This is a genomic window from Mucilaginibacter sp., from assembly GCF_039207105.1.
Classification (GTDB): Bacteria; Bacteroidota; Bacteroidia; order Sphingobacteriales; family Sphingobacteriaceae; genus Mucilaginibacter.
Map to the genome: position 1 here is coordinate 1 of NZ_JBCECK010000017.1, position 57,671 is coordinate 57,671.

The following is a 57,671-nucleotide window of genomic DNA, read 5'->3' on the forward strand; positions in this document are numbered from 1 at the left end:
CTATTTTGATAGGCGATAAAAGCGAGTTCCTGGAATTTAGGGAACTGATAGCCAATAAAACCGAACTCAGCGAAAAACGCATGCAGCTTTTGCGCAGCGGCAAAAAAACGGAACCTGTATTAGGCAAGTTGGTTTGCAGCTGCAATAATGTGGGTAGCGAGAACATCCAGAATAAAATAGCATCGGGTTGTAATAACCTGAAAGATCTGTGCAGCGCCACAGGGGCAGGCACCGGCTGCGGATCGTGCCGGCCCGAGGTTAAGCGGCTACTGGAAGAAATGCTTAAAACAGCTGCCGCATAAAATATACCGATGATGGAAAAAGAAACCTATTGCATCAAAGTAAACCTGCCGGGTGGCGTGGTATCGGCAGGCGACCTTTACGAGCTTTTGCTGATAGCCGAAAACGCAGGGGCCGAGGCCATCCGCATTGGCAACAGGCAACAATTGTTTTTTTGCATTGAAGCTGCCAACCTTGAAGATATGGAAATGGATATGCTGCGGGGAGGGATAGACTATGAAATAAATGAGGATGAGTTTCCAAACATCATTAGTTCTTACGTTACCGATGCCATATTCAATACAGAAAGTTGGATAAAGGAGGGTGTTTACAAAGACATATTTGACTTGTTTAACTTCAACCCGCGTTTAAAAATTAACCTGGTAGACAGGAACCAAGCCTTTGTACCTTTTTTTAGCGGCAATTTTAACTTCATCACATCTGATGTTAGCAACTATTGGTACATGTATGTTCGTTTCCCCAAAACAACTGATCTTTATTGCTGGCCTTCGCTCATTTACTCTGATGATATTCCCGCGCTGAGTCAGGTAGCCGAGCATATCCTGATGGATCATAAAACTTTATTTTATGACCAGCAAGATATCAATCACCAAAAATTTCATGAATTGGTTACCGCGAAATATGATCTGGTTAACCAACCCATTACCGAACCTTTAAAACTGCCCGATTTTCAGCTCCCATATTATGAAGGACTGAACCGGTATGTGAATAACAAATACTGGCTGGGTATTTACCGGAGAAATGAATTGTTCCCGATGAATTTTATGAAAGATATTTGTTCACTGTGCCTCAAAAACCGCATCGGACAATTATATACCACGCCATGGAAATCATTACTCATCAAAGGAATTAATGACGCCGACCGCAAAGAATGGGGCGACATCCTCAATAAACACCGGATAAATGTAAGGCATGCATCAAACGAGTTAAACTGGCAGCTGGAAAACCTGAACACCGAAAGCCTGGAATTAAAACAACAGCTGGTACGTGAGTTTGAGGCATATGACCTGCGCACCTACCGGCTTTCCTTCGCCATAAAAATGCAGCCTAAAACAGGCTTACCCGGTTCTATCATCATCAAAAAACATAGTGCCGATGTGTTTGATGTTTTACACAGTCGCGATTTTAATCCTAATTCTAAAGAATATATTACGTTTCAGGAGCAGGTAGCTAAACACGACCTGGGCCAGTGCCTGATTCAGCTTTGCAATCATTTTTACGATACATTATTTGATCAAAATTTACTGCAACCTTCGGCGTCAAGTGAAATTCTGGATCCAAAAACAGATACAGAGATCCATCACATTTATCAATGCCAAAACTGTTTCAGCATTTATGATAAAACCTATGGCGATGGGGCAGGTATTGCCCCAGGAATTGACTTTGAAACCCTAAATGATTACTCATGCCCTACCTGCGAATCATCAAAAGATAGTTTTGTACGATTAGAAAAGGGTATGTTAAATACCAATAGTTATAAATAAAATTATACAAACCGATGAAAACGGAGGATCGCGCGATTCCCTCCCCTGGGAGGGTGTAGGGAGGGGTTCCGCAGCAATATAATAGCGCGAAACCCCTCCCTGCCACAACACCAGATCCGCCCTCCATAGGAGGGTATATCTACTCCTGTTCTACTCTTTTGAGGATATGAGATTTATTACTTAACATCCTCATTTACCCAAACCTGATAAGGGTCTCCTGGCTGACGATTTCCAATAGCATAAAAAGGGATAGCTTTAAATTCAACCTTTTTACCTGACGCGTCGGTTGCCTGCCCGGTGATCACGTTGATACCGTTTAGCAAATCAGGTTTATAACTCATAGCCAACGAGGTGTTTGGTTTTAAAACATAATCATTCAGGCCTGGGTTATCCAGCGATTCAAAACTGTAAATAACAGGGCCGGAAGCCAATGCCAGTTTTCCTTTAATCGTTTGTACAGAATCATTAGCTGTTATCAGTCTGGGTTGCATTGGCAGATCGAGCTCTATCACATCACCTTTTTTCCATGATCTGGTTATGGAAGCATAACCTTTTACCGGCTCAACAGGCACAGGTTGTCCGTTAACTTTTAACGAAACTTTACCCTTGATGGTGGAATGATAAAGATCAAAGGGGTTCTCTTTTCCCTCGGCCCAGCCCGGTATACGCACGTTGATGGCAAATGTGGCATTGGTTGCAGGCGTTACCTCTATTTTGCTGGTTCCTTTCCAGGGGTAACCCGTGGTTTGTTTTAATAGAACAGCCGAGCTTTTTATTTTAAACGATGCCTCGCTGCCGATAAACAGGTTAACATAAAGCTGATTGTTATCGTAGGCATAAATATATTGCGGCAGCGCACCTACCATTTTTAAGATCATAGGTGGGCAGCAGGGACAATCATGCCAGGCCCAGCGTTTATTACCGTTGCCCACAAGCGGATTCTCGTAAAAAAAGTGATCGCCAGATAATGAAATGCCCGACAGCAAATTATTGTAGATCACCCTTTCAAACTCGTCCATATATTTTCCGTCGGCTTGCAGTTCATTCATCTGCTCGCTGAAAAAGCCCGAGCTAATGGAGGCACAGGTTTCCAGATAGGCAGATTCAGGTAAAAAATAATTAGCACCAAAACGTTCGCCATCGGCAATAGCACCTTCGCCCCCGGTAATAAACATGCGTTTGCCGATCATGTTATTCCAGTAGTTGTTAGCGGTATTGGCATAACGTGCATCTCCGGTTTGCATCGCAGTAGCAGTTACTCCTGTTGCCAGTAGTGTGGCTCTCACCGCGTGCCCCTCTATTGTTTTTTGCTGAAAAACGGGCATATGATCCTGATTGTAGGAGCTATCACTTTTCCGGGCATGCGATCCATCCTTTTCGCCATAATTGCCACGCTCTTCCACCCAAAATTTCACCATCGCCAAATAGTTGTCCTCATTTACCGGGACGGTCATTTTACTTTTTAGCTCAGGCTGTTGTTTAAATAATTGGTAAACTTTCAGCAAGGCTTCTTCGGGACCACCGTGGCCGGGTATCACATTACTTTTAGGTGCGGGCCCAATTTGGGTGCAGATGTAGTTGCTTATTTTAACAGCTACATTCAACAGTTTTGTTTTTCCGGTGGCTTTGTAATAATGCACGCCCGCCTCCATCAGCATACCCGAATTATAAATATCATGCTGCCATTTATCATCGCCGCCGTTGGTGCCCCAACGTTGGGTTGGTCGCATCAATGTAGTATAGGTATTGATATAACCATCCGGATCTGCATTTTGAGCGGCAGCAATCCGATCTATATAAGCATCAATTTTGGCTTCCAGTTTTTTATCAGGGTGCTGGGCCATTAAATCGGCCGCCCCTCTTATGGTTTCATAAACCAACCCATCATACCAGGGTGGGCCATCATGCTGCTGGGTATTCTTTTTTCCCTCGGCCACCCAGTCAAAGTTTTGAAAAGCATTCCTGGTTCGGCCAAGTTTTTCCTTTTCTTTTATAATATCGGGGCGATCAGGCACATACTTGCCTTCCAGCTTATCAAATACATCGTAAACGGTTGTGGAGTTCCATATCTTGAACCTGGGGTTCCAGAATTGATCATCGATCCGTACATTCTGAAAACTTACAGATTGTATGGCATGCGTCGGCGTGTTGCCCGTTTGCGCCATACCCAGGCAACTTAAAAAGGTTAATTTACCGCATAGCAATAGATGGCGATAACATTTGAGGTTAATCATTGGTAGGTGATTAAAGGTTAAAATTGGTTATTTTAAAAGCGATAATATTTTCAAGTACAATCACTTTTGCACAATATAGCCTTTTCTTACATTCATTACCTGCTAAATTTATTCCTATAGATAGTTTTGCCGATTTAATGTTTTCATAATATTAGTTTCAGACTTTTACCGCTATTTCCATCTTGATACATTTATGAAACAATTACGAAATACCATTTTAGCAGCCCTGCTTATTTTCGCCGGCATCTCATCGCAAGCTCAAATTAACGAGCGCATTAAACAGTTACATGACGTTAAGGATAAAAAGGTGCTGGTGACAGCTCATCGCGGCGATTGGCGCAATGCTCCCGAAAATTCTTTACAGGCCTATAAACTGGCTATTGAAATGGGTGTTGATTGTATTGAGATAGACCTGAATAAAACCAGCGATGGCGTTGTAGTGGTTATGCACGACGGCACTATTGACCGCACCACCAACGGAAAAGGCAAACCATCTGACTATACGCTTGCCCAGTTAAAGCAATTTCATTTACGTAACGGCCTGGGTACGGTTACCAAACATACCATACCTACTTTAGAAGAAGTGATGCTGCTGGCCAAAGGAAAAGTATTGGTAAACCTGGATAAAAGTTTGCCATATTATAACGAGGCTTATGAGGTGTTGAAAAAAACAGGCACCTTGAACCAGGCTATTTTTAAAACCGACGTACCCTACCAGGATCTGAAAGCCCGGTACGCCCCTATATTGGATAGTATTACCTTTATGGCAGTGGTAAGTCTGGATAAACCAAACGCCAAACAGATCATAGATGATTACCAAACCGGCATGAAGCCTGTAGCCTTTGAACTGATATTTCAAAAAGATACATCCGGCATTTTAACCAACAATACTTTTATCAAAAACAGAGGTGCTAAGATCTGGATCAATTCCTTATGGCCATCCCTGAACGGCGGGCATAGCGATGATGTGGCTGTAGATGAATTAAATACCAAAGATAGCTGGGATTGGATAATAGCGCACGGCGCAACCATGATTCAAACCGACCGCCCCAAGGAATTATTGTCTTATCTGCACAAGCGGGGATTGAGGTAGTGATCAAACAATCATGCCTAAAACAAAAAGAGGACGGCTACCTTTCGGCAACCGTCCTCTTTTTGTTTTAGGCATGCTCATAGGTGTTCATTTTTCACACCATGAACGTTCGCGAATACCGACGAACACCTAATTACCAATTATTTACAAATAATCTATCTTATTATTGGGGGCTCAAAAGTTTAAAAGCAACTTTCTTTAAGCGTTACCCTGCAATAACTTAAGCAACACAGCCCCTCAATTAAACGGCTTACTCGTTTCACTCAAAAATCCAGTTAAAACAGGCATTAGGCGTTTTACTTCATCCTCATTTTTATCGGCCAGGTTTACGCGCTCGGCTGGGTCCCAGGCCAGGTTAAATAACTCGATTTTGATGTCGCCTGTAGGTGTTTGGGTTCTTCTTAATTTCCAGTCACCGTCGCGCACTACCTCGCCAATGGTATTTACATAAAATATCATTTGGTGCTTACCTTTATAATTAGGATCGGTTAACAACGGGGCTATGGATTGTCCGTCCAGCTTTCTTCCCTTTGGTAATTGGGCGCCTGTCCATTCGGCCAGTGTAGGCATTACATCCAGGCATGAAAAGGCCGATGTGATGGTTTTATTGCGCAGCGTATGGTTTTTCCAGTAGATGATAAAAGGCACTCTGTCGCCGCCCTCATAAGTTTCAAATTTAGCCCCTCTGAAAATCCCGGGCGAGCCAGCATGATACTGGCGGGTAACCCCATCGGCATAAACCCGGTCGGGAATGTTGAGCCAGGGGCCGTTATCGCTCGAAAATATAAAAATGGTATTATCTGCCAGGCCCTTTGCCTTCAACGCCGACCATATTTTGGCAAAGCTATTATCAAGTCCCTCAATAATATCGCCATACTCACCGCCATCTGAATGCACCTTGCGGTACTTACGTGCAGCAAACGCGATAGGTAAATGCGGCATGTTATGCGCCAGGTACAAAAAGAATGGCTGCTTTGCCGATTGTTGTCTAATAAACTTGACCGACTCATCGGTATACAGATCAATCAAGGTGCTATCGGCCGGTTTATAAATAACCGGGGTGCGGTTCCGGTATATTTTGATAACCGTATCGGTATTCACATAGGGCGTTCTGTAATCGTGACTATACAACATGCCGAAAAAGGAATCGAACCCTTTGATATTGGGCAGGGTGGTATCCCTGTCGCCCAGATGCCATTTGCCAACCATGCCGGTTTTGTAGCCGGCCGCTTTAAGCATTTGCGCTATCGTGACCTCTTGTGTAGGAATACCATGATTAGCTCCCGGGCCAAGCGGCACCGGCAAGTTCATGCGGTTGGCGTACCTGCCGGTAAGCAATGCGGCCCGCGATGGTGTACAAATTGGCGAAGTAACTACATAGCTTGTGGCATGGATACCTTCATGCGCCATACTATCTAAAAACGGTGTTTTTATAAGTGGGTTGCCATAACAGCCAATATCGCCATAGCCCAGATCATCTGTAAGGATAAAAATAACATTGGGTCTTTTCTGGCTAAAGCCATTAAACGCTAACAGAAGTAATAAAATGAATAAGGATATTTTTTTCATAAAGCCGAGCCGATGGTTTTATATTGCTGAGCTTGAAATGTACGGAAGAATCCCGGCAAAACATATCCTAAAAAGATATTTACATATATCTTTTTATAAATGAACAATTTGTCTAAAAACGGGTTCTTTATACTTGAGCAACCTCACACCAATGTCTTTAACCAATGAACAACTTTTAGCCGTCCTTGACCAGTCTAAAACTGCTACGGCAATTTATACGACGGAAGATATTGTCATTGAATCGGCAAATAAAGCTATGCTGGCGTTCTGGGATCGTGACAACAGCATTATCGGATTATCGCTCGATGTAGCACTTCCCGAGATCAAGAACCAGCCCTTTATGGATATGCTCAGAAAAGTATTCACCACGGGTATAGATGATATAGGCGAGGCGATCCGGGCCGACCTGGTAGTTGATGGCCGCCTGCAAACTTTTTATTTTGACTATGAATACAGGGCTATCAGGAACCCGGCAGGTGAAGTTTACTGCATTATACATACGGCAGTAGATGTAACCGAAAGAGAGTTGGCTAAAATTGAACTTACCCGGGTAAGGGCGATGGAGAACGCGCAAAAAAAAGCGCTAATGGAAAGCGAAGATCGTTTCAGGGCACTGGTAACATCTACCTCGGATATGATCTATAGCATGAGCGCCGATTTGTATATAATGTACCAATTGGATGGCCGCGGATTTTTGTCGGATACTACGGAGCCTATTGATGACTGGATCTCCAAATACATCCATCCTGATGATCAGGAAAAGGTTAAGACCGCAGCGCAAAAGGCCTTTCGGAATAAAGAAATGTTTGAACTGGAGCACCGGGTTTTACAGGCAGATGGGAAAATAGGCTGGACGCAATCGCGCGCCGTACCCATTTTGAATGACCAGGGCGAAATCATGGAATGGTTTGGTGCTGCCAGTGATGTAACCAACCGCAAAATGGAGGAAGAAAGGAAAAGTGATTTTATCGGCATGGTTAGCCACGAATTAAAGACACCGCTCACATCACTCAGTGCTTATTTGCAAATGCTGCAGGGTAAATCAAAAATGGATAAGGATACCTTTACATTAGGTGCGCTCGACCAGTCTGTTAAGCAAGTCAGGCGGATGACCACCATGATCAATGGTTTTTTAAATGTTTCCAGGCTCGAATCCAGCAAGATCAATATCGACAGAAGCCGCTTTGACATGGCTGGCCTGGTTGAAGAATCTGAAGCCGAGGCTATCCCTATGTTCTCATCCCATCAATTGGTTTTTGCACCCGTTGAGGAAACCTATGTTAATGCCGACCGGGATAAGATTAGCCAGGTTATTAATAACCTGATCAGCAATGCGGTTAAATACTCTAAACAAGGCAGTATGATCAATATAGCCTGCATTACCGTTAATGGTTCTGCACAGGTGAGTGTAAGGGACAAGGGCATTGGCATTAAGCAGGAAGAAATTAGCAGGCTTTTTGAACGGTATTACCGGGTTGAGGGTAGCCAACACATCGCGGGTTTCGGGATCGGTCTTTATTTATGTTGCGAGATTATTAAACGGCACGAAGGAAAAATTTGGGCAGAAAGCGAATTAGGATGTGGATCAACCTTTTATTTTTCATTACCGGTAGTAGCCTAATTTCACCTCAAATAAAATTTTCGCGGGTTGCAGTAGTTATTAACTCCGCAACATTTTTGGCCTTCAGTTTTTGCAATAAATTTTTCCGGTGGTTCTCTACCGTGAACTTACTTAAAAAAAGTTGCGCTGCAATATTAGGCGTCGTGAGTCCGGAAGCTATCAACTTTAGGATTTCCTTTTCCCTTACAGTGAGTTTAACATTCTCGCTGATTCTACCGATTTGTGGCCGTGCCAGTATTTCTTTTACCGCATTACTAAAAGCAATTTGTCCGTTCAATGCCTCATTAATGCAGTTCACTAATTCATCAACCGATGCATTTTTTAAAAGATAACCACTTGCCCCCTTCTCCAGCATTTTCATGATGGCGCTTCTGCTATCGTGATTACTTAAGGCCAACACAACCGTAGCAGGAGATATTACCTTTATCTGCTCGCATAAATCCATTCCATTACTATCAGGGAGGATAATATCAAGCAATACGATATGAACAGGCGTTTTTTTCAAAAAAGCAATAAATTCTGCACCCGTAGTAAAGCCACCCGCTATTTCAAAGTTTTCATTTTTTGATAACAGGTTTATTAACCCCTCAATAACAACAGGATGGTCGTCAACAACGGCAATGGTATATTTAGGCTGTAACATATAATTCTATATTAATAGCGGTTCCGGGATTATTTTCTTTTGATAGTATTTCCATCTTCCCATTCAGGAAAGCTACACGGCTTTTAATGTTGTTTAAGCCGATACCCTGTTTGGGGGTTGACTGAACAGCACCCATACCTTTTCCATCGTCTTCTATAGTAATGAAAAAAACTTCCTCGTGTTGCGAGCATTGCAAAAATACATTTTTGGCATTTGCATGTTTAACCACATTGGTAAGCAGTTCCTGTACAATACGGTATATGGTGATCTGATCCTGCGTTGGAATGGTGGTTTGAATATCCAGACACTGAAGCGCGATGTGCAGATGTTCAGACATCAGCGATTCACAAAGGTCGTTTAAGGATGCTTCCAACCCTAATTTAATCAACATTTCGGGCATCATATTATGCGCTATTCGCCGCAGCTCGCTAACCGAATTATCCAACTGGCTCATAATTTTAAGGAGCTCTCTATCATCCTTCCCTTCTTTAGCAAAATCCGAGAGGTTTATTTTTACGGCCGATAGCATCCCCCCTAAACCGTCATGCAGGTCGCGGGCCACCCTGATGCGTTCATCTTCCTGGCCCTGCAGCATGGCCTCGGTAATTTTTGCCTGCTCCTGCTGAGCCGATAGCTTCTTTTTATTTTGATAAAAGAAAATGACCAATATGATCACAGTTAGCAAAAACAAACTTGCCGATGCCAGCAAGCCATTAATTAAACGGCTGTTTTTGGCATCGAGCTTTACTTGTTCATTTATCCTGTTGAGGTCTGCTATCTTTTTCTGATTTTCAGCGTTCCTGAATTTAATTTCCATCGAATTGATCGTTTTTTCCAAATTGCTCCTGGAAATACTATCATTTAAATCACTGTACCTCTTAAGCCATTTATAAGCCTCAGGAAGGTTTTTGAGCCCTTCTTCAGTTACAGATAATCCATAAAATAATTGCACCCTATTAGTGGCTATATTCATGAATTCTCTTCTTTTGGTGAGGTCAAGAGCTACATTCCGGGCTTGTTGTAACGCTTTTTTATTATACAGGGCGTAAAATTTTTGAAGCAGCAGCCTTTGCTCCGGGTATACCCGTTTCAACCGCTCCGCTAAGGCTATGCCTTTATTAATAACAGCCAGTGAGGCATCAAATTGCTCGGCTATAGTTAGCCTCATACCTTCGGCAGCATAATAATCAAGCCAGGGCTCAGCATCAGGGTAAGGGATCAATAATGTCTTCATGCTATCCAGCATGGCCTTAGCCTGAACTGAATTACCTGCCAACGAATAGTTCTCTGACGATGTATGATAGGCAGAAGCCAGGTATTCAACAGAGGCATGCGTTTTTTTCAATACATCAATAGCCCTGGTCAAATAAACATTGGCTTTTTTATATTCTTTCAAATTTTTAAAGCCGATAGCTACATCAATATAATTTTTACCAATATAGGTGCTATCGCCAGCCTGATGTGCCAAAGGAATTACTTTGTTCAATAAAATATTGATGTATGACTCTGTATCATCTTTCTGATGCTGCAACAGCCGGGCATAATCATGCAGGCACCTGGCACGGGCTATGAACGCGATGCGGGTCTTGAATACTTTAAAATCCTGCTCTGCCTGGAGATAGCGCTTTATAGCAGAATCTGGCTGTTGTTGTTCTATTAACCTTGCTGCATAATATAACAAAACGGTCTGCATAAACTTATTACCGGCATTATAGCGTTTGCCCAATTGAAAGTATTGCCGCGCCTTGGCACTATCAGTAACAAAGTATTTATCAATTAAAAGGAAGCATGCCTTTGCCTTAACGCTATCGGCATTTTTTTGTATCAATAGCTGATATAAACTATCGCTGCTGTTTCCATTCCGGCTTTGCGAAGCGCAGCAAATAGCAGGCAGTAATAAAACAGCAATAAAAATAATAATTCGTTTTAGGGTTATTTTACAAAGGCCGGTTATCATATAATGCGGATATGGTTAGATGTACAAATATGACTGTTTACAGCCATAAAGAAAATGACTGTTTCCAGTCATTGTAGCCATTACCTAACCGGCATAAATTTGTGTTTACTGTCTCATTACTGCATAAATCTAAATCGAATATACTATGAAAAAGATCATGTTAATCTGCGCGGCTTTGACGCTATTCGGCTTCACAACAACAAAAGCGCAGGCCGTTCTTGATAAAATAGACAGGGCTTCAGACAAAGTTGATAAAGCTGGAAACACTGTTGACAAAGCAGGCAATACAGCTGATAAGACCAAAAGCACAGGCGATAAGATACTGGGGTTCTTTGGGAAAAAGAAAAAAGACAGCAGCCAAACAACAGAAACAAAAACCATCATCAAAATATCGGGCGTTACATTCTCTGCCCTGAGCGGCATTAATGAGGATGTTAAGAAGGATAAGAATGTAACGGGCACTAAAATGAAATTTAACTCGGCCGGTTCAAGTATCTTAGTAGAGCATACCGGTACTACTGATGATTTGCTGAAAGTACTCCAAAAAGCATCACCCAATGTATTTGGAGAAAAAAACATTGAAAGCCTGGAAGACGGAGAAATAGCGGTGAAGGTAAAATAGCCAGGAGGGTATTAGCCCCAACAAAAGCTGCTTAATTTAAAAAAAGCGTTGTCGCCTGTAAAGAAAACTTCACGAATCCTTTTTGAATGCCTCTGATCATAAAGTTAGAGGCATTTTTGCATCTCAATAATACATCATCAAATTAGCAACAAAATATTTTCTACCGTAATAATATATATTATGGTAATTCATCATACACTTTTTAGTTATATCTCTTAACAGAATTACTTATCTTTCCGTAATAATACGCAGATGGATTTAAGTGCATTTTTAAAATTACTTTTCAACGAAGGAAAAATTATTGTTCCGCGTGAATTAAATGATTTTGATAAGGCAGACATCGCGGAAGCAAAAGAATTGTTGCAGCAGGAATACGATCGCGACATAACAGAACTGCCCGGGCAAGCACCCGCATTTGATGAAAACGCTGCATGTTGGGCTGCTAATTATCTTTTTAGGGCCTCTCAATTTACGTTGCTCCGCAATCTTGAATCCGGGTTGATGGATAAATGGCTGCCTGTTTATCATGATACCGGCTCGGCATCGGCAATTTACTCCGTTGATCTGTTGTTCCGTCACTTAGGCGATCTTGTTAAATTAATCAAAAACCTTGCGCCCGACGATCCGCTTGTTAATCATATACACCAGGTAGCTGCCCAATGGCCTTTTTCATCAGTTGGCACAAAAGTTAATCCTTCTGTACCCCTGACAGCCATTTGCTCACATCCGGCATTACGCTATATTTATGCAGACCGCATCATTAAAACCCGCGACGAAACAAGGGCTAAAGAAACTGACGATTTACTGGCCGAAGTAATGGGCATGCATAAAGACATATTTTGGCCCACGCCATAACTTATTATGAACACAATTGACCAAAACCAAATCACAATTGTAGACAAACTTCATTTGGTGATGAATCACCTGAAATGTACGTTTGTTGACAAAGACGAAATTATTGACCTGATGGGCATTTGCCTGGCCGGCCGGGAAAACTTATTTTTATTAGGCCCTCCGGGAACCGCCAAAAGCGCCACCGTACGGGAACTCTCAAAACTGATAGATGGCGAAACCTTTGAATACCTGCTAACGCGATTTACCGAACCCAACGAGCTTTTCGGCCCGTTTGATATACGGAAGCTGCGCGAAGGCGAATTGGTAACTAACACAGAAGGCATGCTGCCCGAAGCATCGCTCATTTTTCTTGACGAATTACTTAACGCCAACAGCGCCATCCTCAATAGCTTATTAATGGTACTGAACGAAAAAGTATTCAGGCGGGGACGGGAAAACCGTCCACTACCTGCGCTGATGATCATTGGGGCCAGCAATCACCTGCCTGAAGACGAAGCGCTGCAAGCGTTATTTGACCGTTTTCTGCTTCGCTGCCGGTGTGATAATGTTGATCCGCAATATCTTGATGCGCTGCTTGATGCCGGCTGGCTATTAGAACAGCGTGTAGCTACTGAGAAGCCATCCATTAGTACCGACGAGATTAAGCAGCTGCAAAGTATGGCCACAACCATCAACCTAACAGAGATCAGGCCACTTTACCTTGAGCTTATCAGTAAACTGCGGAACGCAGGATTACGGGTTTCAGACCGGCGCGCGGTTAAACTGCAACGATTAATCGCTTCAAGCGCATTGATCTGCAAACGCGACACAGCTATCCCTTCTGATATGTGGGTGCTACGCTATATCTGGGATACCGAAGAACAGCGCGAAGTGATCAATAGTATCGTTAACGCGGTTATCAGCGAAAAAACTTATCCAATGGCGCATCCGCGTTCAACAATAAGCAGCTTGCCAAGTGCCGATGATATTTTTCACGAAGTGCAGAAATTAAGCCAGCAATGGCAGTTACCTGAAACCACCCTGGCCGATAGGGCTCTGATTAAAGATCGTTTAATGCACCTCGGTAATCGCTGCAATTGGATAGTAAATGCCGAGCAACGTAAGTTTGTACAAGAACCTATTGATATGCTATGGCAACAAATCATGCAACCGGCTTAATGGAATATATCGTAGTTTTAACGGATCGTTATAAAGCCCAGCTTTACGACGTACGTGAACTGGCCGGTCTGAAAGTAGGTGTACAAGCAGAAAACATCTGGCTGCGCGGCATACCTATTACCGACCAGCAATCGGCTTTACTGCGCGCCCTGCCCGCGGAAGCGACTTACCTGGCCGATGAAGAAGACCGCCTGTTTCCGGAAACGGGAACTACTCCCGTCGCCAGATTACCGCGTTTGGATTGGGTGCCGATAAAAACCTTTTTACCACTGCGCATGCCGGTATCGGTTCTGCCATCTGCTATTAATGATAAAATACCGCTCAGGCTATCGCAAAGCAGTATTGAGATGCCTGCTTTTGCATTGCTTGTGCCTTTAACTTACTGGAAAACCTATGCCGAAACAGCTCCGGAAACCCGGCTCCGGGTTTTGCAATTTGCGGTTTCAGATACCGGCGAAGCGCTGATCACCGGTAACCCGCTTCCACCGTTAACGGGGCAGGTTTACTGGAATTACAGTGGTTTACTCATTCCGGCGGGCTATCATTTTGAATTGCCGATCATTGCAGATTTAGTGATCGGCTTATTACCGGTTCAAGATAATTTTATCCTGTTTAACACTGACGGCAGCTTTCAGCAAATTGCCAAAAGCGTATTTCAGCCTGCTGCACGCAGCGCTGTCAGACTAACCAATATCACCAATGTCTGAGCTAACCAGAAAATGTATTAGCTACTTTTCGGCACCGCGTCATTATTTCTGGCAATGGACAGAAAATGGCACAGTGGCTGAGTTTGCTAATGGGCGTACAATTTGCTATCGCGAAGACCTTGTGTTTTTACTATCCAATCTGCAGCTAAAGCAAGCACCACCCTTGGGCGCTGTATTGCTGGTGCTGTGTGCCTGCAAAGATGGCTATGAAGGTTTGTTTGAATTGGAAACGCAACTATATAAGCTGGGATATGACAAGGATTACAATGAGGGCGAACATATTGCTGCCAAAGAGCTGATCCGCTCGGCTATAATGTTTTTGAAATTGGTGAATGCCTTACCGGTGAATGACCACACAGGAATAAAACGTATTGAATTATTACAAGCGGTTTTTCATGAAGATACCGAGGTTGCCGGAGATGATGAGCTGAAGATGCTGGTCAATGCCTTTGCCACCGGACAGCAGGACGATAGCATCTTCGGCCGACAGGACCCTTATAACTTCCGTCGGTTGCAGGCAGACCTTGCCCCATTGGGTGCGGCATTGGCCCGATACCGGAATACCGAAATGCTCCATAACTGGTTACGTACCGGCATGCTCGCCCCGCCCGAAAAACCGGAGATTGACATACCGGAGGAACCCGCTGATTTGATGGCCGAGCTAAACGCCGATGTTAAAACCGAGGGCCTCGCGCGCGTAGCCCGGCAGGTATTGGCGGCCTTAAACATACCTATGCACTTTAATAGTGGCGGCAACAATGAGTTTGGAGGAATAGCCGATATCACCAATCGCGGCGATTATGATAAACTGTTATTAAGCGAGCTCGCACAGGATGATGTGTCGCTCATGGCAAGGCTGGCTAATAATGAAGCGTTGTTTTTGCAGCGTGAGCGCTTACCCACTCATACACCCACGCAATGGCATGTACTGATAGATACTACACTAAAAACATGGGGCACGCCGCGCGTTTTTGCGCTGGCGGCAGCGTTGGCCTTTAGCGAGGGGAAGCGAAGCGAACAATTGCAGGGTTGGACGCTGGGCCAGTCGGACCCTGAAATGATAGATCTACGCAGTAAACCGGGGATTTTAAAAGCGCTGGAAAAAATAGACGCCGGGCTTCATTGTGGTATCGCCCTAAAAAAGGTGATGGCTTCGCAAATAGATGAGAGAGACCACTTCCTGCTGATAACCATAGCTGACGATCAGCCGGAGAGGGCCTTTTTAATGGCGCTTGACGGAATACGCGACCGGCTTGACTACCGCATAGAAGTTGACCGTGACGGCCATATCAAAATGTATGAAACCCGCGGACAACATCGTCGCTTACTCACCACAGCACTGATTGACATGAACTACCTCGTGCATAAAGGAGCGCCACATAAACGCCCTGAAGTGGTTAACAACGACAGTTTACCGGCCATGATGCAACTGGAGCAGCAGCCATTATATTTCCCGGCTTCCAAAATCAAAGTTAAGCCACAAAAAGCCTTTAAAACCAGTGAAGAAGGAGCTGTAGTAATTACGATGGACGAACGGCTGCTTTTCTGGAAAGACCAAGAACACGGAGCGATTGAATTGGTAAAGCAGCTTGTAATTGATGGCACCAACTTTTGGGGTACCGGAACAGGAGAATGCGCTGGCTTTATCTATTTAATTATTCAAAATCAGCAAAAAAAAAGAACCGTGATTTACACTGCGGATACGCATGATAATACGTATATGCAACATGATCTTGGAGACCTAATGCCCAACATTCGTGGTTTTTCTAATAATCTTTTTTACGGATGGTTGAACTCCCATCAAATAGCAATTAATCCACATAGAGGCACCCACGAAATTATTGATCGATCTCCGGCATATGCGTACATCAATGCGCCGCGCACCGGGATGCAAAAAGTAAAACAAATGGTTTATGGTGGTTATTCGGTCATCAACTCGGCTAAAATAATCAAGACAGTAGGTGGTAATAAGCTCTTTATCGATCAGTATGAATTGGTGCTTGACGACCGGCAAAACAATGCACTCTACTGGGCAACCAGGCGACCAGATCAACCCGGCATAGAATCAAAAGCAGAAAGCTTTATTGTAAAAACCATGCAAAACGTAAAATTTGCCCGATACAGATGGCGCGACGGAAGCGAGATCGTGCTTGACTCGAGGGGGTTCTTATATTTGAAAAATGGGCACGCTGAAGTCCCGGAGATCACCATTGTATTGGCAGTTTCAAAACCGGTTGCCTGCTGGAGTGCTGACGGTAAGGTTTGTGGCTCACCCTATTTTATCAGAGACGGGAAAAGCCAGGTAATATCAGAAGCGGATTTTTATAATCAATACATTCTTAAATTTATTCAGAGCCTTCAATAATGGAACTGCGTATCATTCATACCGAAAAAGCCGAAGGGATAATAGCAGGTGCTTTTATACCTGGTGCAGATGCTGCCAGCTGGTTAATGGAAATAGCCGACTGGCAGGTACCTGTTACATTATTGCGGTGCTATGTAATGCCCATAAGCATGTCTGACAATAATCCGGGCGGTCTTTTTGTAATATTTAACCATAAAACACCCACAGCACACACCGTACGCTTTGCTTACACCTGCGTTACTGAAAACGTTTTTATACCTGTAGATGCTGAGCTCGCACCCGCATGCAACATGACTGAACTAAAGCGATTGGCTGTTTGGGATGTGCAGGTTTTTCATCCGGTTATCGGGATGGTTGGTTTTGAAAAAGCTGACGAGGTTAAACTATCGTCTTTAATTAAACCAATTTCTGAAAAAAAGGCCAACTGGAATTATGCGCATCCTCCGCTGGCTGGTCGGCCCCCGTTGCAATATATTGGTCTTGAACCAATGCCGCCAATGCCAAATTTGCTGGATTCATTGGCAGGCGATATTGGCAGTTTAGCGCTTGATCAGGGCATTTTGGATGAAGAGGTTTATAGTTCGCACAGGAGTGATTGGCCCGCTAAGGAAGTATTTGCAGCACTGCTTATAATAGGGGGCATTATTTTAGCGGTGGTGATTTTAATGTCAGGAGGTATTTCACATGGCGGTTTATTTACACCAATTGTACTTTTACTGTTCTATGCAATGAAAAACCTGGGGAACAGCCCAAGCACTCCAAGCCCTCCACGCAAGGGCGGCATAAGCTATAATCTGCAACAGCAACGTGAAAGAGAGTTAAACCGGTTGATAAACCTTTTTGATAGTAATGCAGATGAAGCGCTGCAATATGCCATTCCGTTAAACAGCCCTTACCTGAACCGGGGGACTGCCACTCCATCGGCGCGATTGGGCCAGCGAGATACTAATTTTAACCTGGGTAAGCTGGGAGGTGGCCGCCCCGGAGATACCTGGAACGGTGGCAATTTTACCGTAACGCTACAGCAGCGTTATCAGCAGGCAGCAAACACGGCCATTGCATCCGGTGATTTTAAGCGTGCGGCATATATTTATGCCCATTTACTCGGCAGTTTTTCATTAGCGGCAAACGTGCTCAAACAGGGTAAGTGCTACTACGAGGCTGGTGTTCTTTTTCGGGATCACATTAAAAATCAATCTGAAGCGGCGGGCTGTTTCGGGGAGAGCGGTTATTTTAGCGAGGCGGTTGAGATTTACGTAAACCTAAAGCAACATGAAAAAGCTGCAGAATTATACCGGCTAATGGGGCAGGAAACAGAGGCTGTTAAATATTATAGAACGGTGATTGATGAAAAACTTGCCGCTAACGATTATCTGCGTGCTGCCGATATTTCCTTAAAGCATTTGGATGACCGCAAAGAGGCTTTGGCCCAATTGATGAGGGGATGGCATGTTGGCAATGAACAGGCAAAATGTTTAACAACCTATCTGCAACTGTTTACAGAACCGGGTGGTGAAGACAGACAGTTGAATGATGTTGTGAAAAGCGTTTACAATACCGATGTGCCTTTATCTAAAAAGACATCATTTTTAATAATATTAGGCGATTTGCAAAAGCAATACCCGGAAAAGCTAAAGGACGGTGTAATGCCTATTGTTTACGATGTGATCAATACCCAGTTGCAATATGGCGATACAGAAGCGCTGACACTGATGCCGCAATTTATTGCAAAAGATGCACTGCTGAAAACAGACACCCGGCGTTTTATCAATAAAAACATAAAAACGCAACGCGAGCTTAAAAAAGTAAATTATATCAACCTGCACGCAGGTACAACCTGTATTTGCGCGCTAAGCTATCATGATCAACTCATTGGTCTGGGTATAAAAGATCAGGAATTACAGTTATTTCGTGTCAACCAGCAAAATAAAATTGAATATCAATTTTTATACAGGGAACACCCGCAGGCGGGGCCGGTAACATTATTATCCGAGCCGGCTTATACTGATCAGGTTTTCATTGTCGGGGCATCTATCCCGGCAAATATCGATATCGTATTGGATACGGTTCAATCAACCTTCGATAGCGGCTTTCGGCTAAGATCCCTGAACTGGCTAAATACTAATTACATAGCATGTTACATAAACCAACAAAACGGTTTATCTGCGCTTCATAATAGCCCAACCGGTGTTTACCTGGCACATTATGATTTTGATGGACAGTTACTTTCACAATTTAATTGCATGTTGAATGACCAGGTATTTACAACGGCAGGAATAGGACTAAGGCCAACTACCTTATTTTGCCGGGATGGCTATTACTATTTTCACATGGATAACATATTGATGTGTTTTGACCATGAAGGAAACGGCATTTATCTGGAGATGGAAAATTCTATTATAGCCCTGTCTGCGAATGAGCCTAATAATGAATCTGAAATTGCTGTACTTACCACAACCGGCTGTCAGGTGGTTAAGCTAACAAACAAAAAGTTAGAGCCGGTAGGAACGTTATTTGGAAAGGAGCTGGAAGCTACACATGTAAAATTACTGCCCGGAAAAAAACTTGCTATGGCCACAGGCCGATGGGTAACTATTTTTGATACAACGACGGAAACACCTGTTAAGCGAAATATTATTCAGGCAGAAGACGAAGTTATTCAATTACTTACCGCGCCCAAAAGATCGCAGTTAGGGTTAATCAGCCGCCGGCTTGCTATTTATGATCTGGATAACGAGCAATAACATAACTGGCCATATGCAATAATATTCTATCCCCGCCCCCAAAGAATCGGGATAGTTACCCAATTAGCTTAGCTCTCCTGAATTGCTGTTTCGTTGCAAAAACTTACATTTGCACCAGGGCTTGGGTAAGTAGCTTTACTGGCAAAAAGCACCGGTTTGCTAAACCGGAGATCAGGGTTCGACTCCCTGCTACCCATCCCTTACTGATATTAAGATGAGCTACAAATTAGCCCTGAGAAGTAAATAACCTGCATGAAAGTATTGGAAATGCTCAGATCCGATCCTTTTGAAAATCCCGATAATACCCCCTCAAAACGCTGACCACCAACACAAGGAGTCAGAATAGTTATGCAAGCAGATAAGTTCTGTTGAATTGCCGTTTTATTGCAAAAACTTATATTTGTATCAGGGCTTGGGTAAGTAGCTTTATAGGCAAAAAGCGTCAGTGACCCTAACTGAAGATCAGGGTTCGACTCCCTGCTACCCATCCCTTATCTACATTAAGATGAGTTACAAATTTAGTCTTGAAGAGTGGGAAACCTGCATGAAAGTATTGGAAACGCTCAGATCCGATCCTTTTGAGAATCCCGATAATGACCGTCTCAAAACACTGGTCACCGATATTCATCGCCAGGCTAAAAAGCAAAAGAAAAAAGTTAACACCTTGCAAAGGCGTGAGCACGATAACCTGTTGGTTAAAAACACAGCTGTGGTGAGCAATGCCAGCAACCAAACAACTGAATTTGCTTTTACAACCAGCCACAACCCAGAGCCTGCACTACTATTTAATACACGCTTTTGTTACAGCTGTAACGCAGGGTACACTCAATTACATTTTTTTTATCATCGGCTTTGCCCGGCATGTGCTGCTTTAAATTATGAACACCGCTTTAAGCAGCACAATTTTGAGGGCTATAACGTAGTGGTTACGGGCGGTCGTGTAAAAGTAGGCTATGCTACTGCGCTTCAGTTTCTGCGTTCTGGCGCTAAGGTATTGCTAACTACGCGTTTCCCCGCACTGGCGTTAGAACAACTGCAAAAAGAGCCTGATTACATAACCTGGCAAAACGCCATTACTGTTTACGGTCTTGATTTGCGGAACTTGCAGGCGGTAGATCATTTTATCGTTTTTTGTAAAGCTCATTTTACTCATTTAGACATACTGGTTAACAATGCAGCGCAAACCATAAAATACACGGCAGATTATTACCAGCCACTAATTGCCCGTGAACATCAATTATTATTACAGAATCCGGCACCACAGATAACCGCCAATCAAACACCTGTAACTGCTCTGCAAAATAACCTACCAATGCCAGAAGGGCTCGAGTTACAAATAAACCGCTTTGGCCAGCCGGTAGATCATCGTGACCAGAACAGTTGGAACTCTACACTTACAGAGATCGGCCTGGAAGAACTGCTGGAAGTTAACCTAATTAATCAAATTTCACCCTACCGGATGATTGCCGGGCTAAAATCACTGATGATTAACAGCCCGCATGCGGAGCGCTTTGTGATCAATGTAACATCGTCTGAAGGACAGTTTAACTATCCATATAAAACTATTTTTCATCCTCACACCAATATGACAAAGGCCGCGCTTAATATGCTAACCCGCACCACAGCGCCCGATTTTATAAAAGACGGTATTTATATGACAGGGGTGGATGTAGGCTGGATATCAACCGGAGCAGTAGAAAGTAAACGCGCCTTGCAATTTGAGCGGTTAAAAATACCTCCGCTTGATCCGCTTGATGGCGCCATGCGCATCATCCAGCCAATAACTGACGTGCTTGCAGGCAACAAAACTTTGTTTGGCATATTACTGAAAGATTATAAACCTGCCGCTTGGTAGTATCCCGAAATTTTATCGATAATAATATTGCTCATGAGTACCGTGTGTCTTCCAATCCGTGTTTGCACTGTACTATTAAAACACTTAGGCAACCGTTTTCGAACCCTTTCATAGCAGGTTTGTGATTGTTGGTGTCTTAATATTTTAAAATAAAAGTGATTAATAACCTCTGCATTTTATGTCGAAGTTTTAAACTTCTGCGGCAGGCCCGAAAACAAAAAAGCCGCTTTAGTTTCCTAAAGCGGCTTCGTAGCCCATAGGGAATCGAACACGATCAAAACCCAATTGACTTACAATACTTTACATGATTTTCAATGTACTACGCACCAGCAGAGAGTTAAACCCTATGGACAACGGAGTTCATTATTATCATAGACTATTATTCTCAGTGCCTCGGCAAATATTTCCATAGAATGATTCTCTTCGTAAAAATCTATATAATAATATGCTTTATTTTTGTCCCTGTATTCATATAATTCACTGTCAATTTCGAATCTTCCGCGATAAAGTGTGTCAAGCGTAAGTTTCATTTGAATAGAGCTATCTAAGAGAAAATCTATTTTTGCAATTTCAGCACCACTAAATATTATAACAACGCTTCCAATGTCATTTAATATACTCGACCGATTAAAATTAATTTTTATCGTTTGAAGGATATTTGAATATTCTATTAAACAACAATAATAGTCATTATGCAAATCAATGTATAAGTCATAATCTTTCAACTCAATCAAATTTTGAAACAATTGAGGATTATCTAAAACTATCTCTCTCATTTTCTTAAAAACTTTCTTATTACGCTGATTTCAGCTTACGTTAATGGCTGGGCCTTTTTACTCTCTCATGTTATACTTTTAAGAATCCCGTTAACGTACCTATTCCTACATTTGTTTATGAGGAGTAGGAAGACCACCATGTGCGGCCCCATCTAAATCATATCGTGTCTGTCCATCTACTGTTTTTATTGTAATCGAGTTTTTCCCTCCGTTTAACTCGTTTATGATTTGTTTAGCTTATGTAGTCTATGATACCGTTCCTAAGAGCACGGTTGCCGCATCGCCTGCGTCTGGCCACCGTTAGAGTTCACCGCGGCCAGACACATCCTTAATTACCTGGTGCTAACCGTACCTTTTTTTGACTTCTCGTTATCGGTCCATTATTCAATCTTCAACATTTCGCCCGAATGCATACTAGTTGGCAAGTGGCACCCAACCTCTTTGTTTAGTTACCCAGCTCGTTTTAGGGGGTGAAACCCTATGTTAATATCTCCTGTTAAGTTCTTGCCAATCCAAAGTATCCTTGTTATCAAAAACTTGAAAAACCTCTTCTACGTCAAACATTTTAGGATCATTTACGTGCATTGAAGAAAGGAAATTTAAATATTCTTGTCGAGATTTAAATCCACGCAGTAGGTGATGCTTAGGAATAATTACAAACCAGGCCTTTTTTATTGGCTGCCCATCTAATATTGTATTATTACTTTGAACAAAAATCACTGAATCAACTACATTAATAAACTTTGTACCAGGTATAGGTCCAAGAACTTCACTTGTATCTATCGATGTAATTATCCAATCGTGCCCTGGTATTACAGCTGAAATTTCATACGGCTTAAGGAGAGGAAATCGCGATAAATCAAATCCCCCCTTATTCGTGTAAAATTTATCAATATGTGAATTGCCTCCTCTTTTTTGATCACATGCAAATAAGGAAAAAACCATAATGAGTAGACAAAGTATTTTTTTCATTTTTCAGACCCTTGAATTGTTTCTGACCAATTTGAATGAGTAACCATATCCATGCTGCCTCTACCAATTCCGTGATATATTATTCCACCACCAAAGCTAAAAAAGTTATAGTCGGTATTACGATTTTCTTGAGGTGTCAATTGAGGATGAGCTGCCAAATATTTAAATAGAACTGCCTTAAATTTAGCCATTCCTGGGTCTTTTTGTAATGCTTCTAAAAGAGTACCGCTGAAATTTGTATTACTCCTCGATTATTGAAAAGTAGCTTGCGCCGAAATGGTGTGGTCTCCTTCATCATAATCTCCAATAGATACCTAACATGTCTTTATAGTTTTTACTTTGTAATGTAGCTTGTTGAAATTTTTAGTGAATTATAATTTTCGATAACTCTTTTAAATAATAACCTAAAAACTCCGATAACCAGGGGTTCAATATTGTGGGAACTTGTAATTTGATATTATGCCTCAACATACAGCTTTCCTATCTAAATATTTACAATAGGTTCCATCATCTGTGGTATATTAAAACTATTTAAATAACTACATCTAAAATATTGAATATCTGATTTTTGCATTTGATTATTTTTTATATACCTTTAATTACCCAATAATTAAATCTAAACTATACTAATCTCCTCGTAATCTGCCTGTTTTAACAAGTAGCTATCCGAGCTGTAACTCTTTTTCCTGTAGAAAATTTATTGCCAATATGTACCTGCTTTGAATAGGCTGACGTGTTGGAGAATACAAAATTGTTTCACGAACAATAAAGTGCCCTGGCTTTGATAAACAGGGTGGGGATAGCTTAACCCGAATAAATGAGGCCCAACATTAACCAACGTTATGAAAAAACTGAGTTTGAAATTAACCGGAATTAAACAAGTGTTAAAAAAGGAAGAAATGAAAAAGATTAAAGGCGGAGGATTAGGCGATTGTATAGATGAATGCAGCAGCTTTGGATCATGCTGGGGGGCAGGTTCTTGCCAACCCTCTTCCTGCTACCATAATGGCGTACCCTACATGGTTTGCGGTTAGTAAAAAATATGTTAGGTATCGGTTAAATACCTAACATATTTTTAGTCTTTTGAGTTGAGATAACTCATTGAAAGTTCCATAGAATTTTGACAACCAATTAATAACTACCTAAAAACTTCAATAACCTAAAAGTTCAATTTCCAAGATATTGGAGAATAAAGCATTGTTTCGCGAACAGTAAAGTGCCCTGGCTTTGATAAACAGGGTAGGGAGAGCTTAACCCGAATAAATGAGGCTCAACATTAACCAATTTATGAAAAAACTGAGTTTGAAATTAACCGGAATTAAACAGGTTTTAAAAAAAGAAGAAATGAAGCAGATCAAAGGCGGGGGACCAGGCGATTGTATAGATGCATGCTTCCTTAGTGGATGTTTTGGGGGGCCAGGTAGTTGCGTAGCCTCTTCATGCTCCCATAGTGGGGGCCAGCCTTACATGGTTTGCATTTAGTAAAAGTATATTAGGTATCTGATAGATACCTAATATACTTTTAGTTTTTTAATTTAAGGCAACTCATTGAAAGTTCCCCAGAATTTTGATAGCTCTTTAATAATAACTACCTAAAAACTTCAATAACCAAAAATTCAATCCACAAAACATCGGAGATACAGCATTGTTTCGCGAACAGTAAAGTGCCCTGGCTTTGATAAACGGGGTAGGGAGAGCTTAACCCGAATAAATGAGGCCCAACATTAACCATTTTATGAAAAAACTGAGTTTGAAATTAACCGGAATTAAAGCGGTGTTACAAAAGGAAGAAATGAAACAGATCAAGGGCGGCGGTTCACTATCAAGTTGTCTGGATGAATGCCAGCTTTCGATAGGCTGTGGTTCCGGTACTTGCTATCCCGGCTCCTCATGCACCCATAATGGAGGCCAACCCTACCTGATCTGCGGATAGTAAAAAAATGTTAGGTATCGGTCAGATACCTAACATAACTTTAGTTTTTACTTGCAAGGAGTTTATTGAAATCTTTATAATGAATTATTTTTCAATACTTAAAAACTCCGATAATAAAATTTCAATCTCGCCTCAATTTACAGCCATCCTATTCACAGTAGGTTCCATCATCTGTGATATATGAAAACTATTTAATTCGGCCAGTTAAAATATTAAATATCTGATTTTTGATTACTTTTTATATAACTTTAATCAACCAGTAGTTAAATCTAAATAACACTATCATAATACACTCTTCGCAACCTATTTGTGTTGGCAAGAGGCGTTCGAGACGCAAATGATTTTTTCCTGCAAGAGAAGATTTATTTCTGATATGTGCCCGATTTAAAGGGATTGAAATATTGGAGAACCTAAAATTGTTTCGCGAACAGTAAAGTTCCCTGGCTTTAACAAACAGGGTAGGGAAAGCTTAACCCGAATAAATGAGGCACCAAAATTTACTAAATTTATGAAAAAACTGAGTTTAAAATTAACCGGAATTAAACAAGTGTTAAAAAAGGAAGAAATGAAACAGGTGAAGGGTGGTTCAAGGAGCGATTGTTATAATCAATGCTCCTCAGGATCATCATGTATCAGTGGCCCTTGCGTACCCAGCTCATGTCTTATGTATGGGGGCCAGCCCTATAGCGTTTGCTGGTAGTATCAGTAGAAACATGTTAGGTACCTGGGAGGTACCTAACATGCTTATGTTTGTTTACGTTATAAAATAGTTTATTGAAATTTTTAGTGAATTATATGATAAATGATAATATTTCTGTAACCCTTTTTAAATATTTACAGTATCTAAAAATTCCAATAACCAAAAGTTCAGTTATTCAGGAACTTGAAAGGCATCCCGATAGTAACAGTTTATTTGCCATAAGTGAGGTTTTAGAATATTGGAATGTAGCACACGAAGCCTTTAAAATTCAGGAAGATACGTTAGATGATATCCCTGTTCCATTCATTGTCTTTCTGGATCAAAATGATGGGGAATTTGCGGTAGTAAATGAAGTTGATGAGAGGTTTGTTACTTTAAGTAATGACAAGTGGAACAAGTATAAAATGCCGAGAGCCACATTTAAATCACTGTTTAACTCAACTATTCTCATTGCCGAAAAAACAGAAGGTGCCGGCTTACAAGATTACAAGGAAAAGAAAAGGCAAGAGTTAATAAATCAGTACAGGGTCCCATTCGTAATAACTGTGGCTCTACTGCTTTTATTATTATCCCTAAACATACAGCTCTCCTATTTAAAAAGTATTACAGCTCCGGTTGCTATACTTACATTACTTAAAGCTGCCGGTGTTATTATTTCCATACTCCTTCTGATTCAAAGTGTTGATTCAAACGACCCGCTTATCTCCCGGTTATGTAAAATTGGCAAAAAGTCTAATTGTAATACAATCCTTTCCTCTCCTGCCGCTAATTTAATCAAGGGGATCAGTTGGTCTGAAGTTGGTTTTTGTTACTTTACGGGTACTTTTTTGTTGCTGATATTCAATTCAACTTCTCCTGTGATCATGAGCTCATTAGCTCTTTTTAACCTCTTATGCCTCCCCTACACCTTTTATTCAATTTATTATCAGTGGAAAATTGCTAAAGTCTGGTGCCCATTTTGTTGCAGCATACAAGCTATATTCTGGCTCGAGTTTTTTGTATTTTTACCTGTTCAAAAATCGCTGTCACAACTACAACTGATAACAATGGCAGATGTGAGTACGCTGATCATCTGTTTTGTTTTACCTTCTTTATTGTGGATTTTTATTAAACCACTGGCTTTAAAGGCAAATGAGCTGGTATCGGTTAAGAATGACCTGGTAACTTTTAAATACCAAAGAGATCTTTTTGAATACCGGCTTAGCAATCAAGCACAATACAGACTTCTGGATCGTAAAGACTCGATAATTTTGGGGAATAGTAGCTTGGAAAAGGTGATCACAATGGTTTCAAATCCTTACTGTGCAGCTTGTAAAAAAGCTCATGTAACATTGGATGAACTTATTAGTGTAAAAGATAATGTTACCCTGCAAGTGGTATTTAGCGAAGGCGACATAGTAATAGACCCTGAACGTAAAGCAGTGAAATATTTTTTAGGGTTATCAAATACTGTCGAAAATATGGCTTTGCCTATCAAGCACTGGTACCATACGAGAGGGGATAAGTATAATGCATTAACAAGGTCCTTTCCTGGTGCAGATTTAGATTCAACACAGGAAATACTTGATAATCAAAGCAACTGGTGTGACAGAACAAACATTGTTGCTACACCTACAATATTTATAAACGGAAGAAGACTTCCGCATGGCTATCAGATTGAGGATCTTAAATATTTAATATAGACGCTGACTATAACTTATTAATTAATCTTTTATCCCAATAGATTCCCACCAGTTACCCCAGAAATAATGAACAGCATAACTGTTCATTATTTTTTCTTCAATTGCAGCAGTTACATCACCCGCCATTACCATCCGGCTATCCTCAATAGTCAGCGGATAGATCAGTTCAGGCGGAAGAAGTGTGATCAATTGTTTTTGCTCATATTCTTCATAAGCTTTTGATAATAAAAAAGGACCTGTTGATTCTAAAATATCTAATACGGTATTTTGATCTTTCAGCTTAACACCACTTAAATTTTCGTAAATTTTGGCAAAGAAATCGTGCCCGGGAATACTGGCCATAAAAGCATTGCAAATGATCTTATCTTTTGAAAAACGTTGGGCATGTTCTTTAGGCTCAAGGCCAAATACGCATTCCTTTCCTTGCAGTAAAGGTTCAATATTCATTAAACATTCAAAATCTATATCAACATAAACCCCTCCAAACTTTAGTAAGATAAGATACCGAACTGCATCTACGCGCTGAATATTATTGGTGTAACTATCATATTGGGCAATAAAACCCGGCCAATAATCCCCGATGAACTCTCTGTTAGTTTTATCAGTCCATAAATTATACTCCCAATCAGGATGATGCTCCTTCCATGTTTCAGTAAGCATAGCAAAATGTTCCGGAACATCAGTGCTTTTCCAGGTTTGATGAAGTACTTTGGGGATCACAGGTTCATACATATTGATTTACTTTTAATGGTTTGTATATATGGATTCGCTAATTGCCTTATTTACAAAATACTGGATCAATACCTCCTCGTCCTGAGCCAATCCCAACTGCTTTTTGGAATAGGCAATAAACTCTTTGAATGAGCTTTTTGAAAAACCCGATGATAAAGAAGGTCTGTTTTCTATAAGTTTTTTACTTAAATCAGACCACCTGGTTAACCAACCATGATTCCTTGGCGCTTTTTTCTTATAAATAATATTATAGTTGTTCATGATAACCTGCTCAACCAATTCTATATTTTCGTCATATTGAGTATCCAGCAAGTCCTGCAATTGGGTATCTATTCCCTGTCCATTTAATTGCTGGCCCGCCTTGTTGTTTAACGTTTCATAAAATATCCGGCAATTACTGTATATGTTAAGCGCCAGCGCTGTTACATCAAACGTATCTCCACCTTTACTTAAAGCGTCAAGAAATATTGTTGATGTTTCTTGTAATACGAATAACTTATTCAGGTCAAATCTTCTGCGGCCGTTAAAAGGGAAATCGTGTAAACCATAACGTATGCTATTGATTGGAAAATCCATAAAAACAGACTCGAACTCCTCCTGATCCCGACCAGAAGATGCTGGATTATCATTTAGATACTGCTGAAAATATTCATGGAAAAATAACACAAAATCATTTTTATTATGCTTTACCTGGATGGTAAAGTTAATAGCATCCCCTCTGTAAGTATTAAAATGGCAAATATAATGTATGCCATACCTTTCAGAAGATAAATTTAAAAAAGGAATGACCGCACGTTTTATAAGCTTATGCCATGCATCTCTTGGATAAAATAACGATACATAAAGTAAATCGGTTCTTTTAACGTAATTGATAGGTGTCATTACAATATTGTTGGATGAGTATAGTCAAAATTTTTAAAAACCTTTCCCCTGCCAAAATTCCCATCGTTGGTCGCAATTATTTTTTGCAACTGGTTTTGCCTGGTCTTGTATCTATTTCTTAAAATAGAGAATGAATGTTGGGCTCTACTTGCAACTTCGGGATTGGTAATCAGATAAAAACATTTATCATTAATATTAATGACTTTCAAAACCGAATCTTCATAGGTTAAATTACCCATTGATTTTCCGGATACTTCATCGGTAAGGCAGATTGTATTGTCAGATAAACGCCAATTCCCGTTTACCCAGTTTCTGTCCATAAGTTCGCAAGAAAGATTTTTAAACAGATTCAACTTTTTACCTGAGTGAAGAGTAGCGTTATCTGTAACCATTCCAACAGAAAAAGTATTATTATCATACATATAAAGAAGCTCACTTACAGAGGGGTTGATGTAATGTACATATAACCTGAACTGTAAATTATTACTTTGATATACTGTTCTTTCATCATTGAAATGACTAATGGCGTTCAAATATTCAGGCTTTTTAAGCAAAATCCTTTTTTTTCCTAAAATCTCTAATCGGTTTGCCAAATCCACATCCTCCATCCCATAATCAGCCATTGATTCATCGTATCCCTCTATTTTCAATAGGTCTGACCTTTTGCAGCAGGCTCTTCCTAATACATCTGTCGCGTTGTTTGTTACCCTTTTGCCAATAGTGCTTACAAAGGCATCCTGATTGTTTTTTAAAATTGTATTAATATAATTAGCATAACCCTTTCCTGTAAAATTATCGGCATCAATAAAACAAACCACATCCCCCTCGGCAAGCCTTAGCAGCATGTTTTTTGAATGTGAACGATGAAAATTTTGTGGGGCAGCAGTTCTGTAGTATACAACCTTTTTGTCTTCGATGTAGGTCGCACAATGATCCTTTACCCATTTTTCCATTCCGTCGCTGGAATTGTAATCCAACAAAATGTGTTCAATATTGTCATAATCCACATTGTCTTCAATGTTCCGGATAAAGGTTTCCTTTAAATGGTGAAGCCGGTTCATCGAAACCGTACAAAAGGAAAATTTATAACTCATAAAGAAAATATAGGTAAATATTAAAGGCTTCTCAATATACAATTAATTAACCTTTTTGGTATTAAATCTTGTAAAATCGTGTTCTAATCACAATAGTTATATTATAAAATGCAGGATGAGAAAACATATTTTATATAATAAATATATAAAATCTAAAAAAAGCCTTCAATTGTTTAACTTGTAGGGTTTTAATATATATACCAATGTCGTTCCCTTTCTACAAACAACATGATTATATGGACTGTGGCCCAACCAGCCTGCGCATGGTGGCAAAGCACTTTGGTCGTAACTTTAAGATACAAACGCTGCGGCAGCTTTGCGAGATCAATCGCGAAGGCGTCTCACTTTTGGACATCAGTGAAGCTGCTGAAAAGATCGGCTTCCGGTCATTAGGTGCCAAGCTGAATTTAACAGACCTCAAAGAGGTGGAGTTGCCCTGCATACTGCATTGGCGGCAAAACCATTTTGTAGTGTTGTACAAAATAAAAAATAACCGTTATTATATAGCCGATCCCGGTAGTGGACTTGTTACTTTAAGCGATGCAGATTTTATCCAAAACTGGGTTTCCGATACAGATACAAATGATGGGATTGCATTACTTCTTGCCCCAACGCCTTATTTTTATGAGCAGGAAGATGAGAGAAACCACTCAGTAACCTGGAATTTTTTATTGCGCTACCTGGTTGCTTATAAACAGCTGATTGTGCAACTCTTTTTCGGATTAGGCATTGGAAGCTTGCTTCAGCTTATAACTCCTTTTCTTACGCAATCTGTGGTAGATATTGGTATTAACACACGCAATCTCAACTTTATATACATTGTTATTATTGCACAGGCCATGCTGATCATAGGCAGGGTAAGCGTAGAGTTTATACGCTCGTGGATATTACTTCATATTAGCACCCGGGTAAACATATCTATACTCACCGATTTCCTGATAAAGCTAATGAAACTGCCCATCAGTTTCTTTGATACCAAAATGACGGGCGATATTATGCAGCGGATGAATGATCAGAAGCGCATAGAGAGTTTTCTTACCGGGTCAACGCTTTCCACATTGTTCTCCATATTTAACCTGGTTGTATTTTCGGTGGTATTGGCCTATTATAATGCTATAATATTTTTTGTTTACTTGTTTAGCAGCGTGCTGTATGTGGGATGGATAATGGCTTTCTTAAAACGGAGGCGCAATATTAATTACAAAAGCTTTGAAATATTGGCCAAAAACCAAAGCAGTGTTGTGCAACTGGTTAGTGGTATGCAGGAGATAAAACTGAATAACTGTGAGCAACAAAAGCGATGGGAATGGGAGCACCTGCAAGCCCGTTTATTTAAGTTTAATGTTAAAAATCTCGCCTTAAGTCAATATCAACAAGGTGGCTCTACATTTATTAATGAATCAACTAACCTGCTGATTACTTTCTTAAGTGCTAAGGCTGTTATTGACGGACAGCTTACACTTGGTGCTATGATGGCCGTACAATACATCATAGGCCAGCTTAATAGCCCGGTGCAACAATTCTTGTCGTTCATCCAAAACTTTCAGGATGCACGAATAAGCCTCGAACGATTGAGTGAGATACATGAAATGGCTGATGAAGAACCGGTAGAAAAAGAATTTAATCACGATTTGCCGCAAAACCTAAGCATCAGGCTAAATAATGTTACTTTCAGGTATCCCGGAGCAGGGAATAAACCTGTTTTACAGGATATAGACCTGGAGATTCCGCAAGGTAAAACCACGGCCATTGTTGGTATGAGTGGTAGTGGTAAAACAACCATACTAAAGCTGCTATTGCGGTTTTACGAGCCCGATACCGGCCAAATAAAAGTGGGTGGACAGCAGCTAAACAATATAAGTTTTAAACGCTGGCGCAATGCCTGCGGCGTTGTAATGCAGGATGGCTTCATTTTCTCAGATACCATAGAACGTAACATTGCTGTGGGCGACGATTATCCGGATAAGACCAGGCTTACCCACGCTATAAACGTAGCAAACATTCAGGATCTGATAGAGGGCTTACCGCTCGGATTAAAAACAAAAATAGGTGCCGAGGGTAACGGTATAAGCCAGGGCCAGCGCCAGCGGCTTTTAATTGCCCGCGCCGTTTATAAAAATCCGAAGTATATTTTTTTTGACGAAGCCACAAACGCGCTTGATGCAAATAATGAACGCGTGATCATGAATAATATGAAAGCATTTTTTAGCGGACGTACAGTGGTGGTGGTAGCGCACCGCTTAAGTACGGTAAGCAATGCCGATAACATTATTTTGCTGGATAACGGTGCAGTTATTGAGCAGGGTAACCATCAGCAACTTACCGCACTTAGGGGGAAATATTATGAACTTGTAAAAAATCAACTTGAATTAGGCACCTGATAAATATTTATGCCACATATCACTGAAATAGAAAACTCTGGCCGTCATAGCGACGATATACAGGATATTATCACAGCTGTACCTTCTTGGGTATTGCGCTGGGGCACCACCGTGTTTTTTTGTGCCTTAGTACTGATATTAAGTTTATCTGCTTTAATAAAATATCCTGAGATAATTAAGACCAAACTTATTATCACATCGCCGAATATAGCAAAACCTATTGTTCCTAAAATAACAGTACGGTTGGATAAACTTCTTGTAGATAACAATGAGATAGTTAGTATCGATCAGCCATTAGCCTACCTTGAAAGTACGGCAAGCCATGAACAGGTGCTAAAGTTATTAACCTCTTTAAAACGACTTCAACAGCAATTTACAAACGAAAAGGTGGCTTTTGCCGATTTTTTCACAGACCAACGTTATGACCAACTCGGTGAATTACAAACTGCATTTGAAACCTTTAGTCAATCATTTCTTGCATATAATACTACTGTACAAAGGGGGTTTCTGGTAAAAAAGCGAAGCTATCTGGTAAATGACATCAATAGTTTAAATCAGCAAACCGCTCAGCTGAATAATGAGCGCGTGTTGCAGCAGCGCGACGTCACATTAGCAGAAGAAGATTATAAAGTTCATAGTAAACTGGCCGAGCAAAAAGTAGAAACACCTGCAGAGCTCAGGCAGCAGGAAAGTAAATACCTTTCTAAAAAATCGCCGTTGATACAGACAGATGCCGCGCTTATTACGGCTAAAACCAATCTGTTAGCAAAACAAAAGGAGATATTAGAACTTGATAACCAGGTTGTAGAAGAAAAGACAAAATTTGGGCAGGCTCTAAATAGTTTGATAAGCCAGGCTGAGGATTGGAAAAACAAATATGTATTAAGCGCATCTGAAAATGGGAGGGTGACCTTTGCAGGAAACATACAAAAGAACCAGATGGTATCTCCTTCAACAGATGTTTTTTATATCAATAATGGTAATGAAAAGTATTTTGGTGAGATGAATATACCGCAGGATAATTTGGGGAAAGTTAAACAAGGACAGCAGGTGTTAATCAAATTAAGGAGCTACAGATTTGAGGAATACGGGATATTAAAAGGCCGTATAACTTATATCTCCGATGTGCCTTATAAGGATAGCGTTTTTATATCAAAGGTAAGTTTTGAAAACAAAAAATCAGATATGAAGAAAACAATATCCTTAAAACAAGGCATGGTTGCCGATGCTGATATTGTAACAGAAGACGCAACGCTTTTGCAGCGGCTTACACGAAATATAATTAGGGCCATGGGGTCACAATGATCTTTGATTTATATTTATCATGGCAATATAGGCATCAGTGATCGTTACCTGGCCAAGCGTAGAGCACAAGGCAGTAAGGGCGGCATTGGCTAACCCTGTGAAGAGTTTGGGGTGCGCGAATAGCAGTGATGTTAATTAGATTATAAACTTTGGAGGTTTTTAACCAATCATTTGATTTTAACCCTGTTCCCGCTGCAAAACACTTGACATGGTGGGCCCCCTGGGGTGTAACCGTTATAAATGACAATGATGCTGACAGCGTCAGAATAATGACCTTACCTACCTGTGGCGACGATGTGAAACTGATTAACGGCCAGCAACTACATGACCACCAAACGAGCCCTAAAAAGATACCAAAGGCACCGGAAAATGTTATGAGCCGTTTATGAGACTCACCTCCACCAATATCGATCGTGCCGGCAACCTGTTGATCATGAATAATTGGAAACCTTCTATTTATACTGATGTAAGTTCAAACCTTGGTGGGGATGGTGTAATTGTATTATTGGCGTTGCGAACACCCTTATCGAAAACGTATCCTTGTGCAAATATTGGGATCACCATTAGCTTCGTCTCAAGGTATTCCCAAATCCTAATTTTTTGTCGTTTGGAATAAAGCAGCCGAGGTCAGTATAAACAGGCCGGTTAGGCACTCCAAGAGCGTTTCTAAATACCATGACCACCTTGCTTGATTTAAACTGGCTGCTTTCCATACAAAAATGCCATAAATAAACATGCAAAAAATAAAAGTTATACGAATTGTATTTAAAAGATATAATTCTGTAGAAAATCTGGACAAAATTGCTTTGACGCGTAAATATTTTTTATTTTTTGCTTTTTAAAAATAAAGCGTTCTTAATTTTAATTAATCTAAATAAGATTATATCTTCGTCGTTTTATAAATCGCATGAAGCTCAAAATAACCTTATTAGCATTTTTTTTAACGTTATTCGCCATTAAATTGTCGGCCCAGGTAGTGACACAGGAAGATTCCCTCGCTGCCGGCCTTATTTACAAACAGCAGGCCACTGTGATTTCTGGTTACGGGGAGGCAAAATATGGAATTGATACCAAGCGGAAGAGTGCGGAAGCAAGTCTTAAGCGTGTCGTACTTTTCGTCGGTCACAAGCTGAGCAACAAAATTTCGCTTTTTACAGAACTTGAAGTCGAAGACGCACTGGTCGCTAACGGCAGCTCTTCTTCCAAAGGTGAGATCGCGATGGAACAGGCCTTTCTTAAGTTCAACCTAAATCCCAATACCTATTTGGTAGCGGGCCTTTTTGTTCCCCGTATAGGTATTATCAACGAAAATCACCTGCCGACGACATTTAATGGTGTAGACCGCCCCTTTTTGGAAGAGCAGATCATACCCACAACCTGGCGCGAGGTAGGCGTCGGTTTATACGGACAGTTCAGGCAGATTCAAGGGCTTAATTACAGCGTTGCGGTTACTAATGGGCTTAATTCGGAAGGGTTTAACGGAAATAATGGTATCGGCGACGGGCGGCAGCTGGGGCAGGCAGCAAACGGCCTGAATCTTGGCTTAAATGCAGCTTTGCTATACTATATAGCTGATTTCAGATTTCAGGCATCAGGATATATCGGGGGATCAACGGCTAAGGAACAGCGCGTGGCTGATAGTCTGCAGCTCAACTCCGGCGCATTTGGTAACCCGGTAACCATAGGGGAGATAGATGGGCAATACAACAAATCAGGCATTGGGATACGGGCCATTGCCACGATCATCAACATAAAAAATGCAGACGCCATCAATCGGGCATTTGCCAACAATACACCGCAAAAAATGTACGGCGGCTATGCCGAGGTAGGCTACGATCTTCTGTATCCTGCTAATCATGGTACAAAATCATTTATTGTCTTTGGCCGGTATGAGTACCTTAATCTCAATGCAAAAGTTCCATCCAACGGGATAGAAAATAAAGCGAATGAAAAGCATTATCTGGTTGGGGGATTCACCTATAAACCAATCAGGGGCGTATCTATCAAAGGAGATTATGTACGCCGGATTACGGGAGATTTTAATCAGGCCCTGGTTGTAACCCCGTTCCCGCAACAGGTTCCATATTTTAAGAATGATGGATTTATTAACCTTGGCGTAGCCTATAACTTTTAAAAGAATGATCAGCAGACGCGATTTTATTATTTCTGGTTGTACAGCCTGTGTGCTTACGGCGGCGGGTGCATCCTTATTGACGTCATGTGCAAGCCCTTTGCCAATGATCAAATCAACAGCTGGTCATAGCGGTCAGCTTATAGTTGACCCTAATAGCTTTGTTGCCGGTAAAGGCAATTTATTGGTAGTCCGGACCAAGCAATTGGAATATGATATCCTTTTGGTGAAAGATCCCGAAGGTTATCATGCGCTTTATCTGAGATGTACGCATGAAGGGGTTGGACTTACCCCCGTATCCAATAAGATTTTTTGCAGTGCACATGGGAGTGCATTTGATTTAAAAGGGAATGTTATTAAGGAACCGGCACTCCATCCGTTAAAGTCGTTTCCTGTGGAAATGGTAAGTAATCAAATTATTATCAACATAAGCTAAAACTGAATTCTATGAACAGATCAATTACCAAAGTGGCCTTAGTGGCGCTACCTTTGACCCTGCTGGGTCTGTCGTGCTCAAAAAGTAATAATAACCCAACCGATACGTCTGACCTGAAGACCGAAATTTTAACAGAAACTGCAGCAAACGTATGTACTGCCTCGTATGAGGATATGTATGCTAAAACACAGGATTTACTGTCTTCGGTAACCACATTGAATACCACGACCACGGATGCCAATCTTGCTGCTGCACGCGACAAATGGAAGGCCATCCGCACAACCTGGGAACAAACCGAAGGCTGGTTGTTTGGTCCTATCGAAGCCAACAACATCGATCCGCGTATCGATACCTGGCCGGTTGATTTCAATGCCCTTGACAATGTATTGAAAAGTAGCAATACCCTGAATGAAGCCTATATCAATAGCCTTGATGAATCCTTAAAAGGATTTCACCCGGTAGAATACATACTTTGGGGCAAGGATGGCAACAAAACCGCCGGGCAATTCACCGCGCGGGAAAAAGAATATTTACTTGGCCTCACTCAAAACCTGCTCACTCTGGCTAAGGAAGTACGCGACGTATGGACCACCGGCGGTTACCAGCATCAACTCGCTAATGCCGGAAAGGGTTCAACAGAATTTACTACGCAACAGGCGGCGTACGTTCAGATCGTCGATGCGATGAATGGTATATGTGATGAGGTTGCCAACGGCAAAATGAAAGAGCCGTTTGACGCGCAGGATCCGAATCTGGAAGAAAGTCCTTTTGCCAAAAATTCGATCATTGATTTTACCAATAATATCAATGGCGTACTGGACATTTATCAGGGGCGTTTTATCAAAGATGGTAAAGGGCTTGAAGATTTGGTGCGCACAAACAACCTTTCGCTGGATACAGAAATCAAGAGTAAACATGCCGCTGCTGTAGCAGCTCTAAAAGCCATTACAGTTCCCTTCGGTGTAGCTATAACTACCCAGCAAAGCCTGGTGCAAAACGCGATGATCAAGGTTAATGATCTGGCTACGGTGCTTAACGATAAGCTGAAGCCATATGTCATCCAATATGTCAAATAATAGCTTAGGTCTATAATGAGAAAAACAACTGTCGCCATTTTAATCGTCTTAACCCTGCTGACAGGTCTGCAACTGGCTTGTCGCAAAGCCGGGGTCAATGCCGGTCAGAATAACTTGAATGAAGAGATTTTGAACGGAGGTGCAGAGACCGCATTCGATGAGGGCAGCGGAGCGTACTCGCACGCTTTTTCTGGTATGGCTGCCAACCTCGTGCGTGTACATGAGATCGGCGACAAGGAGTTTAATTCTACATTCGTATCGGCCCCCGCGCCCCTGAACCCAGGCCTGGGGCCGATATTTAATAACGTTTCCTGCGGATCCTGCCATGTTTCTGATGGGCGCGGAAAGGTCCCGGGCATCGGCGAATCCGCGGCTAACATGCTTTTCAGGCTAAGTCTCCCAGGAGAAGGCTCGCATGGCGGACCGGTACCCGTTCCTGGGTATGGCGATCAATTACAGACACGTGCCTTAGTCGGGGTTACCGCCGAAGGCGATGTTAAGATAGTTTATACGGAACAAGCCTACCAGTTTGCTGATGGTGTTAGTTACTCATTAAGAACGCCAGACTATGCTTTTATCAGTTTATATACAGCTATGCCAGGTAATGTACTGCTATCGCCACGTGTTGCCGCTCCTGTTTTCGGTCTTGGCTTATTGGAAGCAATCCGTGAACAAAGCATATTAGCCAATGCTGATCCTGACGATAAGGACGGTGACGGTATTAGCGGGAAACCTAATTATGTTTGGGATGTATTACATCAAAAAAGTGTTTTGGGACGTTTCGGTTGGAAAGCCAATCAACCGAATCTGCTTCAACAAACTGCCGCGGCATATAATGGCGATATAGGAATTACAACAATGTTATTTCCTTTGGAAAGCAGCCAGGGGCAGACACAGTTTGACAGCGCACCCAGCAGCAAGACCTATGAATTGACGGACAGCCTGCTTTATAACACGCAGTTTTATGTACGCACCCTGGCGGTGCCGGCCCGGCGCAATCTCACTGACCCAAATGTTGTTAACGGGAAAGCACTTTTTCTCCGGGCAGGTTGCGATAAATGCCATAAACCGGACATGCGTACGGCGGTCGATGTCAGCTTTCCTTCACTCAGCAACCAATTGATCCATCCGTTCACCGATTTATTGTTACATGATATGGGACCCGGTCTGGCAGATAATCGTCCGGATTTCAAAGCAACCGGCAGCGAATGGCGTACTGCTCCTCTTTGGGGCATAGGACTTACCCAAAAGGTGAACGGACATACCAATTTTTTACATGACGGCCGCGCCCGTAATCTGATGGAAGCGATCATGTGGCACGGGGGAGAAGCTTTAGCCGCTAAAAATAAGGTTAGTAATTTCAGCAGAACAGAACGGGATGCTATTATTGCCTACCTCAACTCCTTATAGTCAAATTTGCAGACAATCTTTTAGATTGAGTTAACCCAAATAATCTGTACCAGGATCACCGTACCAAGCAGTTAGTCCTGGCATAATTACCTCTTTATCATACAGCTTTTGTACAGTTTGGTTCCAGGGGGCTCCGCAGTAAATTTTTGCAGTAAAAGATCGCTTTCCTGCTGATTGCACAAGCCTGGGGAATATGCCAGGAAATCTTCCGGTAAACCTTTGGTCTGTCCGGCATGCGCAAACAGAGCCAGTTGTTCCATAATTATACTCTCTCGACATAACTAATGATAAATGCGGCAACCTGTTCTTGTTCTGTGATTCCCAAGTCGCTTCCGTCATAGATCCAATAGCCTTGTGCATCAAATAAAATCCGGCCGAGGTTTTCGCCTGTTTGGTCATAAGCGGTATATAATTCATAAGACTGATGACCGGCAGGCGCGTATGCGGGGATAATACGAATGACTTCACTGGCACCGTTGCGCCGGTTAAGCCATATCTTAGCCTCGCCCCGCAGGTATATTTTTACGGTTAACTGCATGATTAAAAGTTTGGTCAAATATAATAAAATACTAATATTTTTAGTATTTTATTAACAAGGGCTTATAAGAACGCAGCCGGTATATTTTGCCTGATCATTCATAGATCCTGAAAGATGTGTAACATTCAAGATGTCTTATACGGTTTCATTCAGGTTATAGCTGATAAATTGACTTTTTTCCAGAACAAGTATCTTCCTAAAGTTAATAGGTAGGATGGTTCAATTAGTTCGTTGTTGAGGTAAGTTCTACCGACGGCCACCGCATTATCCCCGTTGGTATTTGCTGTACGATCTCCTTTCTGTAAGTCAATCATTTATTTGATGCGGGGCATTGCAGAACAGACTAATTACTTAAATTAGTGTTATGCTAACGATTGAAGAATACCATAACTTAAACGAACCTGAAAAAGCAGTAGTTATACTGCAGGGTAACTTCCTGGCAGACCGGGAAGAAAACGGCCTGTTCGTTCAGTTATATAGTATTAGCAAGTTCTATGGCGAGCTCTGTTATGATCTGCTGGCCAATAAGATCCTGCCTGGAGGGCCTTTGAAAGTATTCAGCAACTGGTGCCGTATCTTGAGCAGATCCGTTTTGATCTGCGGTACTTTAGCAAAGTAAATCGAAATAACTTGGACAAGATAATGGGAATAAAAAACATTAATAAGCAAATGAAAAGTGCAAAATCTACAGGCGCTTACGCTTTGGGGGCCAGAGCGATAGGAGGGGCTGTAACAGGAGCCTTTGCGCTTGGATGCATCGCGATTGGGTCGGTCGCGATCGGAGCGTTTTATCTTGGTCGCTTATCTGTTAAAAGGGCTTCGTTTGTAGACATGCATATTGGTAAGCTAACCGTTGAGGAATTGGAGATCAGAAATAGTAAAATCAATATGGAGGAAAGTGGCAACCAAGAAAAAGAAACATTTTCATGAACCCTGTTCGTCAAATTCGTTCACCTTCGACCTCTTTCATTAAAAGCTCCAAGGCCTATTAAACACGCGGTGCGCAATTCGGTGCGTGGTTGCTATGATTTCTTATAAATCCGTGAGATATCAGCTGCTGTAAGTTTTGGAATATTTTTGTCGATATGCTTTGACTTCTTAGATCACATATCCATCATCCAATATCAGCTTTGTTTGGTTTGCCACAGGGACATGCTTTGTTGATAAAAGAGCGGATTTTAAAATATTTTTCGGTTAGATGTTTGCAATAGGATGGATATAGTCAGGAATTTCATTTGAGAGATGAAATAGTCAAATCAATGTTTGAATAACCATTTACTTTGCGAATTCGGTTATTCAAACATTAATCTCTGGTCAGTCTTTTATCGGCAAAGCGTACTATTTCACATCACTTTTCACTTTGTTAGCAGTGCTTTGCCCGGGAAGATATACCTGAAAGCCGAAATTGAGCGTCAAACTATGTTGGTAAGCAGAGCTGCCAAATCCAACAATTCCATTATATTTCAAAAGCGCCTCTAAGCCAATGCTTGGCGTAACAAAATACGCAAAACCAGGGCCAACGCCTAATTCCAGCCCGTTGGTGGACCCGCCAGGTCCGCGGAGATTCTGACCGCCAATACCTGCATTCGCTTCAGCGAAGATCCGGCCGTGTTTTAGCACTTCCACGTCCGATCCGGTATAATAGCGGCCCAATGCGCCGATGCCGTAACGTACATCTGATCCGGTGCCTTTTTCAGTGGAGATACCGAAACGTCCATAGGCTCCCAATGCGACATTATCCTTGATAAACCAGGCCGCCTTAGGCGTAATGTCAGCTGTAAAAGTACTTGGACTATTTAGACCCAGAGATAGGTTACCGATATCGCCGCCCATCAAAACATTTCCTTTTTGAATTTGGGCATGCGCTTGAAACATGATGCCCATCAATACGAAGGTAAATAACAATGTAAATTTTTTCATAGTACTTTAATTTAAAGGTTGATAGATATAATTAAACCATCATTAACAATAGCTATGCCATTAGAAATAAAATGTTTTACTAAGAAATTTAATTTCTGTTTAATACACCGCAAGTTATTGATAATAAAATATTTACACTGGTTAGACCAGCAAGCTTGCTTCATCTTCAAATAAATCGTTATCACTGACTTGCGGAGATGAATAATGCTTTTATAGACAGCGTGACTGTCTATAATAACATAGAATTAGGTATATTCGAAATTGGAAAAAAATGAAAGAGCAATTCATGAAAAATCTGAAAATAGCTACAGCACAATTTGAAAACAAGAGCGGAGATAAGGCATATAACCTTTCGGTCATTAAAAAGCTGACAGCGCAGGCCGCCCAAGAAGGAGCGGATGTTATCGCTTTTCATGAATGCTCTGTTACCGGCTATACTTTTGCCCGACACCTGGATAAGCCACAAATGCTGGAATTGGCGGAGCTGATTCCGGATGGACCGAGTCTACATGTACTAACAGCTTATGCCCATGAATTTAACATTGTCATACTTGCCGGATTGTTTGAGAAGGATGCCGATGAAAATCTTTTTAAGCCTACGTTTGCGTAGATGGCGATGGCCTGGTGGCTAAGCATCGCAAGCTCCATCCCTTTATCAATCCACATTTGACGCCCGGAAACAGTTATACGGTTTTCGAATTGCGGGGTTGGAAGTGCGGTATCCTTATTTGTTACGACAATAACATTATTGAGAATGTAAGAGCGACTAAACTCCTGGGGGCCGATATTATTTTTATGCCACATGTAACGATGTGTACCCCATCAACCAGGCCTGGCGCAGGCTTTGTTGACGCGAAGTTATGGCTGGACAAGGAGGCTAACAGCGAACAGTTGCGGGCTGAATTTGACAGCTTAAAAGGCCGTAGCTGGCTAATGAAATGGTTGCCAGCCCGGGCCTATGATAACGCGATCTACGCTATATTTTCGAACCCGATTGGCATGGATCACGACCAGTTGAAAAACGGCTGTGCAATGGTGATTGACCCTTATGGAGATGTCATAGCAGAGTGCAGGTCGCTGGATAATGAAATAGCCATCGCTGAAGTAAGTCCTGATAAGCTTACGCTTGCAGGCGGCTATCGTTATATCCAGGCCCGTAAGCCTGAGCTGTATGGCGATATCATAGCGAAATCCCACCAAAGCGAACAAAAGGTCGCGTGGTTAAGCAAGTGATGATAGATTTGAAATTGATGGAATGGGTTTTTCGGTTGTTACCTGCTGGTTGGCATCGATTAATTCCTGATGTGCGTTTCGAAGTTTGGTCTGCAAACTGTTCAGATAATTGTTAAGGGCCCTAATTTCGGTTTTGTGTCCGATAGCACGTCCCGCGTGACTGTTCCAGATAGTCGGATCATAATTATTTTTCTTGTAGGGTTGTCTCTCGGTACCAACATCATTGCTGAAATGGCTTGTCAATAAAGGCGGCGGGGCTTCCGTTAACCTGGGCATATCTGTTAGTTATTAATCAGCCCGCTGCCCATAATAGAAAAACTGCCATGAACTTGACCTATTCTCAAAATAATATCTAAATTTTTAGAACAGGTCAAGTTCATGGTAATTTTTTTTAATGTCTTGTAACACTGACTATCGCATCCGCAACCTCATGCCCTGCGACAGCCTTAAAATCAAAGCCAAGTAATCCAGCTATCGTCTGGGCCAATTGCTTGTGATAAGTTGTAGTCTGGGTTTTTATTACACCCGCTGGCGGCGTATCGGGACCTATCACGGCAAACCATGACTGTTCCGAATTTGGCGTATCTGTTCCATGCCCCATCCATTTTTCAAGGGGTACCTCACCCCGTCCATGGTCACTGGTAATAATTAATGTGGTTTTATCTTTATACTGTGGATCAGTCTGCAAGTATTGCCATAGTTCATTCAAAAAACCATCTTCTTTATTGGCCGACTGCAAGTAGAACTTATAGCTGCCGTCATGTGCCAGGTCATCAGTTTCAGCGAATGCCATATATAACACACGTGGTTTATATTGTTTAAGGTACGCTTTGCCAAGCTCAAAGGTTAAAAAGTCAAGGCGTATATCAGGCCCGATCAACTCAGGTACTTTGTGCTGCAACCCGTTCAGATACTTCAGCCGCTCACCGGCCTTAGGGGCCTTAAAGTCGGCATAACCGGAATTTATTAGCAATCCGGAACGTTTCTCATTCAATATAGCCGGAAAAATATGCCATGAAGTAAAAGCTGCAACCTTATTTTCAAACCCTTTTTGCTTATTTAAATATTCAAGAACATTTACGTTGGGGTTTAGTACGGGATCGTTAGAATTTACCCTTACATCCGGAAAACCGGTAAAGATTTCATTGTATCCCGGATAGGAAAAACGGTACGGATTGGCAACCTCATCTTTATTTCCCAAATCCCTGTTACCGTATAACTGACCCTTTTCTGCAATTACATTCCAAAAAAAAGGCAATAACAGTTTTCGGCGGCCGGATACGTCAGGTGCCCAGAACTTTTTTATCACTTCATCTTTATCCCTGGTAAATTTAGATTGGATCAGCGCCGAATCTGCCCCCCGGTAAAGCTCCTGCCAGCGAAAGCCATCAAGGGTAACAATAATTATATTTTTAGTTTTGACAGCCTGTGCCCTTAGTTGTACAAACATACTAACGGCTATCAAAAGAAGGATTACTTTTCTCACAAAAAAATTTAGGTTTTGTTAACTAATAAGTACGGATTATTCTGCCGCTATTTCTTTTCACTATAGTAAGGCCCGTAAGAATTTTTCAGGCTTAACTTATTGTTGACCGTTTCCAGTGTAGATACGGTATAACTACCATCCGGTTTCACCTGCAGCCAGATATGTCCGCTTGTGGATTTATAATTATTATCAATCAGGTCCCCGATAACCACTTTATTAGCAGGTAAAATATCGGTTGCAAATAAATCCCGCTCACCGGGATAAATGGATTTGGAAAGCATACGTGTAAGTGTTTCATGTGAAGGCTGGTCGCTTGACCAAACTACCTCAAGCCAAACCCTTGGCTGTAGGGTTTTGATAAAAAAAGGATTCAGAACATCTCTCCCGCCGTGGTGGTTAGCAATAGCTACATCTACTTTTCCTATTGAAGATGCCATTTTTGATTCCACATCATAATAGTCAGGGTTACCTATAGTCACTACCCCGGGAATATCCCCCCCGTGATAAAACTTGAAGTTGCCATATGTAATCAGATAGCCTAAACTTAAGCCATTTTCTGAAGGAACATATTTTGTGGTGTCCGGGTAAACGTAAAAGTTCTTCCCTGTTGCCTTGTTCCAAACCCAGCCATTACCCTGTATATTCCGTACTGAAAAACCAGGGTAAGCCTTTGGATTATTATTTAACACAATTTGCTTGTCACTTCCTACTTCAAACTGTTCTATTTTTGTACCATCCCTCTTCTTTTTCTCTTCGGCATAACGAATGTAATTGACAAGGGTGTTATACTCCTTGATCTGATGATTCTTTTTAAGTTGTGCCCTGATGTCTACAGGTGTATTGTAATTTGGATATCCTCTGTCCAGAATTTTCCCAAAAGAGACCTGATCACCTACCCCGGTTATACCAGACAAATAATAGTCTCCATTTCTTGACTTCCTGGCACCATCATAAATTAACCCGTAATGGTCATCATGAAAGTGTGTAATAAACGCATAATCTACAAATGAAGGCTTCTTTGCCGGGCTCACCTGGCGTATATAGCTGGCTATCCACTCATCAGCAAATCTTGAAGCGTTTGGATAAGCCCTGGAGTTCCTGTCTGATTCTGTTCTTGGATCTGTCAGATCCAGTTCTCCCGGATCAGAAAGCATGGTGGTACCATCCGGCATAATGGTGAATATAGCATCCCCTCTGCCTGTTTTAAAAATAATAATGTCCAGGTTACCTTCTTTCCAAACAGGGATAGGTCTGTTGTTTTGAGCGTTCGAAAATTCCTGCAAGCATATCCATGAGATTAAAATTAAAATCAATCTTTTCATAATCTTTTCATTTATCAAATGGGGCCTTTGATCATCATCAAAAGCCCCATCATATTAATTTATTGATACAACCAGGGTTTCATCAGAATATTGTCTGCGCTGAAGCCCTGTGCTTTCAGTGCATTTTGATAATTTGCCGCGTTTACCCGTTGCTCATCAGTAGGATAAAGCAAGCGGAATGGCACTATAGCAGTAGCTTGTCCCAGGCCATTAACAATTACGGGAAAATTCGTGCGGTGATAATGAAAGAATGCTTCAAAATCTGACTGCGCATTAAACAGAATATAGCGTTGTTCATAAAGCTGGGTCAATGCATTATCTTTAACAGCCGAAAGCGGATTCCTGACCAGATAATTGGCTGCAGAGCCCGCTATGTCATAAAACTTGAATGAAGACTGAATAGCCCGTTCATAATAAGTACCAGCGCTTACCTGTACCCATCCTCTTTCAGCTGCTTCAGCTATGGCCAGCATCAGTTCAGCATAACTAAATCCGAGCGAAGGTTTTCCGATTGGTAGCTCTGTATAATTATGGCTGTTTACACGACTATAATTACCCGTAGATCCATCTTCGGTAGCGGCCGTAAGTGATTTTGAAGCATCAATCCCTTCATAAGCATCAAACCCTGTTTTACCTTGCGCGGCAGCGTTTAAAAATGGTGTTGCATAATAGAACAAACGTGGATCTTGCAGCCTCTTTAACATATCAGCAAGGGTCTTGCCTATAAAACGTTTGTTACGGACATTAAAATCCATATAAAGCGGATACCGTATGTTTTCATAATCCAGGTAATTTACTTTGGCTTCATCATCATCACTCTCAAAAATTGGATATTGCGCCGGATTAGAAATAATGTCGTTAAACCGTTTGGCTACCTGCAAATCCGCATCATTTTCTTTTTTGCTGAGCATAAGCAATACTCTCAATTTGTAAGAGTTTGCCAGTTTACGCCACTTTTTAAGGTCCCCGTTATACATAATATCCCCAGTAAGGGTAGATCCGGGATTAATCAACAACTGATTCGCCTCTTCCAGTTCATTAAGTATGCCGAGCATAATTACCTTCTGACTGTCATACTTGGGCTGATAATTACCTGTTTCCTGGCCTTTAAGCGCATCACTGTAAGGAATATCTCCATACATTCTGGTCAAAAAGAAAAAATTATGGGCCCTTAAAATTTTCCCAATGGCCAGGTATTCTTTTGCACCTCCGGCACTTTCCATCATTTTAGTCACATCGCGCAGCAAGTTAAATTCTGCCCAGTCACCATTTGCCCATTCATACGTTTGATAGGCTTGCCTGTCAGAAGTAGCCGTAGCATGTCTTACAGCCAGCCCAGGCTGCCATGGATAACGGTTCTTAAAGCTGTTGAAGATTACATTTGGTAAAATTGCCTGTGCGCCAACCTCAGTCGGACGGTTTGGATCTTTGTTAAATTTATCTGGTCTACAGGAAGCAAGCATAACAATCATACTTACCATCAGGTATATAATTATCTTATTCATTCGTTTTTGTCTTAAAACTTTACATTTAAATTAAAACCAACATTCCTTGTTGAAGGGAATTGAAGTAGATTGCCATTGGTACCTCCATTCCCAATATCCGGGTCAGACAGCGGGAAAGATGAAGCGATAAATAAGTTTGACCCTACTACACTAAACGAAACACCTTTAAGATTCGCTCCTAACTTGTCAAGCCATGCTTTTGGCACATCGTAACCAATTGATAATTCCCTAAGCTTAAGAAAAGTAAGGCTAAACACGTTTGATTCACCGTTCATACGGTACCAATATTGCTCAGAAAAGTCTTTATAAGTCGTTTTGTAAGTATTTGGAACATACTTGCCGTCTACCAGGTTTACCCCCTTTGCAATATAAGCCTCTCCACGGGCATAAGCCTCACGATCCGGGCCCACTGCGTCCGGATGCGCACCAGAGTACCACAGTTGCTGGTTAAGATTCGCCTGATCTATACCACCAACACGGCCCTCCAATAAAAAGCTGAAGTTAAATTGTTTAAAAAATCTAAAACTATTAAACCAGCTTGCAGTCCAGTCTGCTCCAATATGGCCTAATGTTTTTAGCTGGGTATCCTTAACCGGTAACCCGTTAGTCCCAATGATCAACTGACCGTCCGGGGCCTTTTGCATGGTGTTGCTGGTTATGTACAAATCCATCCGGTCGCCAACCCTGATTCCCCCAAGGTTGTCCGCACCGCCATAAATTTCGGCAAGCTTGTTTCTGTTCATGCTCCAGTTAATGTTAGAGGTCCATTCTACATTACTGCTAATTTTTTGATTGGTTCCTATAATCGCTTCATAACCAAAGCGGTTAAACCTATTACCATTGATCTTATACTTGGTAAAGCCTGAAGCCAATGAAGCGTTCTGATCATAAATAGACTCCGAATCCACATATCTGTAGGCTGTCAGGTCAACGGTCAGCTTTCCATCAAAGAAGGATGCATTTGTACCCAATTCATATCCTGTGGTTTTTTGAGGCCTGAGCTGCTCGTTTCCTAAAACCGGGGAATAGGTGACCGAGTTATTCCCGTTATAAATAATGGATGGGTTATAGTAACTCGCATATTGATAAGGTGCCAGATCTGCCCTAACCATTGCCCATGATCCCCTTACTTTAAGAAAGCTTGAACCTGGCATATTCAGCAGCTTGGATAAGATCACCGAACCAGACACAGATGGATAACTGTATTCGTTGTTGTTTTTTGGAAGCGCAGAGGATACGTCAACGCGCTCCGTTAAAGAAAGGAAGTAAGCATTGTCATAACTCAGGTCAGCTGAAGCAAATAAGCTGTTTCTCGCATACTGCGTTAAAGAATTTGTTGACAAAACCGAGCCTATGGAATTGGAAAGGTTATAGATCTGCGGCACCTGCAAACCCTGTGTTTTTGAATTGTGAAGTGTATTTTGCTTAAAGTTTACACTTCCGCCTATAAAAGCATTAATGCCGAATTTTCCCTGAGTTGAAGCGTATTTAATAAATGCATCGGTGTTATACTCCGAAACATTCTCATCGGTCAGCTCATAATTACCTTTGATGGCATTAGCGCCAATGTATCCATATGGATATTTCATCTGATTGGTTGTTGCCGTCGCCTCCGCACTTTGCCTTAAGGTTGCACTAAAAGAATTGGAGATCTGATAATCTGCACTGGCCACGCCGAAAAACTTATTCCTGCTTAAAGATTGAGTTTGCTCATAAGCCATATAGTACGGATTATTGATCCAGGAATAATTGAAGTAAATCGGCTCATAATTTTCCTTGCCTGGTTTCCAATAATTTTTAAAATCCCGCATATCCACATCGGCTCCTGCCCATATCAGCATTCCGTACAGAATGTTGGTATTGCCATAATTGAGGCGCGGAAAGTTTGGTGAATCTTGTTTATTGAATTGGAGCGTTGTGGACAATTTCAGACGGTCAGTAGCCTGAGAGATCACATTTAGGGTTCCGTTATAATTTTTCAGCTCAGTGGAGGGAACCTCTCCGTTTGTGTAATCGTAACCCAGCCCCAATCTTACACTGGTTTTATCGTTGGATGAGGATATGGAGGCATAATTACTGATAGTACTTCCAGTTTCCAGAAAGTTTTTAAGGTTATCCTTGCCCCTGGAAATAAATGGAGTAGGTATCCGCTTGCCATTGGCATCCAAAGGACTATCCCATTGCGGGGTTTCCCAGTATCCGCTTGGAGTTGAGGGATCTTTTACGTCCATTCTTGGCCCCCAAACAAAATCGTTGTCAAAAGTTCCGTTGCCCATCCCGTCAAAATAGGCGTATTTTCCCTGTTCACCATTTCCATATTGGGTCTGGGTTTTAGGAAAAACAATCCAGCCCGCCCTGTATATTGACCTTTGGCTCAACTCTATTGAAGTTTCTTTGCCTGCAGATTTTGTAGTGATCTGAATAGCACCATTTTGCCCTTTAGAACCATAAAGCGCAGCGGCAGTCGCGCCTTTTAAAACTGAAATACTTTCAATATCCAATGCATTGATATCGTATGTATTAGAGTTAACGGGTATTCCGTCTATTACAATTAATGGTTCCCGGCCCCTGAGTTCAATTTTTGTTTGCTGCATCAGATTGGGCGAATTAAAAACGGTTAACCCAGCAACCTTTCCGCTTAACTGGGTCGCGAAGTTATTTGTCGGTATCTGGCTTATGGCCTTGCTTTTAACTTCCTGCACTGCATACCCAAGTTTTTTCACCTCTTTCTTAATACCCAATGCCGTTACTACGACTTCGTTAAGTACGCCTTTATCCTCTTGCAACATAAAATCAACAGTTGTGCTTTTACCTTCTTCAATTGAAACAGCCGTTTTAAGTTGTGTGATATAAGACATGTACTTAACCTCTATGCTATAAGTACCTGGTTTTACATTTATACTATAGAACCCGTCTGCATTGTTTGAAAAACTCTGGTTAAGCTCAACAATCCGGATACTGGCCCCCGGCAGGGACTCGCCTTTAGCATCAGTAATTTTACCGGTAATTTTACCAGGAACCTGAGGGGCTGGTTTACGCTCAATCAGAATAAAGTTATTCAGTATCCTGAACTGAAGATTAGTGTTACTTAAAATGGTTTCGATTGCTTTTCTTACACTGATCTCATCTGTATTAATCTGGATGTCCTTTGGGTATTTGCCCAGCAGGTCATCAGGTAATGAAAAACTTATTTTTGACTGCTTTTCAACAGCCAGTAAACTTTCTTTAATTCCAGCCTTTTTAAGGTGCAGGGCAATTTTTAGCTTGTCCAGATTCTGGCTGTTTGCCTCATTGGCAAAAAGAACACTGCTTAAAGTAAGAAGCGCTACCAGTGAAATAAAAGAGCATTTCATGAGAAAGATAAGTTTGGGTCTTACTGTGGGGTGAAGGATTGAACCTTTTTGCATACTTTTGGTAAATAATGGGTTTGCCCGCTTATAGCGGTAATCTGTTATTGATCATTAAGCCGAACGGTCGTCGAAAACTTCCGGCTTATTCGTTTTAAATCCGTTCCCTGCTTCGGGAACGGGTTTTCTTTTAAGTACTCCTGTTACATATTTTCTGCATTTAGTTTATACTCTATTAATTGATGGTAATTAGTCTTCCCCGAATTTCATATTGGAATTTTCCGGTACTGGCAAGCACCTCCATAATTTCAGATAGGGGGATGTTTAAATTTAGTGTGATGGTAATATGCTGTTCTGCTTTTACCGGATCATCAAAAATCATTTTTACGTTGTACCAGCGCTCAAACACAGCGGCCATTTCTTTTAGCGTGGCCCCGTTAAATACCAGCCTGCCATTTTTCCACGCTGCTACATCATCTGCATTTACCTTACCCAATTCTGCATGATCATGGAGCCATAGCATGCTCTGACCAGGCGTCAGTACAGCCAGTGTAGCCTTGCTTTTTGCCTGCTGTTGTTCTATGGACACTTTTCCGGTTGCTACTTCAACCAAAAAAGGCTTATGCTTAAATGCATTGATGCGGAACGACGTTCCCACAACACGGGTCCTTATTGCTCCGGTATGGATAATAAATGGCTTTGCGTGGTTCTTAGCGATCTCGAAAAAAGCCTCTCCCTCCAGCGTGATCTCGCGGGTATTCCCTGCAAAACGGGAAGGATAGATCAGCTTGCTTCCTCCGGCCAGATAAACGACAGAATTATCTGATAATCGCACCTGGGCACGCTGCCCATTGGCATTGTTGCGTTCCAGCATGGTTATCGCCTCTGTTTCAGTATTATGTTTGTGGAAACAGACACTATACAGCGCGCCTAAACTAAGCAGCAAAGTAAGCCAAACCGCAGCATAACGAAGTGCAAAAAATCGCCTGGCTGGTTGATCCTCTGAAATAGGTAACAGGCTACCCTGCATCCGTTCCTTTATAAAACGATCCTTCCAATGGCCAATTTCCTCATCAGAAATTTCCGTCTCTTGAAATCTGTCCCATTCTTCAGCCCAGATCTGATCTATGATTTGTTCGGCATCTTCCCGAAGCAAAAACCGGTTCATGATCTGTAGTTCGGAGGAGGAACATTTCCCGTCAAGATATTTTTGGATGAATTGTTTATTTATCTGTTGCTCCATTTCATTAATAAGATGCTTCTATATGTCATTACACATATTTTGAAGACAACCACTAATGGAAAATGAATTTTATTTAAAAAAGAAATAAAATATGACGCAGAGGGCTACGTCTGTATGTTTTTGTATCTCCTGGCGGAGAAACCTAAGAGATGCACCAATATGATTTTCAACAGTATTGACAGAAAGTTGCAGTTCAGTAGCAATTTCCTTGTGGTTCATGTCCATATCCCTGCTCATCTCGAATACCTTTTTCCGCTGCGGACTTAAGTGTTCCAGGCTCTTACCATAAACTATCCTTAACTCTTTGGCATCAAAATCTTCGGCTAAAGATGGGCTGGCGAGGCTATATTCGGGAATTGATGTTAGTGGCAGCGTGGCTTCATATTTTTTACGGATGTGGTTAAGCAGCGTATTTTTCATCGCTGTAAAAAGATATGGGGCAATTTCAGCATCGGTTTTGATCTCTCCGCTCTTTTGCCAGATCCGCAGTAAGAGATCCAGTACCAAACTCTCCGCGATAGTCTCATCCTTAACGTACCTTAATGAAAATTGATAAAGCTTGTTGAAATATCTCCTGAAAAGTTCATTGAATGCCCTATCATCACCGTCTTTACAATACTGAATCAATGTCTGATCTGGTAAGCCCTTATATATCATAATTGACGGTCTGCTTTTAATTCGGGGCAAAAGTAGCTGGTTAAAAGCAAGCACATATTAATTGTTAATTAAGTGATTGTTAACAAGAAATCCAATCCACATTATGGCCCACACACTAATTTTTATACACTCAAAACAGAAAAGAACGGAATTAACCTAAACCTTCTTTTTCTAATTAACTCAGGTTTCGGGTTATAAAAGAATAAAAATTAAGCATCCAAAGTAAGAACTTTGTTTTACCAGAACTAAAGGACACTAACGATGCTTACAGGGGATATGGTTATAGGAATATTTTATTTTATAGATGATTTGTTGAAAATTATCAATGCGGGCCACTAACTGGATGCAAAAAACAAAGGGGAAAAGTACACTGTGTGTGACTTTTCCCCTCTCGTAGCCCGTAGGGGAATCGAACGCGATTAAAGCCCTATTGACTTACAACAACTTATATAGTTATCTATGTGCTACGCACCGAATTACTAACCACTTTTGATGCAGACTATTTACAAATCTTACTATAACTAAGATACGAATAATATTACACCAGTCCTAATATCCCGGATTTTGAACTAATTGCGGATTTACCCCCATTATAGTCACCCCAATAGGGAATATTTCTGTGTGTTTATCGGCGTCGGGCTTTTTATCCCACCAGGTGCCGCTACTGAAAACACCCCAGCGTATCATATCAGTACGCCTTCGATTTTCGCCTATAAATTCACGTCCCCATTCGTCAAGTATTTCCTGATCGGAGAGTTGGCTGCCGTCTGGCTTATAAAGGCTCGGGGAATTGGCTGGATAATTACGTTTACGCACAGCATTTAAAAGCACTGCTGCTGCTGCCTTATCACCTGCACGGTATTTACACTCAGCAAGTGAATAATAAATTTCTGAAAGCCTGATCTCGGCAAAAGCCGAGGTAATTCGATTAGGGTCAGGTGTTGGATAAAAAGGGTATTTGATCAGGAAAATACCCGAGTTATGATCAGCATGGTTAATGTCCGATTCTTTGTCCGCTATTTTTTTCCCCGGCTTAGCATCCAGGAATAAGCCTACCTGGTCACGGATATATAGAGCATATGTTCCTTTGGTGCCGCGTACGGTATCTGGTACCGTTTTTCCGCTCACTGTTTTATTGTAGGTTAGGTAACCATACAAAAACATTCCTTCGCGCTGGCTATTACCCAGGTTTTTATAAACCTTTAAGCGCAGATCATCGGGATATTTTTGAAATTTAACAAACGGTTTACCCAATTGGAAACTATATTCCACACTATCCACATCCCGGCCCGGCTGCAAAGCAAAGCGAGGGTTACCACGCCCTAAATCTGTACAACCCATATAAAGGGTAGGCGCATCATAAGTCATCCCCCATAAATACATGGCCGATGTATACTGCCAGTGGGTTTGCGCCAGCGTAGCCGGAAAACCATAAATAGTTTCTGACGCCGGTTTACTATTGGTATAATCAAAGGGCGCGTCCCAACGGGTATCCAACGTGTAGTTACCATATTTGCCGCTAATAATATCCTGACACACAGCCGCACATTCGGCAAATTTATCTACCCCTGTGTAAACTTTTGAATTTAAATATAAACGCACCAGTAAAGCAGCGGCACTGGCCTTTGTCCAACGGCCAATAGCATTAGCACCCAAACTTTCTTTAGTCGGTAAGTCCGGGATAGCATTTTTAAGTTCAGACTCGATATAGTTAAAAGTTTCCTGCGGTGGTGATTGTTTGTTACCCGTAGTTGAGTGTTTAACATCGGTGATGATCTCAATATTGCGATAAAAGTCAAAAGCGCGTAAATAAAACCATGCCCTTAAAGTGTGCAGTTCCGCCTTAAAGTCTGACAGCTCAGCTGTAGTTACGCCAAGTTTAGCCGGGTCGGAAATAGCCTCCATATCCTGCAAGGAGTTGGTAGCTAATGAAACACCCTGATAAAAGCTTGTCCATACTCCGCTGGTAAAGGCATCATTAACTGTCCAGGTGTGGTAATGCATACGTGCATAATAGCCACCATTTAACCAGTCACCCTGCCTGTTTGGCGTCATCATTTCATCTGTGCAATCCTCGCCAATGGAAAATAAGTCACCATTCTGGATAGTGGAGAAGCCATGTTCAAAAGGTCTTAAAAAGTCACGGATAACATCGTCTCGGCGTGTTAAAAACTGACTTTCATCTATTTTATCAGCTACATGTTCATCAAGCTTGGTACAACTGTTACTTATAACCAGCAACAGCACTGTTAAAATACTCACGGGTATATAATTGAAATATTTTTTCATATCAATTCAGAAATTAAAATGTTAAAAAGTGATCTGTGCGCCTATGATCAATTGCAGGGTGGATGGAAAATAATCCAGCGCCGGGTTTCCGCTTCTGTCTAAATTAACACCAGGCGTTAAACCATTTACTTGTACCAGGTCGGGGTCGCCACCGGTATACTTGGTAAAAGTTTTCAGATTTCTTCCGGTAGCGTAGATTCGGATACTGTGAAAGTGCTTAGAGGATACCGGCTTGAAGGTATAGCCTAAAGCCACATTATCCACTTTAACGAATGATCCCGGTTCCAGAAAATAATCAGATGCTATGCTGGTTGTAGTACTGCTGGTTAGCTTGGAGTATTTGCTTTTGCTGTTGTAAGCAGAAGTCAGCACATTGGCATCGGTTTGCGCAGCAGGTGTTCCGATGTAAAACGCGTAGATATTAAAGATGTCGTAATCAAAATTACCACGCAGGAAAATACTCAGATCGAAGTTTTTATAGCGGAATGTATTCTGCAGCGAGGCTGTGAACTTAGGCATACCGTTACCCACAAATTGCTTATCATCGTTACTGGCCAGGTTGCCGGCAACAATACTTCCATCTTTTTTATAAACCTGAAGTACACCATCTTTTACCCCGGCCGAGCGATAAGTATAAAACGAACCTATCCTTTGCCCCTCCTGAATACGCTGGATCATACCCGGAGATCCTGGCGCAGGCAGATTAGCTACATCCTGAAAAGGAGCTCCATGATATAGATCATTTGAAAACGACACGAACTTATTGTTATTGACCGCACCGGCAAAGGACAGATCATAACTAAAGTTTCTCCCCTTTACTACACTGCCGTTCAATTGCAACTCCCATCCTGTGTTTTTGATGGTACCTACGTTAGTGTAAGTAGTAGGGCGCGGATTTGGTGGAACGGGTACATCATAATCGCCCAGCAGATCTTTATTGGTCCGCACATAATAATTTACAGAGCCTGAAAACCTATTGTCAAACAAGGTAAAATCAAGACCTGCATTAAAGTTAATAGCTTTCTCCCATCCTAAAAAAGGATTAACATTTTGCACTGGTCCATACACCTGATAAGTGGTGCCGTTATACGGAAAATAACCGAAACTGCCATATAACAGCAATGATTTATAAGGATCAAAGTCCTGATTACCAGTTACACCATAATCTGCACGAAGTTTTAAATCGTTTAGCCATTCATATCTGTTTTTTAAAAAGCGTTCTTCAGTTACCCGCCATGCGGCAGATGCAGCAGGGAAATTCCCCCATTTATTACCCACACCAAATTTAGAAGACCCTTCATGACGTAAGCTGGCTGTAAAAATATATTTTCCGTCAAAATCATAATTTAAACGACCAAAAAAGGCAATAAGCCTTGAACTGCTCTGGGTTGACCCAACAGCCCCGCTGCCTTGTCCGGCCGCCCCGCCATTATACAAACCCGAACCCAAGTTATTCCAGAGGAATGAATCAAAAGGAAAATCATAGTTGGTCGCACTGAACTGCTCAGTGGTATAGTTTGAAAAGGAATAACCACCCAATAGTTTAAAATTATGCTTTTGCAGGGTCAGGGAATAATTGCCAGTCCATTCAATATTCTTGGTATCATATTCCGTTTGCGTTTGTGAAGCATAGTTCGTTTTTGTGATCTGGCCAGAATGAACGATAGATGTTAACGTTGAAGGACTGAAATTCTGATCTTTAATTGAAGAGCTCACTTCAGAAACTGTTACCATAGTATTCAAATTAGGCAATATATTAACCTTAAAAGAACCATTGATATCCAACTGCTTGATTTCCTGATTAGCCTTTACAATATTGGCAACTTCAACCGGATTAGCACCCTGAAAACTACCTACGTTAATGAAATTATACTTGCCCTCTTTATCATAAATAGGAATAGTTGGATTCAAGGTCAGTGCATTTTTGAAGCCACCATAATCGGCTGACTTGCTATTGATATATCTGGGAGCGACGGTTATACTGGCCGAAAATATATTATCGGCCGAGGTGTGATTAACATTTATTCTTGACCCGTAAGATTGTCTACCCGACCTTAAATCAATGCCGTTTGCATTTCTGTAATCGGCCGAGGCGAAATAATTTGTTTTACTGCCTCCACCTGATAACTGAAAAGTATGCTTTTGACCAAAGGCCGGAGACTTTGTTACTGCGTCCACCCAATCGGAGTTGCCTCCATAATCCTGAGCCTGTGTCGGATTATGCTTCACTCGATCTGCTATAAAGGCATCTTTTGATAACAGATCTAAGCGATTGGTTGCGAAATCAAAACTGGAATAACCTTCATAGAACATGCGCGATTGCGACGAGCCTTTTTTGGTAGTAATGATGATAACACCATTACTGCCGCGCGTACCATAAATAGCTGAAGCCGCACCACCTTTTAGCACATCGATAGACTCAATATCATTTTGATTAATATTTTCAAGGTTGCCTCCTGGAACATTATTAATTACATATAATGGCCCTAAGCCGGCATTCCGTGAGGAGACACCTCTTAACTGTACACTTGGGTTTGAATTCGGATCCGCAGCGCCAGTGTTACTGATGGTTAATCCGGGCACTTTCCCCTGTAATGACATTAAGGGATTATTGCTGGCTACATTTAGTAAATCCTTGGCAGAAACATGTGAAATGGCACTGGACACTTCTTTTTGGTTAAGCGTACCATAACCAACACTTACTACAACAACCTCATTAAGCTGGGTAGATGAGGATCTTAATGTAACATCAATGCGGCTATTACTATTTACGGGTATCTCCTGCTGTAAAAAACCAACCGCCGTAAAAACAAGCGTTCCCATTTCATTAGGTAGTGCAATGCTATAATTACCATCTTTATCCGTATTCGTAGCATTGTTGGTCCCTTTTAATTTGACAGTTACTCCGGGTAACGGAGCTCCTGTTTCATCTTTCACCTTACCCCTAATATTAATGGCTATAGCTTTTGCTGTAGTTAAGTCAGCTGACTTTTTTACCACTACAATCATATTATCGATGATTTTGTAGCTAAAGGGCTGCTGGCTAAAGCATTCATTTAGTACATCAGGTAACGATATATTAAGGCGGTTTAAGCTAACGGGCTTTGCTTGTTTTAATAGTTTATTATCATACACGAAATCAAACCCGGTTTGCTTGTGCAATTCTTTAAACACACTTGATAAAGACGCGTTTTTTACACTGATGTTAACGTTTTGTGCATAAGTTGAGGCGTGCGCTTGCAGTAAAGCAACTATAAATAACACAATTGTAAGTTTCATTATCAATACAATTTTTGATAGGATACAGGAATGCCCCTTGCGGGGAAATGCAATGGAAAATTTATACATTTGATTAAGATTAGTAAGTAATGATTAGTAGATTGATCTTTTATTAATCCTAAGCCAACAGGCTGC

At 41.5% G+C, this 57,671-nt stretch carries 48 protein-coding genes and 2 tRNA genes; 28 read left to right on the forward strand and 22 right to left on the reverse strand.

Annotated features, from left to right (window positions below; all coding sequences use genetic code 11):
- Both AAGC65_RS05560 and AAGC65_RS05565 read left to right on the forward strand, forming a co-directional pair.
- Positions 1 to 302, forward strand: a 302-nt coding sequence (locus tag AAGC65_RS05560) for a (2Fe-2S)-binding protein (protein WP_343111427.1), incomplete at its 5' end; no start/stop codon positions are given.
- 9 nt (positions 303 to 311) lie between these two features.
- Complete coding sequence (locus tag AAGC65_RS05565; RefSeq protein WP_343111428.1) at positions 312 to 1,784, forward strand: rubredoxin domain-containing protein; 1,473 nt, start codon at positions 312 to 314, stop codon at positions 1,782 to 1,784.
- A gap of 176 nt (positions 1,785 to 1,960) precedes the next feature.
- On the opposite strand, the gene AAGC65_RS05570 is transcribed toward AAGC65_RS05565, so the two are convergent.
- Positions 1,961 to 4,018: a beta-L-arabinofuranosidase domain-containing protein gene (locus AAGC65_RS05570; RefSeq protein ID WP_343111429.1), complete on the reverse strand. Its 2,058-nt coding sequence runs from the start codon at positions 4,016 to 4,018 to the stop codon at positions 1,961 to 1,963.
- 193 nt (positions 4,019 to 4,211) lie between these two features.
- Between AAGC65_RS05570 and AAGC65_RS05575 the strand changes: the two genes are divergently transcribed.
- Positions 4,212 to 5,111: a glycerophosphodiester phosphodiesterase family protein gene (locus tag AAGC65_RS05575; RefSeq protein WP_343111430.1), complete on the forward strand. Its 900-nt coding sequence runs from the start codon at positions 4,212 to 4,214 to the stop codon at positions 5,109 to 5,111.
- Between the two features lie 237 nt (positions 5,112 to 5,348).
- Here AAGC65_RS05575 and AAGC65_RS05580 read toward each other — a convergent pair whose 3' ends face one another.
- Positions 5,349 to 6,680: a sulfatase-like hydrolase/transferase gene (locus AAGC65_RS05580; RefSeq protein ID WP_343111431.1), complete on the reverse strand. Its 1,332-nt coding sequence runs from the start codon at positions 6,678 to 6,680 to the stop codon at positions 5,349 to 5,351.
- Positions 6,681 to 6,831: 151 nt separating this feature from the next.
- On the opposite strand from AAGC65_RS05580, the gene AAGC65_RS05585 reads away from it, so the two are divergent.
- Positions 6,832 to 8,301: an ATP-binding protein gene (locus tag AAGC65_RS05585; protein ID WP_343111432.1), complete on the forward strand. Its 1,470-nt coding sequence runs from the start codon at positions 6,832 to 6,834 to the stop codon at positions 8,299 to 8,301.
- Between the two features lie 7 nt (positions 8,302 to 8,308).
- Here the strand turns inward: AAGC65_RS05585 and AAGC65_RS05590 are convergent, their stop codons facing one another.
- Together AAGC65_RS05590 and AAGC65_RS05595 are read right to left on the reverse strand one after the other, a co-directional pair.
- The gene (locus AAGC65_RS05590) at positions 8,309 to 8,944 is read right to left on the reverse strand and encodes a response regulator transcription factor (protein ID WP_343111433.1); all 636 of its coding nucleotides are present in this window, start codon (positions 8,942 to 8,944) and stop codon (positions 8,309 to 8,311) included.
- On the reverse strand, positions 8,931 to 10,901 hold the full coding sequence (locus AAGC65_RS05595) for an ATP-binding protein (protein WP_343111434.1): 1,971 nt from the start codon (positions 10,899 to 10,901) through the stop codon (positions 8,931 to 8,933). The genes AAGC65_RS05590 and AAGC65_RS05595 overlap by 14 nt, the downstream gene beginning before the upstream one ends.
- 145 nt (positions 10,902 to 11,046) lie before the next feature.
- Between AAGC65_RS05595 and AAGC65_RS05600 the strand changes: the two genes are divergently transcribed.
- The 9 genes from AAGC65_RS05600 (at position 11,047) to AAGC65_RS05640 (ending at position 21,207) form a co-directional block, all read left to right on the forward strand.
- The gene (locus AAGC65_RS05600; protein WP_343111435.1) at positions 11,047 to 11,523 is read left to right on the forward strand and encodes a hypothetical protein; all 477 of its coding nucleotides are present in this window, start codon (positions 11,047 to 11,049) and stop codon (positions 11,521 to 11,523) included.
- 252 nt (positions 11,524 to 11,775) lie between these two features.
- A complete protein-coding gene (locus AAGC65_RS05605) occupies positions 11,776 to 12,378 on the forward strand; it encodes a hypothetical protein (RefSeq protein ID WP_343111436.1) in 603 nt (200 codons plus the stop codon).
- A gap of 6 nt (positions 12,379 to 12,384) precedes the next feature.
- Positions 12,385 to 13,536 carry an AAA family ATPase gene (locus tag AAGC65_RS05610; protein WP_343111437.1) on the forward strand — a complete coding sequence of 384 codons (1,152 nt, stop codon included), beginning with the start codon at positions 12,385 to 12,387 and terminating at the stop codon, positions 13,534 to 13,536.
- The gene (locus AAGC65_RS05615) at positions 13,509 to 14,243 is read left to right on the forward strand and encodes a hypothetical protein (RefSeq protein WP_343111438.1); all 735 of its coding nucleotides are present in this window, start codon (positions 13,509 to 13,511) and stop codon (positions 14,241 to 14,243) included. Before AAGC65_RS05610 ends, AAGC65_RS05615 begins: the two co-directional genes overlap by 28 nt.
- Positions 14,236 to 16,608: a hypothetical protein gene (locus AAGC65_RS05620; RefSeq protein ID WP_343111439.1), complete on the forward strand. Its 2,373-nt coding sequence runs from the start codon at positions 14,236 to 14,238 to the stop codon at positions 16,606 to 16,608. The genes AAGC65_RS05615 and AAGC65_RS05620 overlap by 8 nt, the downstream gene beginning before the upstream one ends.
- On the forward strand, positions 16,608 to 19,352 hold the full coding sequence (locus tag AAGC65_RS05625) for a hypothetical protein (RefSeq protein WP_343111440.1): 2,745 nt from the start codon (positions 16,608 to 16,610) through the stop codon (positions 19,350 to 19,352). Before AAGC65_RS05620 ends, AAGC65_RS05625 begins: the two co-directional genes overlap by 1 nt.
- 122 nt (positions 19,353 to 19,474) lie before the next feature.
- A tRNA-Ser gene (locus AAGC65_RS05630) sits at positions 19,475 to 19,549 on the forward strand.
- Between the two features lie 216 nt (positions 19,550 to 19,765).
- A tRNA-Gly gene (locus AAGC65_RS05635) sits at positions 19,766 to 19,840 on the forward strand.
- A 17-nt stretch (positions 19,841 to 19,857) separates the two neighbouring features.
- On the forward strand, positions 19,858 to 21,207 hold the full coding sequence (locus AAGC65_RS05640) for an SDR family oxidoreductase (RefSeq protein ID WP_343111441.1): 1,350 nt from the start codon (positions 19,858 to 19,860) through the stop codon (positions 21,205 to 21,207).
- A gap of 344 nt (positions 21,208 to 21,551) precedes the next feature.
- On the opposite strand, the gene AAGC65_RS05645 is transcribed toward AAGC65_RS05640, so the two are convergent.
- The 3 genes from AAGC65_RS05645 to AAGC65_RS05655 all read right to left on the reverse strand — a co-directional run bounded on the left by AAGC65_RS05645 (position 21,552) and on the right by AAGC65_RS05655 (position 23,146).
- Complete coding sequence (locus AAGC65_RS05645; protein ID WP_343111442.1) at positions 21,552 to 21,983, reverse strand: hypothetical protein; 432 nt, start codon at positions 21,981 to 21,983, stop codon at positions 21,552 to 21,554.
- A gap of 483 nt (positions 21,984 to 22,466) precedes the next feature.
- Positions 22,467 to 22,955: a hypothetical protein gene (locus AAGC65_RS05650; protein WP_343111443.1), complete on the reverse strand. Its 489-nt coding sequence runs from the start codon at positions 22,953 to 22,955 to the stop codon at positions 22,467 to 22,469.
- Positions 22,952 to 23,146 (reverse strand): hypothetical protein, encoded by a 195-nt coding sequence (locus AAGC65_RS05655; RefSeq protein WP_343111444.1) that lies wholly within the window; start codon positions 23,144 to 23,146, stop codon positions 22,952 to 22,954. The genes AAGC65_RS05650 and AAGC65_RS05655 overlap by 4 nt, the downstream gene beginning before the upstream one ends.
- Before the next feature lie 651 nt (positions 23,147 to 23,797).
- Between AAGC65_RS05655 and AAGC65_RS05660 the strand changes: the two genes are divergently transcribed.
- The 4 genes from AAGC65_RS05660 (at position 23,798) to AAGC65_RS05670 (ending at position 27,270) form a co-directional block, all read left to right on the forward strand.
- Positions 23,798 to 23,989 (forward strand): hypothetical protein, encoded by a 192-nt coding sequence (locus tag AAGC65_RS05660; protein WP_343111445.1) that lies wholly within the window; start codon positions 23,798 to 23,800, stop codon positions 23,987 to 23,989.
- 701 nt (positions 23,990 to 24,690) lie between these two features.
- A complete protein-coding gene (locus tag AAGC65_RS05665; RefSeq protein ID WP_343111446.1) occupies positions 24,691 to 24,888 on the forward strand; it encodes a hypothetical protein in 198 nt (65 codons plus the stop codon).
- A gap of 508 nt (positions 24,889 to 25,396) precedes the next feature.
- Positions 25,397 to 25,588: a TIGR04149 family rSAM-modified RiPP gene (locus tag AAGC65_RS26170; RefSeq protein WP_407940660.1), complete on the forward strand. Its 192-nt coding sequence runs from the start codon at positions 25,397 to 25,399 to the stop codon at positions 25,586 to 25,588.
- Between the two features lie 95 nt (positions 25,589 to 25,683).
- Entirely contained in the window at positions 25,684 to 27,270 is a 1,587-nt protein-coding gene (locus AAGC65_RS05670) for a vitamin K epoxide reductase family protein (RefSeq protein ID WP_343111447.1), read from the forward strand.
- A gap of 21 nt (positions 27,271 to 27,291) precedes the next feature.
- Here the strand turns inward: AAGC65_RS05670 and AAGC65_RS05675 are convergent, their stop codons facing one another.
- Genes AAGC65_RS05675 through AAGC65_RS05685 form a run of 3 tightly spaced genes read right to left on the reverse strand, consistent with a single transcriptional unit; the run spans position 27,292 to position 29,978 of the window.
- The gene (locus AAGC65_RS05675) at positions 27,292 to 28,002 is read right to left on the reverse strand and encodes a glycosyltransferase (protein ID WP_343111448.1); all 711 of its coding nucleotides are present in this window, start codon (positions 28,000 to 28,002) and stop codon (positions 27,292 to 27,294) included.
- Positions 28,003 to 28,014: 12 nt separating this feature from the next.
- Positions 28,015 to 28,884 carry a hypothetical protein gene (locus tag AAGC65_RS05680; RefSeq protein WP_343111449.1) on the reverse strand — a complete coding sequence of 290 codons (870 nt, stop codon included), beginning with the start codon at positions 28,882 to 28,884 and terminating at the stop codon, positions 28,015 to 28,017.
- Positions 28,884 to 29,978, reverse strand: a complete 1,095-nt coding sequence (locus AAGC65_RS05685) for a glycosyltransferase family A protein (protein ID WP_343111450.1) — start codon at positions 29,976 to 29,978, stop codon at positions 28,884 to 28,886. Before AAGC65_RS05685 ends, AAGC65_RS05680 begins: the two co-directional genes overlap by 1 nt.
- Positions 29,979 to 30,181: 203 nt before the next feature.
- Between AAGC65_RS05685 and AAGC65_RS05690 the strand changes: the two genes are divergently transcribed.
- The 7 genes from AAGC65_RS05690 (at position 30,182) to AAGC65_RS05720 (ending at position 38,717) form a co-directional block, all read left to right on the forward strand.
- A complete protein-coding gene (locus tag AAGC65_RS05690) occupies positions 30,182 to 32,359 on the forward strand; it encodes a peptidase domain-containing ABC transporter (RefSeq protein WP_343111451.1) in 2,178 nt (725 codons plus the stop codon).
- A gap of 9 nt (positions 32,360 to 32,368) precedes the next feature.
- Positions 32,369 to 33,664 carry a secretion protein HlyD gene (locus AAGC65_RS05695; protein ID WP_343111452.1) on the forward strand — a complete coding sequence of 432 codons (1,296 nt, stop codon included), beginning with the start codon at positions 32,369 to 32,371 and terminating at the stop codon, positions 33,662 to 33,664.
- A gap of 149 nt (positions 33,665 to 33,813) precedes the next feature.
- Positions 33,814 to 34,053 (forward strand): hypothetical protein, encoded by a 240-nt coding sequence (locus tag AAGC65_RS05700; RefSeq protein ID WP_343111453.1) that lies wholly within the window; start codon positions 33,814 to 33,816, stop codon positions 34,051 to 34,053.
- Between the two features lie 518 nt (positions 34,054 to 34,571).
- A complete protein-coding gene (locus tag AAGC65_RS05705; RefSeq protein WP_343111454.1) occupies positions 34,572 to 35,798 on the forward strand; it encodes a hypothetical protein in 1,227 nt (408 codons plus the stop codon).
- A 4-nt stretch (positions 35,799 to 35,802) separates the two neighbouring features.
- Positions 35,803 to 36,231: a Rieske (2Fe-2S) protein gene (locus AAGC65_RS05710; RefSeq protein ID WP_343111455.1), complete on the forward strand. Its 429-nt coding sequence runs from the start codon at positions 35,803 to 35,805 to the stop codon at positions 36,229 to 36,231.
- A gap of 11 nt (positions 36,232 to 36,242) precedes the next feature.
- On the forward strand, positions 36,243 to 37,307 hold the full coding sequence (locus AAGC65_RS05715; RefSeq protein WP_343111456.1) for an imelysin family protein: 1,065 nt from the start codon (positions 36,243 to 36,245) through the stop codon (positions 37,305 to 37,307).
- A gap of 114 nt (positions 37,308 to 37,421) precedes the next feature.
- The gene (locus AAGC65_RS05720) at positions 37,422 to 38,717 is read left to right on the forward strand and encodes a di-heme oxidoredictase family protein (RefSeq protein ID WP_343111457.1); all 1,296 of its coding nucleotides are present in this window, start codon (positions 37,422 to 37,424) and stop codon (positions 38,715 to 38,717) included.
- A gap of 86 nt (positions 38,718 to 38,803) precedes the next feature.
- On the opposite strand, the gene AAGC65_RS05725 is transcribed toward AAGC65_RS05720, so the two are convergent.
- Entirely contained in the window at positions 38,804 to 38,977 is a 174-nt protein-coding gene (locus AAGC65_RS05725; protein WP_343111458.1) for a hypothetical protein, read from the reverse strand.
- Between the two features lie 2 nt (positions 38,978 to 38,979).
- A complete protein-coding gene (locus AAGC65_RS05730; RefSeq protein ID WP_343111459.1) occupies positions 38,980 to 39,273 on the reverse strand; it encodes a hypothetical protein in 294 nt (97 codons plus the stop codon).
- A gap of 346 nt (positions 39,274 to 39,619) precedes the next feature.
- Here AAGC65_RS05730 and AAGC65_RS05735 point away from each other — a divergent pair, with 346 nt between their 5' ends.
- Entirely contained in the window at positions 39,620 to 39,874 is a 255-nt protein-coding gene (locus AAGC65_RS05735; RefSeq protein ID WP_343111460.1) for a hypothetical protein, read from the forward strand.
- Between the two features lie 11 nt (positions 39,875 to 39,885).
- A complete protein-coding gene (locus AAGC65_RS05740) occupies positions 39,886 to 40,185 on the forward strand; it encodes a hypothetical protein (protein WP_343111461.1) in 300 nt (99 codons plus the stop codon).
- Between the two features lie 408 nt (positions 40,186 to 40,593).
- Here the strand turns inward: AAGC65_RS05740 and AAGC65_RS05745 are convergent, their stop codons facing one another.
- Positions 40,594 to 41,175: a hypothetical protein gene (locus AAGC65_RS05745; RefSeq protein WP_343111462.1), complete on the reverse strand. Its 582-nt coding sequence runs from the start codon at positions 41,173 to 41,175 to the stop codon at positions 40,594 to 40,596.
- Between the two features lie 271 nt (positions 41,176 to 41,446).
- Between AAGC65_RS05745 and AAGC65_RS05750 the strand changes: the two genes are divergently transcribed.
- Together AAGC65_RS05750 and AAGC65_RS05755 are read left to right on the forward strand one after the other, a co-directional pair.
- Entirely contained in the window at positions 41,447 to 41,785 is a 339-nt protein-coding gene (locus AAGC65_RS05750) for a nitrilase-related carbon-nitrogen hydrolase (RefSeq protein ID WP_343111463.1), read from the forward strand.
- 14 nt (positions 41,786 to 41,799) lie between these two features.
- Positions 41,800 to 42,408, forward strand: coding sequence for a nitrilase-related carbon-nitrogen hydrolase (locus AAGC65_RS05755; protein ID WP_343111464.1), 609 nt, complete (start codon positions 41,800 to 41,802; stop codon positions 42,406 to 42,408).
- Here AAGC65_RS05755 and AAGC65_RS05760 read toward each other — a convergent pair.
- The 9 genes from AAGC65_RS05760 to AAGC65_RS05800 all read right to left on the reverse strand — a co-directional run bounded on the left by AAGC65_RS05760 (position 42,397) and on the right by AAGC65_RS05800 (position 57,536).
- Positions 42,397 to 42,684, reverse strand: a complete 288-nt coding sequence (locus tag AAGC65_RS05760; protein ID WP_343111465.1) for a hypothetical protein — start codon at positions 42,682 to 42,684, stop codon at positions 42,397 to 42,399. The genes AAGC65_RS05755 and AAGC65_RS05760 overlap by 12 nt on opposite strands.
- A gap of 115 nt (positions 42,685 to 42,799) precedes the next feature.
- Positions 42,800 to 43,894 carry an alkaline phosphatase family protein gene (locus AAGC65_RS05765; RefSeq protein WP_343111466.1) on the reverse strand — a complete coding sequence of 365 codons (1,095 nt, stop codon included), beginning with the start codon at positions 43,892 to 43,894 and terminating at the stop codon, positions 42,800 to 42,802.
- 47 nt (positions 43,895 to 43,941) lie between these two features.
- Positions 43,942 to 45,216 (reverse strand): hypothetical protein, encoded by a 1,275-nt coding sequence (locus AAGC65_RS05770; protein ID WP_343111467.1) that lies wholly within the window; start codon positions 45,214 to 45,216, stop codon positions 43,942 to 43,944.
- A 59-nt stretch (positions 45,217 to 45,275) separates the two neighbouring features.
- Positions 45,276 to 46,721: a SusD/RagB family nutrient-binding outer membrane lipoprotein gene (locus AAGC65_RS05775; RefSeq protein ID WP_343111468.1), complete on the reverse strand. Its 1,446-nt coding sequence runs from the start codon at positions 46,719 to 46,721 to the stop codon at positions 45,276 to 45,278.
- Positions 46,722 to 46,732: 11 nt separating this feature from the next.
- Complete coding sequence (locus AAGC65_RS05780; RefSeq protein WP_343111469.1) at positions 46,733 to 50,074, reverse strand: SusC/RagA family TonB-linked outer membrane protein; 3,342 nt, start codon at positions 50,072 to 50,074, stop codon at positions 46,733 to 46,735.
- Between the two features lie 229 nt (positions 50,075 to 50,303).
- Entirely contained in the window at positions 50,304 to 51,311 is a 1,008-nt protein-coding gene (locus AAGC65_RS05785) for a FecR domain-containing protein (protein WP_343111470.1), read from the reverse strand.
- 69 nt (positions 51,312 to 51,380) lie between these two features.
- Complete coding sequence (locus AAGC65_RS05790; protein ID WP_343111471.1) at positions 51,381 to 51,968, reverse strand: RNA polymerase sigma-70 factor; 588 nt, start codon at positions 51,966 to 51,968, stop codon at positions 51,381 to 51,383.
- A 549-nt stretch (positions 51,969 to 52,517) separates the two neighbouring features.
- Positions 52,518 to 54,257 (reverse strand): RagB/SusD family nutrient uptake outer membrane protein, encoded by a 1,740-nt coding sequence (locus AAGC65_RS05795; protein ID WP_343111472.1) that lies wholly within the window; start codon positions 54,255 to 54,257, stop codon positions 52,518 to 52,520.
- 21 nt (positions 54,258 to 54,278) lie between these two features.
- Positions 54,279 to 57,536 carry a SusC/RagA family TonB-linked outer membrane protein gene (locus AAGC65_RS05800; protein WP_343111473.1) on the reverse strand — a complete coding sequence of 1,086 codons (3,258 nt, stop codon included), beginning with the start codon at positions 57,534 to 57,536 and terminating at the stop codon, positions 54,279 to 54,281.
- Between the last annotated feature and the right edge of the window lie 135 nt (positions 57,537 to 57,671).

Excerpts from the sequence above, each read along its gene's own strand:
- AAGC65_RS05625 (WP_343111440.1), top strand. The coding sequence starts at position 16,608 with ATGGAACTGCGTATCATTCATACCGAAAAAGCCGAAGGGATAATAGCA.
- AAGC65_RS05780 (WP_343111469.1), bottom strand. The coding sequence starts at position 50,074 with ATGAAATGCTCTTTTATTTCACTGGTAGCGCTTCTTACTTTAAGCAGT.
- AAGC65_RS05795 (WP_343111472.1), bottom strand. The coding sequence starts at position 54,257 with ATGAAAAAATATTTCAATTATATACCCGTGAGTATTTTAACAGTGCTG.
- AAGC65_RS05595 (WP_343111434.1), bottom strand. The coding sequence starts at position 10,901 with ATGATAACCGGCCTTTGTAAAATAACCCTAAAACGAATTATTATTTTT.
- AAGC65_RS05615 (WP_343111438.1), top strand. The coding sequence starts at position 13,509 with ATGGCAACAAATCATGCAACCGGCTTAATGGAATATATCGTAGTTTTA.
- AAGC65_RS05565 (WP_343111428.1), top strand. The coding sequence starts at position 312 with ATGATGGAAAAAGAAACCTATTGCATCAAAGTAAACCTGCCGGGTGGC.
- AAGC65_RS05620 (WP_343111439.1), top strand. The coding sequence starts at position 14,236 with ATGTCTGAGCTAACCAGAAAATGTATTAGCTACTTTTCGGCACCGCGT.
- AAGC65_RS05605 (WP_343111436.1), top strand. The coding sequence starts at position 11,776 with ATGGATTTAAGTGCATTTTTAAAATTACTTTTCAACGAAGGAAAAATT.
- AAGC65_RS05760 (WP_343111465.1), bottom strand. The coding sequence starts at position 42,684 with ATGCCCAGGTTAACGGAAGCCCCGCCGCCTTTATTGACAAGCCATTTC.
- AAGC65_RS05640 (WP_343111441.1), top strand. The coding sequence starts at position 19,858 with ATGAGTTACAAATTTAGTCTTGAAGAGTGGGAAACCTGCATGAAAGTA.
- AAGC65_RS05655 (WP_343111444.1), bottom strand. The coding sequence starts at position 23,146 with ATGGCTAAATTTAAGGCAGTTCTATTTAAATATTTGGCAGCTCATCCT.
- AAGC65_RS05790 (WP_343111471.1), bottom strand. The coding sequence starts at position 51,968 with ATGATATATAAGGGCTTACCAGATCAGACATTGATTCAGTATTGTAAA.
- AAGC65_RS05695 (WP_343111452.1), top strand. The coding sequence starts at position 32,369 with ATGCCACATATCACTGAAATAGAAAACTCTGGCCGTCATAGCGACGAT.
- AAGC65_RS05590 (WP_343111433.1), bottom strand. The coding sequence starts at position 8,944 with ATGTTACAGCCTAAATATACCATTGCCGTTGTTGACGACCATCCTGTT.
- AAGC65_RS05690 (WP_343111451.1), top strand. The coding sequence starts at position 30,182 with ATGTCGTTCCCTTTCTACAAACAACATGATTATATGGACTGTGGCCCA.
- AAGC65_RS05710 (WP_343111455.1), top strand. The coding sequence starts at position 35,803 with ATGATCAGCAGACGCGATTTTATTATTTCTGGTTGTACAGCCTGTGTG.
- AAGC65_RS05725 (WP_343111458.1), bottom strand. The coding sequence starts at position 38,977 with ATGGAACAACTGGCTCTGTTTGCGCATGCCGGACAGACCAAAGGTTTA.
- AAGC65_RS05785 (WP_343111470.1), bottom strand. The coding sequence starts at position 51,311 with ATGGAGCAACAGATAAATAAACAATTCATCCAAAAATATCTTGACGGG.
- AAGC65_RS05665 (WP_343111446.1), top strand. The coding sequence starts at position 24,691 with ATGAAAAAACTGAGTTTGAAATTAACCGGAATTAAAGCGGTGTTACAA.
- AAGC65_RS05745 (WP_343111462.1), bottom strand. The coding sequence starts at position 41,175 with ATGAAAAAATTTACATTGTTATTTACCTTCGTATTGATGGGCATCATG.
- AAGC65_RS05610 (WP_343111437.1), top strand. The coding sequence starts at position 12,385 with ATGAACACAATTGACCAAAACCAAATCACAATTGTAGACAAACTTCAT.
- AAGC65_RS05575 (WP_343111430.1), top strand. The coding sequence starts at position 4,212 with ATGAAACAATTACGAAATACCATTTTAGCAGCCCTGCTTATTTTCGCC.
- AAGC65_RS05580 (WP_343111431.1), bottom strand. The coding sequence starts at position 6,680 with ATGAAAAAAATATCCTTATTCATTTTATTACTTCTGTTAGCGTTTAAT.
- AAGC65_RS05670 (WP_343111447.1), top strand. The coding sequence starts at position 25,684 with ATGATAAATGATAATATTTCTGTAACCCTTTTTAAATATTTACAGTAT.
- AAGC65_RS05570 (WP_343111429.1), bottom strand. The coding sequence starts at position 4,018 with ATGATTAACCTCAAATGTTATCGCCATCTATTGCTATGCGGTAAATTA.
- AAGC65_RS05650 (WP_343111443.1), bottom strand. The coding sequence starts at position 22,955 with ATGAAAAAAATACTTTGTCTACTCATTATGGTTTTTTCCTTATTTGCA.
- AAGC65_RS05770 (WP_343111467.1), bottom strand. The coding sequence starts at position 45,216 with ATGAAAAGATTGATTTTAATTTTAATCTCATGGATATGCTTGCAGGAA.
- AAGC65_RS05585 (WP_343111432.1), top strand. The coding sequence starts at position 6,832 with ATGTCTTTAACCAATGAACAACTTTTAGCCGTCCTTGACCAGTCTAAA.
- AAGC65_RS05735 (WP_343111460.1), top strand. The coding sequence starts at position 39,620 with ATGCTAACGATTGAAGAATACCATAACTTAAACGAACCTGAAAAAGCA.
- AAGC65_RS05715 (WP_343111456.1), top strand. The coding sequence starts at position 36,243 with ATGAACAGATCAATTACCAAAGTGGCCTTAGTGGCGCTACCTTTGACC.
- AAGC65_RS05705 (WP_343111454.1), top strand. The coding sequence starts at position 34,572 with ATGAAGCTCAAAATAACCTTATTAGCATTTTTTTTAACGTTATTCGCC.
- AAGC65_RS05685 (WP_343111450.1), bottom strand. The coding sequence starts at position 29,978 with ATGAGTTATAAATTTTCCTTTTGTACGGTTTCGATGAACCGGCTTCAC.
- AAGC65_RS26170 (WP_407940660.1), top strand. The coding sequence starts at position 25,397 with ATGAAAAAACTGAGTTTAAAATTAACCGGAATTAAACAAGTGTTAAAA.
- AAGC65_RS05660 (WP_343111445.1), top strand. The coding sequence starts at position 23,798 with ATGAAAAAACTGAGTTTGAAATTAACCGGAATTAAACAAGTGTTAAAA.
- AAGC65_RS05675 (WP_343111448.1), bottom strand. The coding sequence starts at position 28,002 with ATGTATGAACCTGTGATCCCCAAAGTACTTCATCAAACCTGGAAAAGC.
- AAGC65_RS05775 (WP_343111468.1), bottom strand. The coding sequence starts at position 46,721 with ATGAATAAGATAATTATATACCTGATGGTAAGTATGATTGTTATGCTT.
- AAGC65_RS05800 (WP_343111473.1), bottom strand. The coding sequence starts at position 57,536 with ATGAAACTTACAATTGTGTTATTTATAGTTGCTTTACTGCAAGCGCAC.
- AAGC65_RS05680 (WP_343111449.1), bottom strand. The coding sequence starts at position 28,884 with ATGACACCTATCAATTACGTTAAAAGAACCGATTTACTTTATGTATCG.
- AAGC65_RS05645 (WP_343111442.1), bottom strand. The coding sequence starts at position 21,983 with ATGAGAGAGATAGTTTTAGATAATCCTCAATTGTTTCAAAATTTGATT.
- AAGC65_RS05600 (WP_343111435.1), top strand. The coding sequence starts at position 11,047 with ATGAAAAAGATCATGTTAATCTGCGCGGCTTTGACGCTATTCGGCTTC.
- AAGC65_RS05750 (WP_343111463.1), top strand. The coding sequence starts at position 41,447 with ATGAAAGAGCAATTCATGAAAAATCTGAAAATAGCTACAGCACAATTT.